The sequence below is a fragment of the Croceivirga radicis genome (genome assembly GCF_002072105.2).
Classification (GTDB): domain Bacteria; phylum Bacteroidota; class Bacteroidia; order Flavobacteriales; family Flavobacteriaceae; genus Croceivirga; species Croceivirga radicis.
Genome location: NZ_MTBC01000011.1, coordinates 1 through 57,671 on the forward strand (window position 1 = coordinate 1; position 57,671 = coordinate 57,671).

47 protein-coding genes and 1 tRNA gene (1 of these 48 running past the window's edge) are annotated in these 57,671 nt (G+C 37.6%); 24 read left to right on the forward strand and 24 right to left on the reverse strand.

Annotated elements, in window-relative coordinates; translation table 11 throughout:
- Positions 1–285: 285 nt before the first annotated feature.
- The 4 genes from thrS (at position 286) to rplT (ending at position 3,508) form a co-directional block, all read left to right on the forward strand.
- Positions 286–2,226, forward strand: a complete 1,941-nt coding sequence (thrS, locus tag BUL40_RS13900; RefSeq protein ID WP_010520029.1) for a threonine--tRNA ligase — start codon at positions 286–288, stop codon at positions 2,224–2,226.
- A 35-nt stretch (positions 2,227–2,261) separates the two neighbouring features.
- Complete coding sequence (gene infC, locus BUL40_RS13905) at positions 2,262–2,813, forward strand: translation initiation factor IF-3 (RefSeq protein ID WP_095529372.1); 552 nt, start codon at positions 2,262–2,264, stop codon at positions 2,811–2,813.
- A 51-nt stretch (positions 2,814–2,864) separates the two neighbouring features.
- Positions 2,865–3,062, forward strand: coding sequence for a 50S ribosomal protein L35 (rpmI, locus tag BUL40_RS13910; protein WP_010520027.1), 198 nt, complete (start codon positions 2,865–2,867; stop codon positions 3,060–3,062).
- Between the two features lie 101 nt (positions 3,063–3,163).
- Positions 3,164–3,508, forward strand: coding sequence for a 50S ribosomal protein L20 (gene rplT, locus BUL40_RS13915; RefSeq protein ID WP_010520026.1), 345 nt, complete (start codon positions 3,164–3,166; stop codon positions 3,506–3,508).
- 64 nt (positions 3,509–3,572) lie between these two features.
- On the opposite strand, the gene BUL40_RS13920 is transcribed toward rplT, so the two are convergent.
- Positions 3,573–4,001: a secondary thiamine-phosphate synthase enzyme YjbQ gene (locus BUL40_RS13920; RefSeq protein WP_080319753.1), complete on the reverse strand. Its 429-nt coding sequence runs from the start codon at positions 3,999–4,001 to the stop codon at positions 3,573–3,575.
- Between the two features lie 70 nt (positions 4,002–4,071).
- Between BUL40_RS13920 and BUL40_RS13925 the strand changes: the two genes are divergently transcribed.
- The 3 genes from BUL40_RS13925 (at position 4,072) to BUL40_RS13935 (ending at position 7,641) form a co-directional block, all read left to right on the forward strand.
- Positions 4,072–4,875 (forward strand): HAD family hydrolase, encoded by an 804-nt coding sequence (locus BUL40_RS13925; protein ID WP_080319754.1) that lies wholly within the window; start codon positions 4,072–4,074, stop codon positions 4,873–4,875.
- A 198-nt stretch (positions 4,876–5,073) separates the two neighbouring features.
- Positions 5,074–5,478: a response regulator gene (locus BUL40_RS13930; RefSeq protein WP_010520023.1), complete on the forward strand. Its 405-nt coding sequence runs from the start codon at positions 5,074–5,076 to the stop codon at positions 5,476–5,478.
- A gap of 57 nt (positions 5,479–5,535) precedes the next feature.
- On the forward strand, positions 5,536–7,641 hold the full coding sequence (locus BUL40_RS13935; RefSeq protein ID WP_080319755.1) for a sensor histidine kinase: 2,106 nt from the start codon (positions 5,536–5,538) through the stop codon (positions 7,639–7,641).
- Here BUL40_RS13935 and BUL40_RS13940 read toward each other — a convergent pair.
- The 5 genes from BUL40_RS13940 to tgt form a co-directional block, all read right to left on the reverse strand.
- Entirely contained in the window at positions 7,638–8,837 is a 1,200-nt protein-coding gene (locus BUL40_RS13940; protein ID WP_080319756.1) for an asparagine synthetase B, read from the reverse strand. The two genes, BUL40_RS13935 and BUL40_RS13940, sit on opposite strands and share 4 nt — an antisense overlap.
- An 82-nt stretch (positions 8,838–8,919) precedes the next feature.
- A complete protein-coding gene (dnaB, locus tag BUL40_RS13945) occupies positions 8,920–10,464 on the reverse strand; it encodes a replicative DNA helicase (RefSeq protein WP_010520020.1) in 1,545 nt (514 codons plus the stop codon).
- A 168-nt stretch (positions 10,465–10,632) separates the two neighbouring features.
- Positions 10,633–11,586 carry an acetyl-CoA carboxylase carboxyltransferase subunit alpha gene (locus tag BUL40_RS13950; RefSeq protein WP_010520019.1) on the reverse strand — a complete coding sequence of 318 codons (954 nt, stop codon included), beginning with the start codon at positions 11,584–11,586 and terminating at the stop codon, positions 10,633–10,635.
- Between the two features lie 89 nt (positions 11,587–11,675).
- Positions 11,676–12,758, reverse strand: coding sequence for an LptF/LptG family permease (locus BUL40_RS13955; RefSeq protein ID WP_010520018.1), 1,083 nt, complete (start codon positions 12,756–12,758; stop codon positions 11,676–11,678).
- On the reverse strand, positions 12,758–13,888 hold the full coding sequence (tgt, locus tag BUL40_RS13960) for a tRNA guanosine(34) transglycosylase Tgt (protein WP_010520017.1): 1,131 nt from the start codon (positions 13,886–13,888) through the stop codon (positions 12,758–12,760). Before tgt ends, BUL40_RS13955 begins: the two co-directional genes overlap by 1 nt.
- Before the next feature lie 157 nt (positions 13,889–14,045).
- On the opposite strand from tgt, the gene BUL40_RS13965 reads away from it, so the two are divergent.
- The 3 genes from BUL40_RS13965 to BUL40_RS13975 are packed head-to-tail and all read left to right on the forward strand — an operon-like array spanning position 14,046 to position 16,508.
- A complete protein-coding gene (locus BUL40_RS13965) occupies positions 14,046–14,891 on the forward strand; it encodes a transketolase (RefSeq protein WP_010520016.1) in 846 nt (281 codons plus the stop codon).
- Between the two features lie 18 nt (positions 14,892–14,909).
- Complete coding sequence (locus BUL40_RS13970) at positions 14,910–15,863, forward strand: transketolase family protein (protein ID WP_010520015.1); 954 nt, start codon at positions 14,910–14,912, stop codon at positions 15,861–15,863.
- Positions 15,864–15,920: 57 nt separating this feature from the next.
- A complete protein-coding gene (locus BUL40_RS13975) occupies positions 15,921–16,508 on the forward strand; it encodes a porin family protein (protein ID WP_080319757.1) in 588 nt (195 codons plus the stop codon).
- A gap of 93 nt (positions 16,509–16,601) precedes the next feature.
- Here BUL40_RS13975 and BUL40_RS13980 read toward each other — a convergent pair whose 3' ends face one another.
- Positions 16,602–17,543: an FKBP-type peptidyl-prolyl cis-trans isomerase gene (locus tag BUL40_RS13980; RefSeq protein WP_080319758.1), complete on the reverse strand. Its 942-nt coding sequence runs from the start codon at positions 17,541–17,543 to the stop codon at positions 16,602–16,604.
- An 82-nt stretch (positions 17,544–17,625) separates the two neighbouring features.
- On the opposite strand from BUL40_RS13980, the gene BUL40_RS13985 reads away from it, so the two are divergent.
- Genes BUL40_RS13985 through BUL40_RS13995 form a run of 3 tightly spaced genes read left to right on the forward strand, consistent with a single transcriptional unit; the run spans position 17,626 to position 19,071 of the window.
- Entirely contained in the window at positions 17,626–17,997 is a 372-nt protein-coding gene (locus BUL40_RS13985; protein ID WP_010520012.1) for an RNA-binding S4 domain-containing protein, read from the forward strand.
- Entirely contained in the window at positions 17,984–18,571 is a 588-nt protein-coding gene (locus BUL40_RS13990) for a methyltransferase domain-containing protein (protein WP_080319759.1), read from the forward strand. The genes BUL40_RS13985 and BUL40_RS13990 overlap by 14 nt, the downstream gene beginning before the upstream one ends.
- Before the next feature lie 2 nt (positions 18,572–18,573).
- Positions 18,574–19,071, forward strand: coding sequence for a phosphoribosyltransferase family protein (locus tag BUL40_RS13995; RefSeq protein ID WP_010520010.1), 498 nt, complete (start codon positions 18,574–18,576; stop codon positions 19,069–19,071).
- Here the strand turns inward: BUL40_RS13995 and BUL40_RS14000 are convergent.
- On the reverse strand, positions 19,068–19,580 hold the full coding sequence (locus BUL40_RS14000) for a shikimate kinase (protein WP_080319760.1): 513 nt from the start codon (positions 19,578–19,580) through the stop codon (positions 19,068–19,070). The genes BUL40_RS13995 and BUL40_RS14000 overlap by 4 nt on opposite strands.
- Before the next feature lie 120 nt (positions 19,581–19,700).
- Between BUL40_RS14000 and BUL40_RS14005 the strand changes: the two genes are divergently transcribed.
- The 10 genes from BUL40_RS14005 (at position 19,701) to BUL40_RS14050 (ending at position 37,461) form a co-directional block, all read left to right on the forward strand.
- A tRNA-Lys gene (locus BUL40_RS14005) sits at positions 19,701–19,776 on the forward strand.
- A gap of 143 nt (positions 19,777–19,919) precedes the next feature.
- The gene (locus tag BUL40_RS14010) at positions 19,920–22,676 is read left to right on the forward strand and encodes a LuxR C-terminal-related transcriptional regulator (protein WP_244901880.1); all 2,757 of its coding nucleotides are present in this window, start codon (positions 19,920–19,922) and stop codon (positions 22,674–22,676) included.
- Between the two features lie 281 nt (positions 22,677–22,957).
- Positions 22,958–25,996, forward strand: a complete 3,039-nt coding sequence (locus BUL40_RS14015; RefSeq protein ID WP_080319762.1) for a SusC/RagA family TonB-linked outer membrane protein — start codon at positions 22,958–22,960, stop codon at positions 25,994–25,996.
- Between the two features lie 10 nt (positions 25,997–26,006).
- Positions 26,007–27,554 carry a RagB/SusD family nutrient uptake outer membrane protein gene (locus BUL40_RS14020; protein WP_080319763.1) on the forward strand — a complete coding sequence of 516 codons (1,548 nt, stop codon included), beginning with the start codon at positions 26,007–26,009 and terminating at the stop codon, positions 27,552–27,554.
- A 21-nt stretch (positions 27,555–27,575) separates the two neighbouring features.
- Positions 27,576–29,945, forward strand: a complete 2,370-nt coding sequence (locus BUL40_RS14025; protein WP_080319764.1) for a LamG domain-containing protein — start codon at positions 27,576–27,578, stop codon at positions 29,943–29,945.
- A gap of 34 nt (positions 29,946–29,979) precedes the next feature.
- Positions 29,980–31,332, forward strand: coding sequence for a glucoamylase family protein (locus tag BUL40_RS14030; protein WP_080319765.1), 1,353 nt, complete (start codon positions 29,980–29,982; stop codon positions 31,330–31,332).
- A gap of 1 nt (position 31,333) precedes the next feature.
- On the forward strand, positions 31,334–32,701 hold the full coding sequence (locus BUL40_RS14035; protein WP_080319766.1) for a glucoamylase family protein: 1,368 nt from the start codon (positions 31,334–31,336) through the stop codon (positions 32,699–32,701).
- 3 nt (positions 32,702–32,704) lie between these two features.
- Positions 32,705–33,523 carry a carboxylesterase family protein gene (locus BUL40_RS14040; protein ID WP_080319767.1) on the forward strand — a complete coding sequence of 273 codons (819 nt, stop codon included), beginning with the start codon at positions 32,705–32,707 and terminating at the stop codon, positions 33,521–33,523.
- Positions 33,513–35,819, forward strand: coding sequence for a beta-glucosidase BglX (gene bglX, locus BUL40_RS14045; RefSeq protein ID WP_080319768.1), 2,307 nt, complete (start codon positions 33,513–33,515; stop codon positions 35,817–35,819). The genes BUL40_RS14040 and bglX overlap by 11 nt, the downstream gene beginning before the upstream one ends.
- A gap of 4 nt (positions 35,820–35,823) precedes the next feature.
- Positions 35,824–37,461, forward strand: a complete 1,638-nt coding sequence (locus tag BUL40_RS14050; RefSeq protein ID WP_080319769.1) for a sulfatase family protein — start codon at positions 35,824–35,826, stop codon at positions 37,459–37,461.
- Positions 37,462–37,475: 14 nt separating this feature from the next.
- On the opposite strand, the gene BUL40_RS14055 is transcribed toward BUL40_RS14050, so the two are convergent.
- The 15 genes from BUL40_RS14055 to BUL40_RS14125 all read right to left on the reverse strand — a co-directional run bounded on the left by BUL40_RS14055 (position 37,476) and on the right by BUL40_RS14125 (position 57,038).
- Positions 37,476–38,753, reverse strand: coding sequence for an Nramp family divalent metal transporter (locus tag BUL40_RS14055; RefSeq protein WP_080319770.1), 1,278 nt, complete (start codon positions 38,751–38,753; stop codon positions 37,476–37,478).
- A 12-nt stretch (positions 38,754–38,765) separates the two neighbouring features.
- A complete protein-coding gene (locus tag BUL40_RS14060; RefSeq protein WP_080319847.1) occupies positions 38,766–39,431 on the reverse strand; it encodes a bifunctional 4-hydroxy-2-oxoglutarate aldolase/2-dehydro-3-deoxy-phosphogluconate aldolase in 666 nt (221 codons plus the stop codon).
- 7 nt (positions 39,432–39,438) lie between these two features.
- Entirely contained in the window at positions 39,439–40,485 is a 1,047-nt protein-coding gene (locus tag BUL40_RS14065) for a sugar kinase (RefSeq protein WP_080319771.1), read from the reverse strand.
- Positions 40,486–40,519: 34 nt separating this feature from the next.
- Positions 40,520–41,275 carry an SDR family NAD(P)-dependent oxidoreductase gene (locus tag BUL40_RS14070; protein WP_080319772.1) on the reverse strand — a complete coding sequence of 252 codons (756 nt, stop codon included), beginning with the start codon at positions 41,273–41,275 and terminating at the stop codon, positions 40,520–40,522.
- 12 nt (positions 41,276–41,287) lie between these two features.
- Entirely contained in the window at positions 41,288–42,052 is a 765-nt protein-coding gene (locus BUL40_RS14075) for an SDR family NAD(P)-dependent oxidoreductase (protein WP_080319773.1), read from the reverse strand.
- Positions 42,053–42,085: 33 nt separating this feature from the next.
- Positions 42,086–43,387 (reverse strand): MFS transporter, encoded by a 1,302-nt coding sequence (locus tag BUL40_RS14080; RefSeq protein ID WP_080319774.1) that lies wholly within the window; start codon positions 43,385–43,387, stop codon positions 42,086–42,088.
- A gap of 207 nt (positions 43,388–43,594) precedes the next feature.
- A complete protein-coding gene (locus tag BUL40_RS14085) occupies positions 43,595–44,296 on the reverse strand; it encodes a FadR/GntR family transcriptional regulator (RefSeq protein WP_010519993.1) in 702 nt (233 codons plus the stop codon).
- 182 nt (positions 44,297–44,478) lie between these two features.
- On the reverse strand, positions 44,479–45,411 hold the full coding sequence (locus tag BUL40_RS14090; RefSeq protein WP_080319775.1) for a polysaccharide lyase family 7 protein: 933 nt from the start codon (positions 45,409–45,411) through the stop codon (positions 44,479–44,481).
- Between the two features lies 1 nt (position 45,412).
- Positions 45,413–46,303, reverse strand: a complete 891-nt coding sequence (locus BUL40_RS14095) for a polysaccharide lyase family 7 protein (RefSeq protein WP_080319776.1) — start codon at positions 46,301–46,303, stop codon at positions 45,413–45,415.
- A gap of 14 nt (positions 46,304–46,317) precedes the next feature.
- A complete protein-coding gene (locus tag BUL40_RS14100) occupies positions 46,318–47,172 on the reverse strand; it encodes a PKD domain-containing protein (protein ID WP_080319777.1) in 855 nt (284 codons plus the stop codon).
- A 13-nt stretch (positions 47,173–47,185) separates the two neighbouring features.
- Complete coding sequence (locus BUL40_RS14105; protein ID WP_080319778.1) at positions 47,186–48,610, reverse strand: RagB/SusD family nutrient uptake outer membrane protein; 1,425 nt, start codon at positions 48,608–48,610, stop codon at positions 47,186–47,188.
- A 26-nt stretch (positions 48,611–48,636) separates the two neighbouring features.
- Positions 48,637–51,678 (reverse strand): SusC/RagA family TonB-linked outer membrane protein, encoded by a 3,042-nt coding sequence (locus BUL40_RS14110; RefSeq protein WP_010519988.1) that lies wholly within the window; start codon positions 51,676–51,678, stop codon positions 48,637–48,639.
- A gap of 409 nt (positions 51,679–52,087) precedes the next feature.
- Positions 52,088–52,435 carry a cupin domain-containing protein gene (locus BUL40_RS14115; protein ID WP_010519987.1) on the reverse strand — a complete coding sequence of 116 codons (348 nt, stop codon included), beginning with the start codon at positions 52,433–52,435 and terminating at the stop codon, positions 52,088–52,090.
- Between the two features lie 6 nt (positions 52,436–52,441).
- Positions 52,442–54,685 carry an alginate lyase family protein gene (locus BUL40_RS14120; RefSeq protein WP_080319779.1) on the reverse strand — a complete coding sequence of 748 codons (2,244 nt, stop codon included), beginning with the start codon at positions 54,683–54,685 and terminating at the stop codon, positions 52,442–52,444.
- A gap of 13 nt (positions 54,686–54,698) precedes the next feature.
- Complete coding sequence (locus BUL40_RS14125; RefSeq protein ID WP_080319780.1) at positions 54,699–57,038, reverse strand: polysaccharide lyase 6 family protein; 2,340 nt, start codon at positions 57,036–57,038, stop codon at positions 54,699–54,701.
- A gap of 195 nt (positions 57,039–57,233) precedes the next feature.
- Between BUL40_RS14125 and BUL40_RS14130 the strand changes: the two genes are divergently transcribed.
- Positions 57,234–57,443 (forward strand): hypervirulence associated TUDOR domain-containing protein, encoded by a 210-nt coding sequence (locus tag BUL40_RS14130; protein ID WP_080319848.1) that lies wholly within the window; start codon positions 57,234–57,236, stop codon positions 57,441–57,443.
- A gap of 1 nt (position 57,444) precedes the next feature.
- Here BUL40_RS14130 and BUL40_RS14135 read toward each other — a convergent pair whose 3' ends face one another.
- Positions 57,445–57,671, reverse strand: partial view of a hypothetical protein gene (locus BUL40_RS14135; RefSeq protein ID WP_080319781.1) — the final stretch only. Its footprint extends 265 nt past the window's final position; 227 of the gene's 492 nt are visible here — the last part of the coding sequence; the start codon falls outside the window, past its right edge; it ends in the stop codon at positions 57,445–57,447.

Below are 57,671 nucleotides of genomic sequence, written 5' to 3' on the forward strand. Positions count from 1 at the left end.
TTGTTTTTCGGGCTGCAAATGTAACACCATTTCCCAATTAATCAACAAACTTTTTACAGGTTTTTTTGTGGAAATTTTCAGCTTACTGAAAATCAAGCAGATAAAAATACAATTTTTTTTGTGACTGCAAAATACAACCTATGTAATTAGCCCAAACAATTAATTACTTAGACTCCTTCTTCTTGTTACAGGGAAATATATACATATATATAAGTATAATAGTTGCAACATCTTGGTAAGGTATTATCTTTGCTCCCGCTATAATAAAACTAAGAAGTATAGACCATGATAAAGATTACGCTACCGGATGGTGCTGTAAAAGAAGTTGAAAAAGGAACTACTCCTTTTGCTGTTGCACAAAGTATTAGTGAAGGACTTGCAAGAAATGTTATTTCCGCAAAATTTAACGATACAACTGTTGAAACCACAACACCTTTAACCACGGATGGCTCCTTAACCTTATATACATGGAATGACGATGAAGGCAAGAAAGCTTTTTGGCATTCATCTTCTCATATTTTAGCCCAGGCCTTGGAAGAACTATACCCTGGAATTAAATTAACCATTGGCCCTGCTATTGAAAATGGGTTTTATTACGATGTTGACTTTGGAGAGCACACCATAAGCGACAAAGACTTTGAAAAAATTGAAACCAAAGCTTTAGAAATTGCCAGAGGAAAGCATGACTTTAAGTTACGCGAAGTTTCTAAGGCAGATGCCTTGGCCTATTACAAAGAGGAAAACAATGAATATAAGATAGAGTTGATAGAAAATCTTACCGATGGTGAAATTACTTTCTGCGACCATAGTACGTTTACCGATTTGTGTAGAGGCGGCCATATACCAAACACTGGAATTGTAAAAGCATTTAAAATATTAAGTGTAGCTGGTGCCTACTGGCGTGGAGACGAAAACAATCCACAATTAACTCGTGTTTATGGCATTTCTTTTCCGAAACAAAAAGATCTTAAAGCATATCTAGAACTTTTAGAGGAAGCCAAAAAGCGTGATCATCGGAAATTAGGTAAAGAATTAGAGTTGTTTACCTTTTCGCAAAAAGTTGGACAAGGGTTACCTTTATGGCTACCAAAAGGTGCAGCATTGAGAGAACGATTAGAAGACTTTCTCAAAAAAGCTCAGAAAAAAGCGGGCTATGAAATGGTGGTTACCCCCCATATTGGTCAAAAAGAATTATATGTTACCTCTGGTCATTACGCTAAATATGGTGAAGATAGTTTTCAACCTATAAAGACCCCCAAAGAAGACGAAGAATTTTTGTTAAAACCAATGAACTGTCCTCACCACTGTGAAGTTTATAAAAACAGTCCTTGGAGCTATAAAGATTTACCCATACGTTATGCAGAATTTGGAACTGTATATAGGTATGAACAAAGTGGCGAGTTACACGGCTTAACCAGAGTACGAGGTTTTACCCAGGATGATGCCCACATTTTTTGTACTCCTGATCAGCTTGATCAAGAGTTTAAGAATGTAATAGACCTGGTTTTGTATGTTTTTGGTTCATTAGGTTTTGAGAACTTCACCGCTCAAGTATCTGTAAGGGATTTAAATAATCCCGACAAATATATAGGCAAGGTAGAAAATTGGGAGAAAGCAGAACAAGCTATTATAGATGCCGCCAAAGACAAAGGGCTAAATTATGTTATTGAAAGCGGTGAAGCAGCATTCTACGGACCTAAGTTAGATTTTATGGTAAAGGATGCGTTAGGCAGACAATGGCAGTTAGGTACCATACAAGTTGATTACAACCTGCCCGAACGTTTTGACCTTACTTATAAAGGGAGTGATAATGAACTGCATAGGCCGGTGATGATTCATAGGGCCCCATTTGGTAGTATGGAGCGTTTTATTGCAATTTTACTAGAACATACTGGCGGAAACTTTCCACTTTGGTTAATGCCACAACAATGTATAGTACTGCCTGTGAGCGAGAAACATGAAAATTATGCCCAAAAAGTTTTGAATTCGTTTGAAAATCACGAAATTCGCGCGCTCATTGATAATAGGAATGAAACGGTTGGTAAGAAAATCCGTGAAGCAGAATTAAAGAAAATTCCTTTTATGATTATTGTAGGCGAACAAGAAGAAGCAGACAATACCATAGCTGTTAGAAAACATGGCGGGGAAGATTTAGGAAGTATTACCATTGAGGACTTTTCCGATTTGATTAAAAAGGAAATAAATAGTACCTTAAAATCGTTTTAAAAAAGAAGTTTAATTAAAATTTTTAAGTCATAGCAATAAGAAGAAGATCTAGGCCACAACCACGTAGGGAAAATAAAAACCCTCACAACATCAATGATAAAATTGCAGCAAGAGAAGTACGTCTTGTTGGCGATAATGTGGAAGTTGGCGTGTACCCTATTAGAAAGGCTAAAGAAATAGCCAAAGAACAGGAACTTGATTTGGTAGAAATTTCACCAAATGCAAACCCTCCTGTATGTAAAATAATAGACTATAAGAAATTCTTATACGAACAAAAGAAAAGAGAGAAAGCATTAAAAGCTAAACAGGCAAAAGTTGTCATTAAAGAAATCCGTTTTGGACCGCAAACAGATGACCACGATTATGAGTTTAAAAAACGACATGCCGAGAAGTTTTTAAAAGATGGTGCTAAGTTAAAGGCCTATGTTTTCTTTAAAGGTAGGTCCATAGTTTATAAAGACCAAGGAGAAATTCTTTTGTTACGATTGGCGCAGGAACTAGAAGATTTAGGTAAAGTAGAACAAATGCCTAAACTTGAAGGTAAGAGAATGACCATGTTCATTGCTCCAAAGACTGGAAAAAAATAAGCGGGATCCGATTATACTTTTGTGTTTTCGGTTTAAATAAAAAGAGGAATAATGCCAAAGATGAAAACTAAATCCAGTGCTAAAAAGCGTTTTAAGCTTACAGGTACTGGTAAAATCAAAAGAAAGCACGCTTTCAAGAGTCATATTTTGACAAAAAAATCTAAAAAGCGTAAGCTAAAGCTAACTCACTCTACCTTGGTTCACCAAAGTGATGAGAATAGCATTAAAGAACAATTGCGTTTAAAATAAGCAAAAGTTCAATTTAGGTACATTAATTATTAACCATGGAGTTAGGCACAATCAAAGATTTCTTTTAATAGGAACGCCTACTACAAAAAAATGAAAACAGTATGCCAAGATCAGTAAATTCAGTTGCTTCACGCGCAAGAAGAAAAAAAGTGATGAAGCAGGCAAAGGGTTACTTTGGACGTAGAAAAAACGTTTGGACAGTAGCCAAAAATGCGGTAGAAAAAGCAATGCAATATGCTTACCGCGACAGAAGAAATAAAAAGAGAAATTTCCGTTCACTTTGGATTACACGTATTAACGCAGGTGCGAGAATGCATGGATTATCTTACTCTCAATTTATGGGTAAAGCTAAGGCTAGTGGTATTGAACTTAACCGTAAAGTACTTGCAGATTTAGCTATGAATCATCCAGATGCATTCAAAGCCATCGTTGAGAAAGTGAAATAAAACATTTAACTTAATTATCCCGCTTATTAAACCCATCATTAAACTGATGGGTTTTTTATTTTTCTTACATTACTTCTCCCATAATAGTACACACAAGGTTTCTACTGGAAGCGTAATCCCGATGCTCGCATAAATAAATTCCTTGCCAAATGCCTAAGTTCAACGTACCATTGGTTATTGGTATTAATACGGACGCCCCCATTAGAGATGCTTTAATATGGGCTGGCATATCATCCGGGCCTTCATAGGTATGAATATAGTATGGCGCATTCTCAGGTACCATAACATTTAAATGACTTTCAAAATCTAACCTTACGGTAGGATCTGCATTCTCGTTTATAGTTAAACTAGCAGACGTATGCTTTATAAATACCTGTAATTGTCCATACTTGATTCTACGGATTTCCGGCAGTTTATCTAAAATATCTTTTGTAACTAAATGAAATCCCCTTTGAAAAGCTTGTAATTTAATTTCTCTTTGAAACCAATTCATAAAGCATATTTAAGACAAATTTTACGTCTTTCCTAGAGATAGCAGTACCTTTACCAATTAATTTTGGTATATGGATTTATCTAAAATAAAAATGGTGGTTTCTGACATGGACGGAACCCTATTGAACAATCAGCATGAAGTAAGTAAAGAGTTTTTTCATCTTTTTGAAAATTTGAAAAAGCAGAATATTGCTTTTGTAGCGGCTAGTGGCAGACAATATTATAGCATGTTGGATAAATTAAAACCAATTGCCAATGATATTTTATTTATAGCTGAAAATGGTGCGTTTGTAAAAAAACAAGAGCAAGTATTAATGACTATTTCTCTAGACCAAACTTACATTACCAATGTGTTAGAGGTAGTAGATAAAATAGATAATGCCCATGCGGTTTTATGTACGGCACAAACTGCTTATGTTAAAAAATCTTCAGGCGATTTTATAGAAATGCTTAAGGAATATTATTCTGAATTTACCTTGGTTGACAGTCAACAAGAAGTTAGTGATACTATTTTAAAAATTGCAATATATCATCACCAGAGCTCTGAAAACTATTTGTATCCAGAATTGAAACAATTTGAAGATGTTTTAAAGGTAAAAGTTTCTGGAGAGAATTGGCTAGACATATCGGAACCCAATGCCCATAAAGGTTACGCACTACAAAAGGTTATGGACAAACATGGAATTAATGCAGATGAGATAATGGTTTTTGGTGACTTTAACAATGATTTGGAGATGATGCAACTATCTAACTATAGTTTTGCCATGGCTAACGCCCATCCAAATGTAAAACGTATTGCCAAGTACCAAACCTTAAGTAATACCGAGCATGGAGTAGAACATATTTTATCCAAACTGTTACTGGCCAAAAGCTAAAAAACTACCCTATTTCCTGAAATTATCCAACTTAGGTTGGCTACCATTCAAACCCAGTTAAATACTGGTCAGTTTAATTTTTTTACAGGATACCAGATATTATTTGTATTTTAACACATAAATTCTCCTATTTTACAACAAAAATTGTTTACAATAGTTTAGTATAATTAGTTTGCACCACAATATTTAAATATGACTATGTACCAACAGATTTACTTAGTGGATGATGAGGAGTTAGTGAACACTATTAACACCGTACATTTTAGAAAATTAGGTTTAGAAGATAAAGTAAAAACATTTACCAACCCTGAATTAGCATTAGATGATTTACGATTTAGGGAGGTACAAGATCAGCGAACATTAATTTTGCTCGATATCAACATGCCTGAGATGACAGGTTATGAATTTTTAGAATTCATGACTTTAGAAAATTTTCCAGTTTCCAATGAAGTATTAATGGTTACTTCATCTGAGCGTCCAGAAGACAGGGAAAAGGCAGAAGAGTATAGCAAATATGTAAAAGAATTTATAACAAAACCCTTAAAAATAGAGCATCTAGAAGCTTATTTACAAAAGTCTTTTTCTTCTTCAAAATCATCTTAGTTGAAGATGCTATAGACCAATATTTCCAGTTTTCTTGGAATTACCCCAATTACCTTTATGAAGCAAGCTAAGGGAGATGATCGGTATGTTAGTAATTTTACCAGGCTATTAATTGTCTTAGGTGTTAGTATTCTTATATTCTTTACTGCCACCTTGTATGTTGTAAGTTTATATTTTTCTGATTTGAATGATAACGCATACGTTATCAATATATCTGGAAGACAACGCATGCTCAGTCAAAGTGCTGTTAAACAAATCTATAACAAACAATTAGATTCTACCTTTAAAATAGACTTAGTTGGCTTAGATATTTGGCAAGAAAATCATTCATTATTAAGTGGTAATGCCAATAATAGGGTTTTGGGTAGTATTCTAAATACCCCGGAAATAGAAGAAACCTATAGAAAACTAGGTATTTATCAAGAACAAATTATTGCATTAGCCAAGCAAAAAACCAAATTACAAACCCAACAATTAAAAACGCTAAGTGAAATAGAGCAGAAATATCTAAATGGTATGGATGCGATTGTAAGTAACTATCAAAAAATACACGAAGAATCCTTAGAAAAATTCAAGGCCATTGCTATTGGAAGTTTACTATTTTTTATTGCCGCTGTCTATCTGTTACTTTTTGTATTTATACTTCCACTACTTAATAAAATAAAGAAGAACTTCAAAGAATCAAGAACCAAAGAATTTAGAAATCAGGCTGTAATAGATAATACGGAAGATGCCATTTGGTCCTTGGACAAAAACTTTAATCTTTTAACCGCAAACAAAACCTATTTATCTAAAATTAGTAAAATAGATTCCTCTATTATTATTGGTAGTAACGTAAGAAATAGGTTTTATTTTGGAGAAAATATTCACGATTATAACAATGTTTTTGAAGGAAAATCTTTTAGTAAAACCTATAAAACCATAAAAAGTGGGGTTACCAACCATTATGAGCTTCATTTTTATCCTATTACAGAAAATGAAAAAATAATAGGATGTTGTATTAGACAATGTGATGTTACACAGTTGCATAAAACCATACAGGATTTACAACATGGCGAAGAAAAACTTAGAGAAGCACAACAAATAGCAGATTTTGGAAACTGGTTCTGGAATATAGAAGAAGACGAAATTTATATTTCTGAACATTTAAATAACATCTTTGCCATTCCAAAAGAATTTCAAAAAGAGTACCTAACCTTTCCTTTTCTAGTGAATTTAATTCATCCAGATGACCGTGAGGCTTTTGATATTACCATAAAAAACAGTATTGTAAGCAGGGAACCTCATGATATTATTTATAGGGTTATTGTTGGGGGTAAATTAAAATTCATACATCAAAAGGGTAAAGCTTTCTACAAAGATGATGATGCTCTAAAAGCCTATAGAATGGCGGGTACCGCACAAGATGTTACCAAAACTATAATTGCCAACCAGAAAATTGAAAATCAAAATAAGGAGTTACAAAACTTTATATATATCTTATCTCATAACTTAAAAAGGCCCATTGCCAATATTCTTGCCTTGCAATCCTTATATGAAGAAGGGGACAATGAAACTAATGACGGTATAATGACCAACATACAAGCATGTTGCGTGGCATTAAATACTACAATAAAAGACTTAAACCTTTCGCTCTCTTTAAAGGAAATAAGTAAAGAAGACTTTACAGAGGTAGACGTTTGCGAAATTCTAGACGATATACAAGTCTTATTAAATAAAGACATAATAGATACCAAAGCCAAAATCTACACTAAAATTACCCAAGATAAAATAATGGGTGTTAAGAGTTATTTTGTCAACATCTTCTATAACTTAGTTTTAAACAGTTTAAAATATCATAATCCCGACACACCACTAACCATAAAAATTTCTGTGTTTAAAAATAGGAATGCTATTGTTGTTAAGATAGAAGACAATGGACTAGGTATGTTACTGACCCCCGAGAGAAAAAAGAAAATATTTGACATGTACGGTAGGCTTAGTGGTAAAACCAAAGGCAAAGGACTTGGCCTCTATTTGGTAAAGACACAGGTAGAAGCTATGAATGGCAGTATTGATGTTGAAAGCGAGGTAGGGATTGGTACTACAATGATTTTACATTTTAGAGAAGAAGCACAACCAAATGAGGACAATGAAACCGAATATGCTTTTTTAGGCAATTAGGTTTTTTGCTTTTTCTTTCTAGCCGCAGGAAACAGTACATTATTTAAGATTAATCTATAACCTGGAGAGGTTGGATGCAATTCCAACTCCGTCTTTGGGTCTCCTACCCTATGCTGATAATCTTCTGGATCATGCCCACCATAAAAGGTAAAGAAACCTTTTCCTTTTATGCCATGTATATATCTAGCTTCACCATTAAGCTTACATTCCCCAAGTACCATAACCGTAGGCTTTACTTCAACCGCCTCAAAAGCTGTGGTTTGCCCCATAAAACCTTTTACCAAACTGGTATGGTTTTGGGTTAGCATTGTAGGCACTGGATCCCACTTTGCAGAAAACTCCATTAGAGAAAAATAATCTGATTCCTTGGGAATACGCCTTTTCCTAGTCATGTCTATAGAAGAAAATTCATATTGAGAAGGATTTCGCTCTAGCGTAAAATTAGTAAATGCGAAAGTTCTAGTATAATCCAATCGCGATTGATAACTAGGTGAAGAGGCATCTCCATCAAACATGGGCTCACAAATGTCCACATCCTTAGCAGCCAAAGCAATATCAAAACTATCTGTTGCTGAACACATGGCAAACATAAACCCTCCACCGATTACATAAGCTCTAATTTTCTCAGCAACGGCACTTTTTTGTTCCGAAACTTTATCGTAACCTAATTTTTTTGCACGTTCTTCAGCTATTCTTTTACCCTCTATATACCAAGAGGCAGTTCTATAAGAACCATAAAATTTTCCATATTGCCCTGTAAAATCTTCATGATGTAAATGCAACCAGTCATACAAAGCCAATTTATCTTCTAAAACTTCCTCATCGTACAAAGTTACATAAGGAATTTCTGCATAGGTCAAAACCATAGTCACGGCATCATCCCAAGGCATATTATCTTTTGGCGAATAAACTGCAATCTTTGGTGCTTTCTCTAAAATTACTGCTTCTTGATTTTGTGAAGGACTACTAATATTTGTTAAAATAGATTGCGCTTGATTATCTGACAAAACTTCAAAAGATACACCTCTAATTTGGCACTCTTTACGAACCAAATCTCCATCAGGTAACAAAAAAGAGCCACCTCTATAATTAAGCAACCACTGTACCTTTTGCTGCTTTTGCAACATCCAATAAGTTATTCCATAAGCTTTAAGATGATTCTTCTGGCCCTCGGCATCCATAGGAATAAGTAGCATTGAAGCTGAAGTTTTTACTGATATGAACAGAAAAACAACTGCTAAAAAAAAGCCCCTATTCCATGAGGTTTTTAACGAATATCTAGAAAGGAATGTCGTTATCATCATCTGGCTGCTCATTAAATGAGCTACCAAATGCTTGATCTGCACTAGGTAAAGTTTGGGTGGAAAAAGGATTTTCCTCATCGTCATTCATCTTAGATTGAAACTCAAAAGGTGAGTCAAAGTCATCTAAATTATCGAATTTACCTAACTGACCAATGAATTTTAACCTAATATTTTCCAAACCACCATTACGGTGCTTAGCTACTATGAATTCTCCTTGTCCTTGTGTTGGAGAGCGTTCCTCATCGTCCCACTCTTCTATTTTATAGTATTCTGGCCTATAAATAAAACTTACGATATCCGCATCTTGTTCAATTGCTCCAGATTCCCTTAAATCTGAAAGTAACGGCCTTTTACTACCTCCCCTGGTTTCTACCGCACGTGAAAGCTGGGATAATGCGATCACCGGAACATTAAGTTCTTTGGCCAAAGCCTTTAAGTTCCTAGAAATGGTAGATATTTCTTGCTCCCTGTTCCCTCCTTTTTGACTACCACCGGCTGTCATCAACTGCAAGTAATCAATAATTATAATCTGAATATCGTGCTGGGATTTTAATCGTCTTGCTTTTGCCCTTAAATCAAAAATAGATAACGAGGGGGTATCATCTATAAAAAGTGGCGCTTTTTCTAGTGTCTTTACTTTAACATTTAATTGTTCCCACTCATGTTTTTCCAATTTTCCGGTACGTAACTTCTCTGACGAAAGTCCTGTTTCTGAAGAAATTAATCTTGTAATTAACTGTACAGAGGACATCTCTAAAGAGAAAAAGGCTACCCCGTGATTGGAATTAACGGCAATGTTTCTTGCCATGGATAAAGTAAGGGCCGTTTTACCCATACCAGGCCTTGCCGCAACGATGATTAAATCTGAAGGCTGCCAGCCCGAAGTAAGTTTATCTAGTTTATCGAACCCAGATGGGATACCACTTAAACCTTCTTTATTAGAAATTTCCTCAATTTTTTTCTTGGCTTGTATAACCAAGTTTTGAGCGGTCTCTGCCGAGCGTTTTAAATTTCCTTGGGTTACCTCATACAGTTTAGATTCTGCGGTATCCAATAAATCAAAAACATCTGTAGTTTCACTGTACGATTCTTCAATAATTTCGTTGGAGATCTTAATAAGACTTCTTTGGATATACTTTTGAAGAATTATACGGGCATGAAATTCTATATGTGCCGAGGACGCTACTTTTTGGGTTAGTTTTATCAAATAAAAATCGCCGCCTACCAGCTCCAACTTGCCGTCTTTCTTTAACTGCGTAGAAACGGTTAATAAGTCTACCGGTTCAGAAGTTTCAAACAATTGAAAGATGGCTTCAAAGATGAATTTATGCGCGTCTTTATAAAATACATCAGGATGTAGGATATCTATTACCTCATCTACCCCCTTCTTATCAATCATCATAGCACCCAGCACAACCTCCTCTAATTCAACGGCTTGCGGCGGTATTTTACCTTTTTCCAAGCTAATGATAGTGGATTTATCAATCTTACGACCGGTAATTGGGCTAGGTTTGTCCATGAGTGCGAAAGTATGCAATTAACCTTTAGTTAACTTTAATTTTTAAATGAACTATGTTCACAGGTGATCAACAAATTCTTTGTTAATAACTTAATATTTCTGTTAATAACGAAAAAAAAGGCTCAGAAAATTCTGAAACCTTTTTTATTTAAAACGTAAAAATCAGGGTTACCCGTTATATACCCCCATGTTAGAATATTTATCCATGCGTTGTTTCACCAATTCTTTTGGTGATAACTTTTTAAGCTCTTCAAAGTGAGAAATAATTTTGTTTTTTACCGTAGTAAAAGTTTTATCCCTATCTCTATGGGCACCACCTAATGGCTCTTTTATTATCTCGTCTATTAGCTTCTGACGCTTCATGTCTGAAGCCGTAAGTTTTAATGCTTCTGCTGCTTGTTCTTTATACTCCCAACTTCTCCATAGTATAGAACTACACGATTCTGGAGAAATTACAGAATACCAGGTATTTTCTAACATAAGTACCTTATCTCCTACTCCAATACCTAATGCGCCACCAGAAGCGCCTTCTCCAATAATCACCACGATCACGGGCACTTTTAGCCTGCTCATTTCTAAAATATTTCTAGCAATAGCTTCTCCTTGCCCACGTTCTTCTGCTTCTATTCCCGGATACGCACCTGGAGTGTCTACAAACGTTACTATAGGTAAACCAAACTTCTCTGCAGATTTCATTAAACGAAGGGCTTTTCTGTAACCCTCTGGATTGGCCATACCAAAGTTTCTATACTGGCGTGTTTTGGTATTATACCCTTTTTGCTGGCCTATTAGCATAAAAGACTGGTCACCTATTTTACCTAAACCACCAATCATAGCCTTATCATCCTTTACAGTACGATCACCATGCAGCTCTAAAAAGCTATCGCCACACAAAGCATTTATATAATCTAAGGTGTAGGGTCTATTTGGGTGTCTACTTAGTTGAACACGCTGCCATGCAGTAAGGTTCTTGTAGATATCCTTTTTGGTATCTGCTAACTTTTCTTCAATTTTCTGGCACGTTTCCGTGACGTCTACTTCACTTTCTTCCCCAATAACCATGCATTTCTGCAATTGATCTTCTAGTTCTTTAATAGGGAGTTCAAATTCCAAATATTCCATAAATAGTGTCTTGAAAGTTGGTTGGTGAGGGCAAAGATATGAATTTAACCTATTCTAAAAAGCCCCTGTTCCATGTCTTATCTAACTTGTTATCTTTTAGCTTTTTGCAGCAAGTAAACTCCTATGATTCCAAAAATTAAGTTAGGAATCAATACCGCCAATAAAGGAGAAAAACCAGATTGCTCTGCCATGGTACCAAATATTCTGTCAAAGAAAATATAGACCATTCCTAAGGCAATTCCAATAAGCAAATTTAATCCCATACCTCCTCTTCTTTTAACAGAAGAGACGGCTACTGCAATGATGGTTAAAATAAATGCCGCTACTGGTAGTGCCCACCTTTTGTATTTAGCTAATACATAGGTGTTCACGTTTGCGGCACCCTTTTTACGTTGCTCTTCTATGAATTTGTTAAGCTCAAATAGGTTTTTGGTCTCTGCAACATAAGAGACAGGTGTCAAATCATCAATCTGAAAAGAGAAAACGGTATCTAACCTGCTTTCGGACCTTATTAATTCTTTGCCTTCTCTAATTTTTCTCTTTTGGTATGATGTAAGTCGGTAAATACTATCCTTCTCTATCCATCTAATATTGGCAGCACTTATCTTGTAATCTAACTGATTCTCTTCGTTAAAATGTTCATAGGTAAAATTGTAACCTATTTGCCTTTGTGGATCAAAGCTACTCACATAAATAAAATCTTGTTCGTTTAATTGGTTGAATATGTTGGTAGTTTGCCTTGTCTGCCTCCCTTTTTTAAAATACTTATACTCAAACTCATTAAAACCGATACTTGCATTTGGGACAATAAACTGCCCCATTAAAAAAATAAGTATGGCAACAATTGATGCTCCAATAAAATAGGGTCTTAAAAAACGCCAGTAAGAAATACCAGAGCTTAACATGGCCACTATTTCCGTGTTGCTGGCCAATTTAGAAGTAAAAAATATAATGGATAGGAATAGTAATATGGGCATAAGTAAGTTGCCGAGCACCAAACTAAAGTTACCATAAAAAACGATTACTTCACTTAAAGGGGCCTCATTATCAATGATTTTCCCGATTTTTTCTGCCAAGCTAATCATTATTCCAATAGGGATAAATAATAACATAATCCCCAGGAATGTAACCAAATACCTCTTTAGTATGTATTTATCTAGTATGGTAAGCATTATAGCCTTTTATCCATTTGTTTAACCATCTTATTTTTCCAATCTGTAAAGGTACCTTCAATAATTTTTTCCCTAGCCGTTCTTACCAACCACAAATAAAAACCAAGATTGTGAATGGTTGCGATCTGCTTTCCTAAATATTCATTGGCGGCAAACAAATGCCTTAGATAGGCCTTGGAATATTCACGGTCTACAAAGGTTACCCCCAAGTCGTCTAATGGAGAAAAATCGTTCTCCCATTTTTTATTTTTGATATTGATAGTTCCTTCTGAAGTAAAAAGCATGCCATTGCGAGCATTTCTGGTAGGCATAACACAATCAAACATATCTACGCCCAACGCTATATTCTCTAAAATATTTATAGGTGTACCTACTCCCATTAAATACCTAGGTTTATCTTCTGGTAAAATAGCACAAACCACATCTGTCATGGCATACATTTCTTCTGCTGGTTCCCCTACAGAAAGACCTCCAATTGCGTTACCTAAAGCGCCAGCATTAGCAATATATTCTGCAGATTGCTGTCTTAAATCTGTATAAGTAGAACCTTGAACAATTGGAAAAAGGGTTTGTTCATAACCATACATTTCGGGTACTTCTTTTAGGTGTTTTATACAACGATCCAACCATCTATGGGTCATATGCATAGATCGTTTGGCATAGTTATATTCGCACGGATAAGGTGTACACTCGTCAAAGGCCATAATAATATCCGCTCCAATGCTTCTTTGTATTTCCATTGCCCTTTCTGGAGAAAAGAAATGGTAAGAACCATCTATGTGCGATTTAAATTTTACGCCTTCCTCCTTAATTTTTCTATTAGCGGATAAAGAATAAACCTGGTAACCACCACTATCTGTTAAGATGTTACGGTCCCATCCCATAAACTTGTGCAAACCACCAGCTTGCTCTAAAATTTGGGTGCCGGGCCTAAGGTAAAGATGGTACGTATTACCCAAAATTATATCAGGATTAATTTCTTCCCGTAGTTCTTTCTGATGTACGCCCTTAACGGAAGCAACCGTACCAACCGGCATAAATATTGGCGTTTGTATTGGGCCATGGCCTAATGTAATGGTGCCTGCCCTTGCCTTACTTTGACTATCCTTTTTTTCTAAGGTAAATTTCAAACTAATTGAATTTAACGGCAAATATAGCCATCTCTGTTAGAGAATTCACTTAACAAAAAAATAAAGTTTAAAACCGAAATCCTTTCGCAATTATAAGTACTTAAGCTTGGTTTAACCGTGCAATGCAATTATTTTTGAAGACTTTAAACATGTAACAATGCCTAACACAAAAGAATTACAGGATTTAGTATTCCAAGTAAGAAGAGATATCTTAAGAATGGTACACAAAGTAAACTCTGGTCACCCCGGAGGTTCTCTAGGATGTACGGAATTTTTCGTTGCCTTGTACAATGAGGTAATGGAGTTAAAAGATGGGTTTGATATGGATGGTAGAGATGAAGATTTGTTCTTCTTATCCAACGGCCACATTTCTCCTGTATTTTATAGCGTTTTAGCTAGAAGAGGATACTTTCCTGTAGAAGAGTTAAGCACCTTTAGACTAATTAATTCTAGGTTACAAGGGCACCCTACTACTCATGAAGGTCTACCCGGAATACGTATTGCATCTGGATCACTAGGGCAAGGTATGTCTGTTGCTATTGGCGCTGCCGAAGCAAAAAAATTAAACGGGGATAATAAACTAGTCTTTAGTTTACACGGCGATGGTGAACTACAAGAAGGTCAGAATTGGGAAGCGATCATGTATGCGGGCAGTAAAAATGTAGACAACTTAATTGCTACCGTAGACAGGAACGGCCAACAAATAGATGGGCCAACCAGCGAAGTAATGGCACTAGGTGATATTGGTGAAAAATTCCGTGTATTTGGTTGGGAAGTAATGGAAATTGAAGATGGTAATAATTTAGAACAAGTTATTGCCGGATTACAAAAAGCAAAAACCCTAAGCGGTAAAGGCAAGCCAGTATGTATTGTAATGAATACAATGATGGGTAACGGTGTAGATTTTATGATGCATACCCACGCATGGCATGGTAAAGCGCCAAATGACGAACAACTGGAAACGGCGTTAGCTCAAAATCCAGAAACTTTAGGGGATTATTAATTTATAGAACACAAGACAATGACAAAATATACAGATCAAGGCAAACAAGATACTAGAAGTGGTTTTGGTGCCGGAATGACGGAACTTGGAAGAACAAACCCTAACGTAGTTACTCTTTGTGCCGACTTAATAGGTTCTTTAAAAATAGACACCTTTATTAAAGAAAATCCAGAACGTTTTTTTCAAGTAGGTATAGCAGAGGCAAATATGATTGGTATGTCTGCAGGACTTACCATTGGTGGTAAAATTCCATTTGCCACTTCTTTTGCAAATTTTGCCACAGGTAGGGTTTACGATCAAATTAGACAGTCTGTTGCTTATTCTGGCAAAAACGTAAAAATATGCGCCAGTCATGCTGGGGTAACTTTAGGAGAAGATGGTGCTACCCACCAAATATTAGAAGACATTGGTTTAATGAAAATGCTACCGGGGATGACGGTAATTAATCCGTGTGATTTTAACCAGACCAAAGCTGCTACTATTGCCATAGCAGAACACCAAGGACCAGTGTACCTACGTTTTGGAAGACCTAAAGTAGCCAACTTTACCCCTGTAGACCAAAAATTTGAAATTGGTAAAGCGCTAATGTTGAGCGAAGGTACAGACGTTACCATTTTAGCAACCGGCCATTTGGTTTGGGAAGCATTAATAGCTGCAGAAAACTTAGAAAATCAAGGAATTTCTTGCGAAGTAATAAACATACATACCATAAAGCCACTAGATGAGGAAGCAATCATAAAATCTGTTAAAAAAACAGGTTGTGTGGTTACCGCAGAAGAGCACAACTATTTAGGCGGATTAGGAGAAAGCGTTGCAAGAACCCTTGCTATGCAGTTGCCTACACCCCAAGAATTTGTTGCTGTTAAAGACTCTTTTGGAGAAAGTGGCACACCAGAACAACTAATGGAGAAATACGGCCTTAACAATAAAGCTATTGAGCAAGCCGTTTTAAATGTGTTGAAAAGAAAATAGGGTTTGGTATCATCCTTGTTAGCTTTTTCATCGTAAATCTATAAACGAAAACACATTATGAAAAAGACACTATTAGTAATTGCGGTTGCCCTATGTGGGTATTTTGGAATGGCACAAGCAGGTTCTGGCTTTGGTATCAAGGCTGGTTTAAACTACAATGGCAACGGAGATTATTTTGAATCTGCCGGGGATGCTGCCAGAGATCCTGAAAAAAACGTAGGCTACCATTTAGGATTTTGGGGAAAAATTGGTAATCAGATTTATCTTAGACCAGAATTAGTTTACTCTGCTACAAAATCGGATTATGAGAATGATGAGTTCAAAATGAAAAAATTGGACTTGCCTATTCTACTTGGAGCAAAAGTAATTGGTCCTGTTCACGTATTTGCTGGTCCAGCGTTTCAGTATATCTTGGACACAGAGTTTGATGGCATAACCATAGATGATGTGGACAATGATTTTACCGTGGGCATGAATATAGGTGCCGGTGTTAATATTGGTAAACTTGGAGTTGATTTACGATACGAAAGAGGTTTTAGTGATAATGAAGCTATGTTCATCAATAACAACATTACTACATTACCCACCAGTAGAGTAGACACAAGACCTGATCAACTTATCTTAAGTTTAAGTTTAAAGCTATAATACTTTAAACTAAAAGAATAGCATAGAGAATTAAAAAAAGCCCTGCAAATGCAGGGCTTTTTATTTAATATAAGCTTTAAATAAACCTTTTATCTAGAAAGTATCTGGATCCAAGTAATCTGGAACACCATCATTATTAGAATCGGTCAAGGTTATATTTCCATTTGCATCTATAACTATTTCATCTCTAGTGCTGGTTCCATCACCATCATCATCAGAATCTCTAAAATTGGGTACAGCTGTGGTAAAATTGCTTTGCTCCAAGTCAGAATCTGTATTGTCATCAAACATATAACCATTACCATTTAGGTCTTCCATTAAATTTGGAATACCATCCCTATCGGTATCCGTATCTTCCTCAGTTAAACCTATCTCTAAGGTAAATACAAGTGGTGCATAACTTGGAATAGTATTATTAGATAAAAAGTAAGCCAAACCAGCTGGCATAATTACTATTCCTTTTCCACTATTAGAAATATTGGTAGTACCATCCGGATTAGCTACAATACCGTCTGTTGTACCTGTTTTAAATTGAGCGGCACCATTGGCAAAACCTCTTACCGTAAATGGTAATTCTAGCCAGGTAAATTCGTTTGAGGCATCAAATTTTGTTCCGTTCAACAACATACCTTCGTACTTTAATAAAGTAGAATCTGCATAGGTAGGGTTTACACCACCGCCTTCTACAACTTCTAAGTAATATAGTTTATGAGAAACGTCATTCTCCTCTTCTTCTAAGCCAAAATGCGAAGATGATACGTTTATATTAACCGTTTGCATTAAATCTGCAAGTGGTGTTTTACCTGCATTATCTCCGGTAAGTTCCTGTATGGTAATTGTAGCATCTGTTGCCCCTCCTTCAAAATCTTCGTAATTGTAGGTGTGCGTAGCTAAATAATCTGCTATTTCAACTTCATTTTCCGCAACTACCTCTGTTAGTGTTTTAACAGGTACCGCAATTACATTTGTATCATCATCATTATTACAGGCAATTACCGTTAAGGCAATCCCTAAAATCAATAATATCCTATTCATTTAAATAGTTTTGGTTATAGGCTGCGCAAGATACGATTTTCCGCTATTTTTGTTCTTTGCCATTAAGAAACTTTAAGGATAAATGCGGATTGACAAATATTTATGGTGCACACGTTATTTTAAAACCCGAAACATAGCTACCAATGCGTGTAAAAAAGGACAAGTTAAAATAAATGGTAGCGCGGTTAAACCATCTAGGGAAGTTTACCCGATGGATAATATAGTGGTACGCAAAAACCAAATTGACTATCAATTACAAGTTCTTGACCTACCTGAAAGCCGGGTTGGTGCCAAATTGGTAAATATTTATAGAAAAGATACCACACCGCAAGAAGCTTTTGAACATAATGAGTTGTTACAATACGCAAAAGACCATTATCGCAAAAAAGGCTTGGGAAGACCCACTAAAAAGGATCGTAGGGATATTGACGACTATTTAGATGAATCTGAATAAACAATTTTGGGAAAATAGGTATAAAGAAGAACGTACCGGTTGGGATATTGGTACTATATCTACCCCATTAAAGGCATTTATAGACCAATTAGAGAACACACAGCTTAAAATTCTTATTCCTGGTGCCGGTTATGGGCATGAAGCCCTTTACTTACGTAGTAAAGGCTTTAAAAATGTTACGGTTATAGATTTAGCGGAGCAACCCTTACAGCATTTAAAAAAGTCTGGTTTCCCACCCACCCATTTAAAGCAAGGAAATTTCTTTGATTTAGATGAAAAGGATTATGATTTAATTTTAGAACAGACGTTCTTTTGCGCACTTAATCCCAAACTAAGAAGTAAGTATGTCTTAAAAATGCACGATTTACTTAATGATAAGGGCAAATTGGTTGGTCTATTTTTTAATTTGGAATTTGAAAAAGACGGTCCCCCTTTTGGAGGTAGTAAAATTGAATACGAATTATTATTTAAAGATTTTTTTGATTTAAGGGTTTTAGAAACCGCTTATAATTCTATAAGCCCTAGAGCCAATAAGGAGCTCTTCTTTATCTTTGAAAAACGGAAACAAAACTAAGTATGGAGAATAAAATTTTATCTCACCGCCAAATTCAACGTAAAATTGAACGGATTGCCTATCAAATATTAGAAGCCAATATAGACGCTCCAGAGATTATTATTGCTGGCATAGAGGGCGGCGGACTTATTTTTGCCAAAAAGATTATTACCCATTTAAAAAAGATTACAGAGAGTAAAATAATACTCTGTAAGGTTTCTATGGATAAAACAAATCCTTTAAAAAGCGGAGTAACCACATCACTAAAATTAGAAGAGTACACCAACAAATCTGTAGTTTTGGTAGACGATGTACTTAATTCTGGTTCTACACTTATCTATGGGGTTCACCATTTTATCAAAACTCCTTTAAAACAATTAAAAACAGCCGTATTGGTTAACCGTAACCATAAAAAATTTCCAGTAAAGGCAGATTATAAAGGTATATCCCTGTCTACCTCTTTAAATGAACATGTACGGGTAGAATTTGACCAAAAAGAAGAAGCCGTTTATCTAGATTAAACCAATTCTTCTATCTGCGTAACGGTTTCTGCCACGGTCAAGGAATCTGCGGTGATGGTATGCTTTGCTTGCTGATAAAACGTATTTCTTTCAAAAAGGTGTTTACCTACAAATTCCGGTAAATCTGCCACCCCAATTTGTGCCACCAATGGCCTAGTTGTTTTTTCATTGGTTAATCTAGCCACTATAACCGGTATAGAAAGTTTTATGTAGAACGAGTTGTAGTTAGACTCATTTACCAATTGCATATTATTGCCATAACAGGGAGTTCCTCCTCCTAGGGACAAAACCAAATTTTTATCTTCTTGTAATAACCTTTTTAGTACCTCTGTTTCTTTTTTTCTGAAATAAATCTCGCCTTTTTCTGAAAATATTTCAGCAATCGATAAATTTTCTTGCTTTTCTATTTCTTGGTCTAAATCTATGAACGCAACGTTGTTTTTAGACGCAAGTTCCTTACCTACAGTAGATTTACCACTAGCCATATATCCTAAAAGGACCACCTTCATAATTTTGAATGATTTTAAAATTCATAAAAAGACAAATTTATTACTATTTCTTCTTGATTAATTAATAATACGTCTTATATTTGCACCCGCTTTAAGGCACTAAGCCATCAAAAAAAGCAAGACCTGATAGCTCAGTTGGTAGAGCATCTCCCTTTTAAGGAGAGGGTCCTGGGTTCGAGCCCCAGTCAGGTCACCACAAAAAACCTTCCAAAATTTTGGAAGGTTTTTTTATTTATAGCGCAATCAATTTTATTATACCTTCACTTTAGTTGAAAATTTCAACCACCCCTATTCTTTTTGGTTTTGTACCTTAGGTCTGTATAACGGACAGACTGAACTATGCGGAATCTTTTTTATTGTCTTTTAGTGATATTATGCCATACAATCACTTTTGGACAACAGTTATTGCCTCCAATTTTTAACTACACAACATATGAATATAAAGCTGGCAGCAAAAATTGGGACATAACCATAGCTAAAGACGGTGAGCTTTATATTGCCAACAATAGAGGTTTATTGTTTTTTAATGGAGAATCTTGGCAGCTATATAAATTACCCAATAACACCATAATCCGTTCAATTACCAAAATTGGCAATCGAATTTATACCGGTTCCTATGAAGAATTTGGTTATTGGGTAAAAAATAACATTGGCCAACTACAGTATAAAAGTTTAACCCATTTAATTAGGGACCATACTTTTACAAGTGAAGAGTTTTGGGAAATTATCCCAATAAATGATAAACAAATTGCCTTTAGATCATTTTCTACAATTTATATCTATGAGCCCGAACAACAAAAAATACAGGTAATTACGCCAACCCAAGTAATTTCTGATTTTATAGTATTTAAAGAACAACTAATAGTTGCAACTGGTACTGGTACATTATATTTATTATCAGGAGATAAACTTACAACCCTACCCTATTCTAGTGTGCTTAAAAATAATGCCATCACAGACATGGCAATTTGGAACAATAAGTTATTCATAGGTACCAAACTCAATGGCTGCTTTACCATTGAAAATGGCAAAGCACTGGCATGGAAAACAGCACTCAATACAGAATTAAAAGCGCACCAACTTAATAAATTAAAAGTGCTAGACAACGGTGACATAGCCTTTGGAACCATAAAGAATGGACTTTACCTTTACCAAGCTAAAACCGGTAGCACAGCAATTTATAACAAAGCCACAGGCCTTCAAAATAATACGGTTTTGTCAATGCACCCTTTTAAAAATCAATTATGGATTGGTTTGGATAATGGTTTGGCAAGATTGAACTTAAACCCTGCAACCACCTATTTTACTGATACCACCGGATCTTTAGGAATGGTATATGACATTGCAAAACATGATAATATCCAATATTTAGGAAGCAATACCGGAGTCTTTAAAGTTGAGAACGAGGGACTAACGTTTATAGAAGGTTCTCAAGGCCATGTTTGGGACTTATCTGTTATAGAGGGCGATTTACTTTGTGGACATAACACAGGAACTTATAAAATTACAGATAGCAATTTTGAATTAATAAGCCCACATTCTGGCGGTTACACGTTTGTAAAACAGCCCAACCGCCCCAAAACCTATTTACAAGGCACTTACACAGGGCTTGTTTGGTTTGAGAAGAAGGGAATGGATTGGGAAATACATAAACTAGAAGGGTACACTACACCGGTTAAACAAATTTGTTTTGAAACAGACCACATTTTATGGACAGCACACCCCTATAAAGGCTACCATAGGGTACATTTAAACCCAAAAAATAAAAGAATTGTAGATAGCATTCAATCATTTGATTCCGAAGAAAATCCATCTGGCTATAATGTGAAAATTTTCAATATAAAGAACCAAATAACGATAAACACAGATGGTAAGTGGTACCGATTTAATCCTATAAACAATCAAATTGAAAATTTTGCTGAATTTGAACCTTATGAAAATAAGGAACTATTGTATTATGACCATAGCTCTTATTGGTTTGTAAATAACGAAACACACCGGATTTTAAAAACCAATCTAGCCAGCGATTCTTTACTTATAGATGAACTCCCCATAAGACAGCGATTATCCTCGGACTCCCAAAACTTGATTCCGTATAGTAACAATACCTACGCAATACCGCTTAACGATGGTTTTGCGCTTATAGAGGAGACCAAATTATTAGCACAACAGGGAAAAGCAGAAGTTCAAAAGCCAAAATTAATAAGCCTAAACACTAGTACTACAAATTATAATCCTATAGCTAACAAAGTAAATCTTCCATTTGCACCTTCAAGGGAATTAGAACTTAAGGTGGCGGCACCAGCTGAAACCGATTGCAGTTATACATATCAAATAGAGGGTTCAACATCATTTAATGGCTTCTCAGAAACAGGCTTTATTTCCTTATCCAATTTACCCTATGGCAGCTACACATGTAAAGTTTTTACCATGGGTATGGGTAATAAACAATCAGAACCAGTTCAATTTAGTTTTAGTATTAAACCACCTTGGTATCTTTCATGGTACAGTTTAATTGGTTATCTACTATTGCTAGGGCTTACGGTTTTTATCATTAGACTCTACAATAGGCGTAAGCTATATAAACGTAAAACAGAATTAGAGCTGCAAATGCAGCAAGAACAAAAAGAGCAATTAGCTAAAATTGAACGTGAAGAGTTGGCTAAACAGGTTAAAATAAAACAAAATGAATTAACCAATACCACTTTAAACATTGCCAAGAAAAATGAAATAATGCTGGAAATGAAAAACCTTTTACTCATGAACAAAGAAAAGTTCAGCAACTCTAAGAGGTACCAGTCTTACATAAAAAAACTAGATCAGTCTATTGAAGACGCCGATGATTGGAATAAGTTTGAATTTCATTTTAATGAACTACATGATGATTTCTTTGAAAAGCTTTTAAAGGAATATCCATCATTGACCCCTAAAGACTTAAGGCTCTGTGCATATTTAAAAATGAATTTAACCAGTAAAGAAATAGCACCATTAATGGGCATTTCGGTCAGAGGTGTAGAAATACATCGCTATAGACTTAGAAAAAAACTAAACCTAGATAGCAGCGAAAATCTATCTAACTTTTTAATTACCATTTAATGAATCATTAATCAAACTACATCTGTTGGACAGGAAATTACGTTCCTATTAAAATTCAAAACAGCTAAAGCATTAACAGTAAGCATAAAAACACTACATCAATACTACATCAAACAGTACAATTTATTCAAAATCTATTTCTCAAAAGGTACAACACACCAATAAAATCAAGGGATTACAGCATAACAGATTTTGATGTATTTTTTATGTAATACCATTGCAATCCTTAAGACGCACCCTTTATTAATTTAGCAAAAAACTAACTTTTTTATTGCACAAACATGAATTTGACTAGGAGCATTTTGCTATTCCTGTTATTTAGCTATCCAATTATACTTTTTGGACAAGATAATCTAACAATTACAGGAACAGTTATTGACGACAAAGGACTACCGCTTCCAGGCGCAAGTATAGTTCTTAAAAACGGTACAACAGGTACCCAAACAGACTTTGATGGCAATTACACGTTGGCCAACATACCCAACAATAGTACGTTGGTCTATAGCTATATTGGTTTTAGCCCAAAAGAAATTACCGTAGATGGTAACACAACCATAGATGTGACCTTACTACCAGACACACAAAACTTAGATGAGGTTGTTGTAGTAGGTTATGGAACACAAAAAAAAGCAGACTTAACGGGGAGCATTGTAAGTGTTTCAACAGAAGAAATAGAAAAAACCATTTCTGCTAACCCTGTACAATCCTTACAAGGTAAAGTTGCAGGTGTACAAATTGTTTCCCCCGGTACACCAGGTGCATCACCTACTGTAAGGATTAGGGGTTTAGGTACATTTTCTAATGCTACCAGCTTATTATACGTGGTGGATGGTATGTTCTATAGTAATATCGACTTCTTAAATCCAAACGATATTAAATCTATGAACATCTTAAAAGATGCTTCATCTTCTGCAATTTATGGGGTTAGGGCCGCCAACGGGGTAATTATTATAGAAACCAAATCTGGTAGTAAAAACCGAAAGCCACAAATAGAGTACAATGGCTACACCGGTATACAAAGGGCGCAGAATGTACTTAAAATGGCCAATGCAGAGCAATTTACCACCATGGCCTTAGAATCTGGTTCTTCTGCAGATGCACAGTTTATACTTAATGCCATGCAACGGTATGGCCGCAGCCGTGTAAACCCCAATATTCCAGATGTGAATACGGATTGGTATGATGAGATCATGCGGGATGGTATTATCCAAAACCATAGTTTGTCTGTTACGGGTGGTACGGAAAATGTTAGCTATTCTACTGGGATTAACTACTTTACCCAAGAGGGTTTACTAGACATGAAAAATAAGTACGAACGTTTTAACATTAGGTCCAAATTGGACGTGGATGTGACGGACAATTTAAAAATTGGTGTAAACACCGTGTTTAGTAACGCCACACAATACGCTCCAGAAAATTCGGCTTGGTTCAAAGCCTATTTTGCAGTGCCTATACTCCCCGTTTTTGATGCACAAAATACAGAGGCTACACCAAATTCATACGCCAATGCAAGAGCATTGGGTTACAGGGGAACCCAAAATCCATTTCCGGATATGGCCTACAATGAAAACCGATTAAAAATCAGAAAATTACTAGCTAATTTTTATGCAGAAACGGATTTAATCCCTGAAAAATTAACCTTTAAGACTACTTATAATTTAGATTTTTCCGCGTTAGAAGAGCGTTACGTAAACCTACCCTACAACATGGGCTTTGGAGACGAAAGACGCTCATCTATCAACAGGCAACAAAATAACTTCTTTAACCAAATCTGGGATAATACCCTTACGTATACAGATAAAATTGGTGAAGACCACAACATTACGCTTTTGGCAGGTGCATCGTACAGAGATGAAGAAGCAAATAGATTTGGTGCAACAGGTAGTGATATTGCCGGGATAGACTATGAAACTTCATGGTACTTAAATTTTGCGGATCCTTTAACGTTCAATAATAATGTTAATGAAAGTAATAGCAGAATTTACGGCCAATCCTATTTTGGGCGTTTGTCTTATAATTTTAAAGACCGCTATTTGGTATATGGTACCTTTAGGGCAGACCGTTCATCAAAGTTTACCCAAGAACAGTGGGGTTACTTCCCTTCTGTAGGTTTGGGTTGGGTAGTTTCTCAAGAACCCTTTTTACAAGAAAGTAATTTCCTAGATTTCTTTAAACTGCGTGCTAGTTGGGGAAGATTGGGTAATGATAACGTACCCGCGAGTTCAGGAGCTAATACCATAACCAATACTACCGTAGATTTAGGAGATACACCGGTTACGGGTGTTACCGCTACTAGCACCTTTACAGATTTAACTTGGGAGGTTGTAGAAGAATTAGATTTTGGTTTTAATCTTACTACACTTAACAGTAGACTTTCCTTAGATGCAGATTATTACATACGGGACACGGAAAATGCCATAATGCCAGTTTATATACCTATTGCCAACGTAACGGTAAATCGTAATTCTGGGGTCATCCGCAACTCAGGTATTGAGGTTGCAGCCAGCTGGTCAGACAACATAAATGAAGATTTCTCATACAGCATAGGTGCCAATATAACCACGGTTAAAAACGAAACCATTTCGTTAGAAGACGAGAGGGGTTATATAGATTCTGGATCAGCGGAATTTAGACAACGTACGTTGGTGGGCGAACCATTGTATGCCTTTTACGGATATCAAACTACGGGCGTTTATCAAAATCAAGCAGAGATAGATAACGATCCTGTTGCGCAAAATGTAATTGCAGAAGGCCAAAACATAGAACCTGGCTATTTTAAATACAGGGATGCTAATGGCGATGGTTTTATAAATGATGAAGACCGAATGGTGCTAGGTTCTTTTTTGCCAAAATTCACCTATGGAGGTAACATTGGGCTCAACTATAAGCAATTTGGGTTTACCATGGATTTTTACGGCCAAACCGGCAATAAAATCTTGAACCGAAAAAGAGGTGAAGTTATTTTTACCAATGACACCAATATGGATGCAGATCTGGCCATTAACCGTTGGCACGGTGAAGGTACAAGTAACAGCTACCCGTCCTCTGCTGGTCTTAGAAATAGCTGGAACCAGCGTTTAAGCAATTTTTGGGTAGAAGATGGAGATTTCTTTAGAATTCAAAATGTTCAACTTTCCTACACCTTAAAAGGAGACCAACTTAAAGGCAAGTTTCCTGATTTTAAATTCACGCTAACCGCAGAAAGACCGCTAACACTGTTTAGCTACAATGGCTTTAATCCAGAAGTGAGTGATGGCGTAGACCGCCAAACCTATCCGGTACCTGCCATTTACACATTTGGTGTTAATGTAAAATTATAAACAAACTGCTATGAATACTATAAAACAAAACTTTAAACCTTGGTTTGCCGTACTTTCCGCATGCTTTATACTACTCTCTTGTAGTGATAGGTTCGATGACCGTGAAGGACAGTTAAACGCAGACGATTTAGATTATTCTGATACGGATAATATGATACAAGCTTTGGTAGGCGCATACAATATTATTGCTACCAGGGGTTGGGAAGAACCTTTATTACTATCGGTTCGTGGAGATGATGTTAATGCTGGCGGATTAGGTGACCAGCAACCGTTTACGGACACGGATAATTTTATCTACGACCAAAATTATTGGATGTACAATAGCCTTTGGAATGTACATTATGGAGACATCGTAAACTTGAATACGGAGATAGAACTCATCAATAATTTTAAAGATTTAGCAACACCAGAAGATGCCCAAACGGCAGACCAGTACATTGCGGAAATCACCGTTTTGCGGGCTTGGTTGCACTTTAATTTAGCGCGCGTATTTCAAGATGTTTTTATCATAGAAACTACGCAGCCCGATGGTGAAATTGCCAATGGTGTGGCTACTAAAGATGAAGTAATGCAATACATTATTACTCAGATGGATGCTGCAATACCTTTATTACCTAATCTTAGACCTAATGAACGTACGGACATTCCTGGAGGCGTAACCCGTTTTACGGCAATGGCCATAAAGGCTATGGCCCAATTAGAGTTACAAGATTATACAGGTGTTGCCAGTACTACCGGAGAAATTATCAATTCGGGCAAGTTTTCTTTGTATGATGATTTTTACGGATTATTTAAAAAACCCGGAGAATTGAGTAATGAAAGTTTGTTTGAACTGCAATTTTCTGATTTTGGCAATAGTACCGGAGACAGTTTTTACCATCTGTTAGCTCCATTTGGTCCACAGGGTTGGACACCCGCTAGGGAAAACGCATCTGGTGGATGGGGCTTTTATGAACCTAGTTTAAAGTTCATAAAATTTATGTTAGACCGCGGTGAAACCACCCGTTTAGAAAGTAGTGTCTTGTTTACGGATAGAGGTATAGCAGAATTACAAACAGACCCTAACTACGCTACTTTACCCAGTTTTGTTAGCAACACCACAAGAGATGGCGATGTTATTAACGATTATGCAAGAGCCTTATTTGCTAGTGGTAAACACTACCTACCCTCCGTACAACTTACCGAAGGTAGAAATGATTACGGCGGTGGTAAAAACATGATTGTTATTAGATATGCAGAAATTCTGTTGATGTATGCAGAAGCAGTTACCAGAGGTGGTACACCAAACGGTATAAGTGCGGACCAAGCGGTAAACTTAATTCGTACAAGAGCCAACATGCCCACTGTAACAGGTGTTACTTCAGAAGATGTAATGGAAGAAAAATTTGCAGAATTGGCATTGGAATGGGGCATTCGCTATTACGATATGATTCGTTTGGACAACTACACCGAGTTGAGCTATGACGGCAGAACTTTTACGGCCGATGATGAGTATTTACCTTATCCGCAAGCACAAGTAGACGCTTTGCCTTTAGGTGGTACCAACAGCAACCAATAAGCTAACCTTCAATCTAAAAAAATGAAAAACATATATATTCTATTAGGTATCATTTGCCTTGCCTTAATTTCTTGTGAGCAAGGAATAGATGATATTACCAAAGTTGATCCAGGAGCTGATGAGACCGCTCCTCAAATCACCTTGAACTATCCTACAGAAGGAACCGAAATTAAGGTTTTTGAAGAGACAACCAGTTTAGATATAGATTTTGAAGTAAAGGACGACATAGAGGTAAAATCAATTAATATTTTACTAGACGGTAGCTCAATTGCTCAGTTTTCTACCTTTACGGATTATAGAATTGTTCCCATCCAATACACCCACCAAGGCTTAGAAGACGGTGAACATGAACTTGCTATTACCGCAATAGATTTAGAAGGAAAGTCCACTACGGTTAGCGCGCAATTCACCAAAGCCCCACCCTACCAACCACTCTTTGAAGGTGAACAATTTTACATGGCCTTTGATGGGGATTATATGGATTTAATAAGCTTTAAAAAAGCTACTGCCGTGGAGAGTCCTGGTTTTGCTGGGGATGGTTACGTGGGTGCAGATGCCTATAAAGGAGCGGAAAATAGCTATTTATCCTTTCCTATGGAAAACCTAAAAACTTCAGAATTCAGTGCGGCGTTTTGGTATAAAGTAGATGCTAACCCAGACAGAGCGGGTATTTTGGTAGTCGGTGATGATGAAGAGGATCGTTTTCAAGGTTTCCGTTTGTTTAGAGAAGGGAACGGAACGGAGCAACGCATAAAGCTAAACGTAGGAACGGGAGCTGGAGAAAGCTGGAACGATGGTGGCGTTATTGATGTTGCCGCTGGTGAATGGGTACACGTGACCATGGCTATTTCTGCAACAAAAACCACTATTTTCTTTAACGGTGTAGAAATGCTATCTGCTACTTTGGAAGCTCCAATAGATTGGACCGGTTGTGAAACTATGACCATAGGTGCTGGTGGCCCTACCTTTAGTTATTGGAATCACCTATCCGATAAAAGTAGTATAGATGAATTGCGCCTTTTTGATAAGGCATTGACCGCTACGGATATTCAATTAATGATTAACGCTTTAAATCCCTATACACCACAATATGATGGCGAGTCTTTTTACATGCCGTTTGATGGCGATTTTATCGACTTGGTTGGTAGTAAAGCGGGGAGTGCTGTGGGCACCCCAACATTTGTTACAGATGGCAAAGAAAACCAAGCCCTTATGGGTGCAACCGATGCTTACGTAAATTACCCTTCTACAGGCTTAACCTCAGCAGAATTTAGTGCCAGTATGTGGTACCGCGTAAATGCAAGTCCAGACCGGGCGGGTATTTTGGTCATTGGTGATGATGAGGCAGATAGATTGCAAGGCTTCCGCCTATTTAGAGAAGGTTCGGCAGACGAACAACGCATCAAACTAAATGTTGGTACGGGAACCGCTGAGGTTTGGAATGATGGTGATGTGATTGATGCAACAACAGGAGAATGGGTACACATTGCGGTTACCATAGCTAATGACAAAAATACCATTTACATTAATGGTTCAGAGGCACGGTCATCCAATATGGACGCACCTATAGATTGGACAGGCGTTGGTAACTTTACCATTGGTGCTGGCGGACCTACGTTTAGCTATTGGGACCACTTATCAGATTTAAGCGCTATAGATGAATTACGATTTTTCTCCAAGGCACTTAGCCCAGAAGAGGTAGCAGAAATAGCGGGGGGTACTTTTACACCCAAAAACTTTGGGTCTACATTATTTCTACCTTTTGATGGCGATTATATAGATGATAACAATGGATTAGCCGCCACCATGGAAGGTACACCCGCTTTTGCCGGGGAAAGCAAAGAAGGTTCAGATGCCTATGCAGGTACAGCAGACGCGTATCTTACATTCCCCATAGATGGTTTATTAAACAACCAATTTAGCGGTGCCTTTTGGTACAAAGTAGATGGCACCCCAGACAGGGCGGGTATTCTTACTGTGGCTCCGCCTATGATAGATGAGAGTACTAACGATTTATCCGCAGGCTTTCGTTTATTTAGAGAAGGTTCTGCAACGGAGCAACGTATAAAATTACACCTTGGAACCGCGGATGGTGATGTTTGGAACGACGGGGAAGTTTTAGATGTTACCGCTAATGAATGGGTACACATTGCCTTCACAGTTACCGAGACTGCCACCCAAATCTATTTTAATGGTGAGCCTGTTGCCAATTTTGGTGATATGACGGATAAAGTAATAAGTTGGGAAAATTGCTCCTTGTTATCCATTGGTTCTGGAGCACCAAATTTTATGGCATGGGGGCATTTATCGGATTCTAGTTATATAGACCAATTGTACCTATTTGACCGTGCCTTATCTCAAGAAGAGATACAGGCCTTAATGAACCCGTAGACTCAGTTAATACAAATCTTCAAGTTAATTTTAAATGCGATTAATTTTAATGCACTTGGCAATTGCATCCTTACTCCTAGGATGCAATGGCCAAAAGAAACAAGAAACCAAAACAACGCAGACCAAAAAGGTTGTGCTTTCTGATGAGCAATTATTGGATAGCATACAGTACCAGACGTTCAATTATTTTTGGGAAGGTGCAGAGCCAAATTCCGGCCTAGCTAGAGAGCGTATACATTTAGATGATATTTACCCAACACACGACAAGGACATTATTACTACTGGCGGTTCTGGTTTTGGTCTAATGGCCATATTGGTGGGTGTAGAGCGTAATTTTATAACCAGAGCCCAAGCTTTAGAACGGTATGAAAAAATTGTAACCTTTTTAGAAAAAGCAGACCGTTTTAATGGTGCTTGGCCCCATTGGTTGCTGCCCAATGGCAAGGTTACCGCCTTTAGTAAAAAAGATAATGGCGGAGATTTGGTAGAGACTGCTTTTTTAGTGCAGGGGCTACTTACCGTTAGAGAATATTTTAAAGAAGGGTCTTCTAAAGAGCAAGAATTAGCAAACAGAATTCAAAAACTGTGGGAAGGCGTAGAATGGAATTGGTACACCAAAGGCAATGAAGATGTTTTGTATTGGCATTGGAGTCCAGAATATGGTTGGGAGATGAATTTTCCTGTTGGTGGTTACAATGAAGCCTTAATCATGTATATTTTGGCTGCTGGTTCTCCTACTCATTCCATACAGAAATCGGTTTATGATAAAGGTTGGGCTAGAAATGGAGCCATTGCAAAAGATACTACTTATTACGGTCTAGAAACGGAGCTAGACCACTATGAGCATGATGCTTCTCCCGTAGGACCATTATTTTGGGCACACTACTCCTATTTGGGTTTAAATCCAAAAGGTCTAAAAGACCAATATGGCGATTACTGGAAGTTGAACAAAAACCATGCTAAAATCCATTACAAACATGCCATTGCCAATCCTAATAACTTTAAAGGCTACGGTGAAAAAAATTGGGGTTTAACTTCTAGTTATTCCGTTAAGGGATATGCCGGACACCGACCCGATAATGACCTTGGCGTAATCTCGCCTACAGCTGCTTTATCTAGCATGCCCTATACGCCTAAAGAAAGCATTACTTACTTAAGAAGTTTATACCAAGAACAAGATAGTTTAGTAGGTAAATACGGCCCGTTTGATGCATACAGTCACCAAGAAAATTGGTACTTACCCAGATATTTGGCTATAGACCAAGGCCCCATCCCAGTAATGATAGAAAATTACCGAAGTGGTTTGTTCTGGAATTTATTTATGAAGAATACAGACGTACAAAATGGCTTGGAAACTTTAGGCTTTTCAATCTCTGAAAATCCCTAATATGACCTACAGAAATTTCATAGTTGCTTTATTAATCGTCGTCTCCCTATCTTCCTGTGGAGGCGATGATTATACCTACACGCCTATCGAATTTCCTGATGATGCTACTACGGTTGAAGAACCCAATATTACGGACGAAGCCCTGTTAGACTTAACGCAAGAAACCACTTTTGCCTATTTCTGGGATTATGCAGAAAGTAATTCTGGTGCCGCCAAGGAGCGTTATCATCCTAAAGAACCCCAAAAAGATGCCCAAGTGGTTACCACGGGTGGTTCTGGTTTTGGACTTATGGCAATTTTGGTTGGTATAGAAAGAGGCTTTATCACCAGAGAACAAGGCGTAGAAAGGATTGAAAAGATACTAGATTTTTTTACAGTTGCCGATAGATTTCATGGTGCTTGGCCACATTGGTTAAATGGTAGTACGGGCAACGTAATACCGTTTAGCGATAAAGATGATGGGGGTGATTTAGTAGAAACTGCTTTTTTGGCACAAGGCTTAATCTGTATTAGCGAATACTTTAAAAACGGTACGGAAGCAGAAAAAATGCTTGCTAACAAAGCTACTGAACTATGGGAGGGTGTGGAATGGAATTGGTATACCCAAAACCAAAATGCTTTGTATTGGCATTGGAGCCCTACGTATGGCTTTGATATTAATTTAGAATTAAAGGGATACAACGAAACGCTCATTACTTTTATTCTTGCCGCAGCTTCTACGGATTACAGTATTGATAAAGAAGTATACACCCAAGGTTGGGCGAGCAATGGAGGTATTGCTTCAAATACCAATCAATATGGGTATCCCCTTGTGGTAAACCATGCTGGCGGTTCTAATTATGGCGGCCCCTTGTTTTGGGCACATTATTCCTACTTAGGCTTAAATCCCAAAGAACTTTCGGACCAGTATGTAAACTATTGGACTGCCAATGTGAATCACACTAAAATCAACCTTAATTACAGTATAGAAAACCCAAAAGGGTTTAAAGATTACAGTGAAAACTGCTGGGGCCTAACCGCCAGTTATTCTAGAAATAACGACGGTAGTATTGGGTATAACGCCCATCAACCAAGCAATGACATTGGTGTAATTTCACCAACAGCTGCAATCAGTTCTATTGTCTATACCCCAGAAGAATCGCTTAAAGCCATGCGCTATTTCTATTCTCATAAAGATAAACTACTAGGTCCTGCAGGCTTCTACGATGCTTTTAGCCCTGAATATAATTTTTGGGTAGCAGATGCTTATTTGGCCATTGACCAAGGTCCACAAATTATTATGATAGAAAACTACCGTAGTGGTTTGCTGTGGAACCTGTTTATGCAGTCTGAAGCAGTACAAAACGGGTTACAAAAACTAGGATTTTAAACTATGAAATCAAAAAAACTAATACTCCTGATTGGTCTTTTTATTCTTGGGCAAATGGCCTTAGCTCAAAACCAAGAAAAATTTTCCAAAGAAGTCTTTGTTCAAGGGGCAGACAGCTTACTTTTTAGGCAATTATTACCAAAAGACTTCAATCCAAAAAAAAGTTATCCTTTGGTGCTGTTCTTACACGGTGCTGGAGAGCGTGGTGCGGATAACACAAAGCAACTTACCCATGGTGCTGCTGTTTTTGCCACAGATAGAATACAAGAACAGTTTCCTGCCATAGTACTTTTTCCGCAATGCCCAACAGACGATTACTGGTCTCAAGTTACCGTAGATAGAAGTAATTATCCCGTTCAATTAGATTTTAGGTATCAGGAAGGCCCTACCCAATCCATGAAAATGGTTTTACAATTATTGGACACTTATTTACAACAAGAGTTTGTAGACAAAGTCCAAGTATATGTTATGGGATTATCTATGGGAGGTATGGGTACGTTTGAGTTGATATACCGTAAACCTGAAACTTTTGCAGCAGCTATACCAATTTGCGGTGCTGGCGACCCCAAAAACGTTAATACCTATGCACAAACAACGCCTATATGGGCTTTTCATGGTGCCCAAGACAATGTAGTAGCACCTACCCAATCTTTAGCAATGGTAAATGCACTATTAGAAGCAGGGGCGCATCCAAAGTTTACTCTATATGATTTTGCCAACCACAACAGCTGGGATCCTGCTTTTAAAGAACCAGACCTGTTACCGTGGTTGTTTAGTAAGACCAAAAATCAGAATACAGAAAAAAAGACGAATGAAAAATAAACTTATCGCCTTAGGCCTATTGGTACTTATAACCCTAAGTTGCAATGAACAAAAGCCAGCCCAACCATCCCAAGAACTACCGTACCAGAAAGAAGTAGATTCCATCTTGGCGCTGATGACTTTAGAAGAAAAGATTGGTCAATTAAATTTACCCTCTTCTGGGGATATTACTACAGGCCAAGCACAAAGCTCAGATATTGCTAGCAAAATTGCAGCAGGTAAAGTTGGGGGTTTATTCAATATAAAAACCGCGGCAAAAATTAAAGAAGTACAACGGATTGCCGTAGAAGAAAGTCGGTTAAAAATTCCATTGTTATTTGGCATGGATGTTATTCACGGCTACCAAAGCACCTTCCCTATTCCACTGGGTCTTGCTGCCAGTTGGGATATGGATTTGATACAACAAACCGCAAGAGTTGCCGCTCAAGAGGCTTCTGCAGACGGTATAAACTGGACTTTTTCCCCTATGGTGGATATCTCTAGAGACCCTCGGTGGGGTAGAATTTCCGAGGGCTCTGGAGAAGACCCTTTTCTTGGTGGTAAGATAGCTGCTGCAATGGTTAAAGGATATCAAGGAGATGATTTATCGGCAAACAATACCTTATTGGCCTGTGTTAAGCACTTTGCGTTGTATGGTGCCTCAGAAGCTGGTAGAGATTACAATACGGTAGACATGAGTAGAGTACGCATGTACAATGATTATCTACCACCGTATAAAGCTGCTATTGATGCCGGAGTAGCCTCTGTTATGGCATCTTTTAATGAAGTTGATGGTATACCGGCAACTGCCAATAAGTGGTTGTTAACAGAAGTGCTTAGAGAACAGTGGGGGTTTAATGGTTTTGTAGTTTCAGATTATACCGGAATTAATGAAATGGTGGCTCATGGTATTGGTAACCTACAACAAGTAAGTGCCAGAGCATTAAATGCCGGTTTGGATATGGATATGGTAGGCGAAGGATTTTTGACCACACTTAAACAATCGCTAGAAGAAGGATTGGTTTCTGAAATTAATATAGACACTGCTGTTAAACGCATCTTAACCGCTAAATACCAACTCGGTTTATTTGATGACCCTTACAAATATTGCGATACCACCCGTACTAAAAACGAAGTTTTCACCAAAGAGAATAGAGATTTTGCTCGTAAAGTGAGTGCAGAGTCTATGGTGCTTTTAAAAAACGAAGGCGTTTTACCCCTTAAAAAATCGGGCTCAATTGCCTTAATTGGCCCGCTGGCGAATACACCACACAACATGGCCGGTACCTGGAGTGTTGCCACACAGCAAGAAAAGTCTATTTCTGTTTTAGAAGGATTGAAAGAAGTTGCAGGTGAAGCGGTCACCATAAACTACGCAAAAGGTAGCAATGTTGCCTATGACGAAGCCTATGAAAAACGCATTACCATGTTTGGTAAAGAGATTACCAGAGATGGCAGAACAGATGCGCAACTATTGGCAGAAGCCCTCGCTGTTGCCAAAAAATCTGACGTTGTTGTGGCGGCCATAGGAGAAACCGCAGAACGCAGCGGTGAAAGTAGTAGTATTACCAATTTGCAAATACCAAAAGCCCAGCAAGACTTATTAGATGCACTTTTAGCCACAGGCAAACCCGTGGTAGTTGTGTTATTTACAGGGAGGCCACTGGCCATAACAAAAATGCAAGAGGAGGCACCTGCAATTTTAAATGCATGGTTTCCGGGGAGCGAAGCTGGTTTAGCTATTGCCGATGTATTGTTTGGAGCGGTAAATCCGTCTGGAAAATTAACCGCTACCTTTCCAAGAAATGTAGGACAAGTACCCCTGTTCTATGCTCATAAAAATACAGGTAGACCATTGGACCCAGCCAAAACAGCCGACTGCGGATTTCAAAAATTTACCAGTAATTATTTAGATGTCTGCAATACCCCATTATATCCATTTGGTTTTGGATTAAGCTATACCACTTTTAGCTATTCTGATGTTACCCTAGATAAGGCAGAACTGGGACCAAACGACTCTATAACCGTTTCTGTTAAGGTAAAAAATACGGGTGATTTTGATGGTAAAGAAGTGGTACAACTATATGTAAGGGATGTTGTTAGGAGCACTACGCCTCCAGTTCGTGAACTAAAGGGATTCAAAAAAATATTCTTGAAGAAGGGCGAAGAACAAATCGTACAATTTAAACTGCAAACTGAAGATTTGAAATTCTATGATACGGACCTCAACTTTATTGCGGAACCCGGTGAATTTCAAGTGTTCGTTGGCGGGGATAGCACCACTGAACTACAAAATAGATTTGAACTTGTAAATTAAATAGATGCGGTGGTTTAAGTGCTTGTTGCTTATCTTTTTCCTAATTGGATTTGTTCATTGTAAAGAACAATTCAATAAAGAAGCTGTAGAAGTTTCTAGACCACCCAACATTATATTTATCATGGCAGATGACCATGCAGAACAAGCTATTAGTGCATATGGGCATCCTATTGGTAAATTGGCGTCAACACCAAACATTGACCGCATTGCTAAAAATGGAGCATTATTTACGCACAACTATTGTACCAACTCCATCTGCGGACCCAGCAGAGCGGTGATATTAACGGGCAAAATGAGTCATGAAAATGGCTTTAGGATGAATGGCGACCGCTTTAACGGGAATCAAGCAACGCTTCCTAAATTTTTAAAACAGCTAGGTTACAACACCGCCTTAGTAGGCAAATGGCACTTACACGGTAATCCTCAAGGTTTTGACCATTGGGAAATATTGGACGACCAAGGAAAATACTACAATCCAGATTTCATTTCTAAAGAGGATACTACCCGTATTGAAGGATACGCTACTGACATTATCACGAATAAAGCGCTCAACTGGTTGTCTAAAAATAGAAAGGACAAGTCTCCATTCTTTTTAATGGTACATCAAAAAGCACCACATAGAAATTGGATGCCCGCTTTAAGGCATTTAAATATGTATGACGCTGTCCAATTTCCACTACCTAAAACTTACTTTTCTAAATTTCCAAATCAAGTAGCGGCCCAGCAACAACTACAGACCATTTATGAAGATATGTATGAGGGTCACGATTTAAAGCTGAGTACTGGCCCAAATACCACTGAACTTAGCAACAATCCATGGACAGATGATTTTAACCGGATGACCCCCGAACAAAAAGCAAGGTGGAATGCTGCCTACCTACCCAAAAACAATGCTTTTTATAAGGCCAATCTTCATGGCGAAGACCTAGCCAAATGGAAATACCAGCGGTACATGCAAGAATACATGGCTACCGTAGCCGCAGTAGATGAAGGTGTGGGCAAAATTTTAGATTATTTAGAAAAAGAAGGGCTAGACCAAAACACATTAGTGGTGTACACTACAGACCAAGGATTTTATTTGGGCGAAAATGGTTGGTTTGACAAGCGATTTATGTACGAAACTGCCTTTAAAATGCCTTTATTAATGCAATTACCCGGAGTAATTGAGCCGGGAATAATGATTGATGCCCTTACCCAAAATTTAGATTTTGCCCCAACTTTTTTAGACCTAGCAGGTGGTAAATCTATGGCCGCAGGGATGCAAGGCACTTCTTTTATGCCATTACTCACTGGAAATTCATATGATTTTAAAGATGCTATTTATTACCATTTTTATGATTACCCAGCTTTTCATATGGTAAAAAGGCATTATGGCGTACGTACCAAACGCTACAAATTGATTCATTTTTATGATGACATTGATACCTGGGAATTTTACGATTTACAAAAAGACCCTAATGAGCAATACAATGCTATTAATGATGAAAACTATGCTCATACTATTGCTCTACTTCATAAAAAATTAGATAGCTTACAAAAGGACTATCGCATTACAGCAAAAGAGTTTGAGCCAGTTTCTCCAGAAAAAGTTAAAAAAGCATACAAAGACTTTGAACGGCTACGGGGTATTCCATTAAAATAACCCAACAATCTTCCCTAGATTATGGAAAAATATTGCACTAAGGCCACAATACCATTATAAGAAATAACACAGGCAAATAGAAAAGCAGCTCCCATAATTAAATTAAGTGTCCAATGTGGGCGATGTTTTGCCATTACAGCAGTAAAGTTCATTAAGTACAAAATACCAGCTACAACAAGTGGTAGCACAAAAACATTAAATACTTGAGAAAGAATTTGCACTTCAATAGCATTTGCACCAATTGCAGGTCCTATCAACGCAAATAAGCAAGCTATGGCCGTGATTGTCTTGAACTGTTTGGATTTTGTATCCAATGTTCCCGACTGATAATCTGCCAAAAGAATAGGAGCAATAAGTAAACAAGGAAAAATAGACGATAAGCCTGCACTTAGGGTGCCAAAAAAGAATAACGTTAAAGCAAATTTGCCCGCTACGGGTTCTAGTATTCCTACCATATCTAACACCGTCTTAACACCTCTGCCTTCATGAAAAAGGGCCCCACAAGCAACAGCCATGATTGCACCACTAATTGCAAAAACCAATATAGCCGCAATGATTGCGTCTTTTTTCTGTTGTGCTCCATTGGCTTCCAAGGTCCAGCCCTTGCCTTTTACAAATAGTGGTCTAGATAAAAAAGTAGCAGATGCCATAGTGGTACCTACAAAGGCAGCTACCATCATCTTACCCCCTTCTACTTGGGGTATTGAGGGGATTAATCCTTGTATGACCTCTACAGGTAAAGGGTGTACAAGAAATAATGAAAATAAAAATGAAAATCCCATGATGGTCACGAAAATGACCAAGATTTTTTCAAAAAACGTGTACTTACCCTTGAGTAGAAGTAAATACATTGTTACAATAATTACCGCTGCAATAATAAAAACTACATTAATACCAATAGTTTTTATAACAGGGATATATATAGCAAGAATCTCCTGAACAATACTGGCGCTAATACCCAATATACCCATGAGCGAATTCCATTGCCCAAAAGAAATCCCCACCAGTACCAAGAGTGCCATGAGTTTACCATACTTTAAATGCTTTCTAAACGCGAATAAACCTGTTTCCCCAGTCACTAATGCATATTGGCCGTAAGCGTAAATAAGAACTCCTGAAAAGAGACAACTAAGGACCAAAACCCAAAGTAATTGCATGCCATAGGTACTGCCAGCTACTGTCATAGAAGTTACGCTACCGGTACCAATGGTATACCCAATAGCAAAAATACCCGGCCCGAAACTTAAAATCAGGCCAAGTATCTTCTTAAAAATGGGTGGTAGCGTTTTCAATTTAAACCGATATTATTGTAAGGATTTGATGGTTTCTAAAGTAGAAGCCACTAATTGCCGTAACCCATTGTAATCTTTATTTTCTAAAATAGTTTTAGAGATGAGCTTAGACCCCATACCTACGCAAGTTACTCCAGCATCAAACCAACCTTTTAGATTGTCTTTGTCTGTACTTACCCCGCCCGTTGGCATTACACTAGTCCAAGGTTGTGGGCCTTTAATGGCTTTTACAAAGCCAGGACCATAAGTAGAACCTGGGAATAATTTTACTAGCTCACACCCCAACTCTTCTGCAGCATTTATTTCTGTTAAGCTACCGCAACCCGGAGACCATAGTACTTTTCTACGGTTGCAAACCTTGGCAATATCTTCTCTTAAAGACGGTGTTACTATAAAGTTGGCTCCCATTTGTATAAACAAGCTAGCCGCCGCTGCATCTGTAATGGAACCAACGCCCATAATCATTCCCGGAAGTTCTTTAATTGCATATTTGTTCAGCTCTAAAAACACTTCGTAAGCAAAATCACCTCTAGCGGTAAACTCTAACAAACGTGCCCCCCCATCATAACAGGCTTTTAGTACTTTTTTGCCCAATTCTACATCTGGGTGATAGAATAAAGGCACCATCCCGGTGTCCTTCATTGCTTGTATTACTTCAATTCTTGAATACTGTGCCATGCCATTTTTATCTAGCCACCCTTCCGGATGCATCACCACTCATTAATTTTTCTACTTCATCTACCGTAGCCAAATTAGCATCGCCTTTAATAGTGTGCTTTAAGCAAGAAGCAGCAACTGCAAAATTCAAGGCGTTTTGGTCATCTTCTGGGTATTTTAGTAATCCGTAAATTAAACCACCCATGAAAGAATCGCCCCCACCTACACGGTCTACAATATGTGTAATCTGGTATTCTGGAGATTTGTACATGGTTTTACCATCATACAATACACCCGCCCATGTGTTGTGGCTTGCAGAAAGGGAACCTCTTAAGGTGGTAATTACTTTCTTAGCACGTGGAAAACGTTTCATCATTTGCTCACAAACCGATAAAAATGCTTCGGCCTTTACATGTTCTCCTTGAGTAGTAATATCTAAACCTTCTGGTTTAATGCCAAAATGCTTTTCTGCATCTTCTTCATTCCCCAAAACAATATCGCAATAGGATGTAAGCTCAGCCATTATTTCTTCGCGCTTAGCATCATCACAATATTTCCAAAGTTTAGCTCTATAATTTAAATCGGTAGAAATGGTAACGCCCATATCACTAGCTGCTTTTACTGCCTCTAAACAGGCATCTGCGGCACCCTGGGAAATGGCAGGGGTAATCCCTGTCCAATGGAACCATTCTACACCTTCAAAAACAGATTTCCAGTCAACCATGCCTTTTTCTATCTCTGCCATAGCAGAATGTGCACGGTCATACACCACTTTACTACCTCTAGAAACCGCACCAGTTTCTAAAAAATAGATACCTAAACGGTCACCGCCATAAACAATCTTATCCGTACCCACCCCACGTTTGCGCATTTCCATAAGGGCACATTGGCCAATATCATTCTTAGGTAAACGTGTTACAAAATCTACGGGTACGCCATAGTTGGCTAAGGATACGGCAACGTTACTCTCGCCACCGCCATATACCACATCAAAACTGTTGGCTTGTGAAAATCTTAAAAACCCTTGAGGGGCCAAACGGAGCATAATTTCTCCGAAGGTTACTACTTTTTTCATTATTGACTGTTATGCTTTGTTGTTTGTAGAAAGCTTAGCTAAATGCCAAACCTCCGTTTATGTCTATATTATTTCCGGTTACGAACGTGGCATCGTCCGTAGCCAAGTAAGCTACTAAATCGGCAACCTCAGTGGCTTGCCCTTCTCTACGTAAAGGTGTTACCGATGCTACTTTAGACCGAATTTCATCCTTTGTAAAATCGTCATGAAATTTTGTACCGATTAGACCCGGACAAAGTGCGTTTACGCGAATCCCTTTTGGACCCAATTCTTTGGCCATAGCCCTAGTAAAGGTAGTTACCGCACCTTTGGAGGAACTGTACAAGGCAGAACCACCACCGCCGCCATCTCTAGCTGCTTGTGAAGAAATATTGATGATAGAAGCTCCTTTGTCCATCAAAGGTTCAAAGGCTTGGGATACAAATACCGTAGATTTAAAGTTCACGTTCATCACTAAATCATAAAACGCTTCATCAAACTCTTGTAAGGTCTTACGAGCAAATAATCCGCCGGCATTATTTACTAGAATATCTACTTTTTCGCCAAAAGCTTTAGTGACTTCTGCTTTTAGTTGTTGAATATCTTCTAGTTTAGATACATCTGCTTTAACGGCAATTGCCTTTTTACCCAATGCTTCAATCGCTGCAACGGTTTCGTTGGCTCCTTTTTCTGAATTAAGGTAGTTTACCGCTACGTGAGCACCTTCTTTGGCCAATTTTATAGCGATAGCCCTACCAATATCTCTAGAACCACCGGTTACCACTGCAATTTTTCCTTCTAGCTTACCCATTTTTAAATTTTATTAGATTCCTAATCCTTGTCCACCACCTACTTGGATGGTCTCTGCCGTTAAAAAGGCAGCATTATCACTTACCAAGAAAGAAACGACAGAGGCTACATCCTCTGGCTGCCCTAATCTTCCTAGTAAAATATTATTCTTCCAAGAAGCGAATACTTCTGGTTTGGTTGATTTTATTTGGGTGTGGAATGGAGTATCTATTGTACCTGGAGATACTGCGTTTACACGAATACCATATTCTGCCAAATCTTTAGCCAACGCTCTAGTGATAGCATGTACACCTGCTTTGGATGTTCCATAAATACCAGCACCTGGCCCACCAGCATTCCAACCTGCGATTGACGTATAATTAATGATAGAAGCATTCTCCCCCTTTTTTAGGTAAGGAATTGCTGCTCTCGAAGCAAAGAAGGTAGAATCTAAGTTCAATGCCATTACAAAACGGTAGAATTCCGTTGTCATTTCTTCAAATCTAGAACGACCACCAAGACCACCGGCATTGTTGATAAGTGCATCTATTTTCCCGTACTTATCGCCAATAGCTTTAATGTTTTCGTTGACGGCATCTTCTTTGGTAACATCAAAACCATAATATTCTGCTTTGATACCCTCTGCCTCTAATTCTTTTACTCTTTCGGCACCTTTTTCGTCCTCGATACCATTAAGGATAACGGTGTATCCGTCTTGACCTAGCCTTTTGGCTACTTGAAAACCGATACCTCCTGTTGCACCAGTTATTACCGCTACTTTTCCGTTAGAATTGCTCATTTTATGTATTTGTTTTTATTATCTAATTACTATTTATTGTCTAGGTTTTAGTGGTGCAATTTTTGGGCATAAACCCCATACCGCTCCAAGGGCCACAAGTGCTAAGATGCCACCAATAATAAAAGCTGGCGTATAATTACCACCAGTGGTTATAAAGGTTACCAAGAGCGTTAGACCTGCAGCACCCAATTTGGCCGCCATACCGGCAAAACCTGAAAGCGTACCTACTATTTTACCGCTGAATAAATCACTAGGAAGTGTTTGTATGTTACCTATAGCCACTTGAAAACCAAACAACAAAACAGCCATAATAATTACTGCATTGGTAGCCGTTCCCGGGGCTTTTAATAGAAAGAAACAAGGTAACATGATTAAACACCCTAGGGTTATGACCATTTTTCTGGTCTTGTCCACAGACCAACCTGCTGTTATACGATTCTGCGCCAACAATCCGCCGGCCCATGCACCTAACATGGCACCTACATAAGGTAACCAGGCAGAAAATGCGATTTCTTTTACGTTGAGTCCAAATACTTCTGATAGGTAGATGGGAATCCATACGATGAATAACCACCATATAGGGTCTATAGCAGCCGAAGCAATAATTACACCCCAACTTTCTTTATGCTTTAAAAGTTTTCCCGTAGTTGGGTTATAGCCTTCATCATAATTTCCGTCACCGTCTAAATCCTGATTCTTTTGTCCCGTAAGGATATATTCTTTTTCCTCTTCTGATAGCCAGGGGTGCTTTTTAGGGGTTCCCTTAACTATAAACAACCAAGGTAACAACCATAAAAGACCTAATAGACCAACCACGATAAAAATAGATTTCCACGATAAAAAATCTGCCAATATTCCTATGATAGGATACGCAACGATACCCCCAATTGCCGCTCCTGAATTAAAGATACCTTGAGCAAAAGCGCGCTCCTTAGTGGGGAACCATTCTGCATTTGCTTTGGCTGCCCCTGGCCAATTGCCCGCTTCTGCCAATCCTAGAATAGACCTAAATATGGAAAAACTGTACAAACCTTGTGCTACCGCGTGTAAAATAGTAGCAATGGACCAAACCGCGATGGATAATGCAAAGCCCAAACGCGTGCCAATCCAATCAAAGATTTTACCAAATAAACCTTGACCTGCGGCATAGGATAGTATAAATACTGTAGAAATAGAACCATAAATAGCTTTATGCCCGTCCCCATCCATTTCAGGAAATAATTCTTTTGCAATATCTGGCCATAGCGCTCCAAAAGCCTGCCTATCTATGTAGTTTATGATTGCGGCTAAAGCTACCAATCCTACAACCCACCACCGTAATCCTTTAAATTTCATATTTCTTGTTTTTAAACAATTAAAAGTCTGTCCAGAATGTTACAACTATTTGTCATAACCATCCGGTTTTACATAAAACTTAGACAACATGAATGTTAATGATGCTAGGAGCGCACCTTCATATGTGTAGTAAGTTTTACTTCCCTCCTATTTAATAGTCTATAAAGTTGTAGCGTGCAATACAACCTTATGGACATCATACGTTAATTACGTATTGTAACAATATTGGTACAACGTTTTAAAATGTACCTTCATTTTTTCTCTAGCCAACTGTGGATCTTGCTTTTTTATAGCTTCAAAAATATCCTCGTGCTCTTGTATACCCATAAAAGATTGATCACTATCACAAACATGATATTTTTCAAAATTGGTGATTATCTCTGGGGTTATAATTAACATGAACGTATTCATGGTACTGTTTTTACTGGCTTTGGCTATGGCCAAGTGAAATAACAAATCTTCTTGTACCGCATCTTTACCATTCAACACCTTTTCTTTATAAGCATCCAACGTTTCTCTTATTTTCTGCAAGTCTTCTTCGGTTCTTCTTAAAGATGCCAATTTCACGGTCTTGAGTTCTAATAAAATACGTGTTTCTACCAACGACTTAAACCCAGGATCTTCCAATTTTAGGATATCTTCCAACATGCCTTTCATGGCAATTTGCCCAATATTGGCTATAAAAGTGCCGCTTTGGGGCTTGGATTTCAAAATTCCAAAAAATTCCAATTTTTGTATGGCTTCCCTTACGTTACTTCTGCTAACCCCAAATTTTTCAGAAAGCATACGTTCAGAAGGAAGTTTATCCCCAGGCTCTAAATTCTTATAATCAATTAAGTCTCTTAACTTTTCAATTATATCTTTTTGAACCCCTTCATTATCCCCTTTTGTAAGTATTTCCATTCTCATAAGCCACCCGAATTAAAATTGGTTAACCAGATTGGTTTGTTAAAATTACACAATTTAAAACAGCCACAAAACAATAATTCATATTAATTTTTAATTAACCAAAAGCCTTAAAAAGCTGTTGCCCAAAACGCTGTTTAACAACAGCTTAAGACCTCACTTAACTAAACTAACTCAAACCTATTTTAATGCCTTACCTCCAATGCATAATACTTAACCGTTGCACTGGTATTCTCTTCCTTACTGGTAAAATAATTGCCAGCTTTAAAGTAATTTTCAAATATGCCCCATCTACGCATATGCACATCTTGATATACAAATGTTTCTGAGTTATTTAGGCTTACTTCTAACCTTGCTTCAGAAGCTTTTATTTTAAGACTGAATTTCTCCTTGCCTACCACTTCTGAAAATTCACGAACAGAATCTTTCCATGCGGTGGTACTAAGAATAGCTTTATCTGATGCCGTAGTATCTTTTAATATTTTGGTGTGAACCCTTATTTTTTCATTTGCCCAATAGATTTTTAATACTGGAGGGGCATTATTATCATCCTCACCAATTAAATCTCTTTGTTCGTTGGTTAGCCTTCCATGAATTTGCATTACAATTGTACGGTAAGGTTTGCCATTGGCATCTTCCGAGATTTCTGGAACAGCTAAAGTTCCTTCCATTTCTCCACCTTCTGCAAACGTCCAATTTGTTGTGTTGCTACCTGGCTCCATTTGTTCACGCAGCTCGGTTCTAGAATAAGAACTATTTGCGGTAGAAGCTCCTGGAAAAGTGTAGAATACCAACGCTCCATCAGTAGAGTCGTTATACATAAACGGGAGCAGCCGTTCATCTATAGCATAATCTAAAATTTCAGGAGGTGTAACCTCTAATGGTTTTCCGTTTTCTTTGGCCACTGGCAAAGTAACTTTCCAATTGTTCAAGTCAATATTCGGTAACTTATAAGTTGCTTCTTCAGCTGTAGGTTCTGGATTGCCAACAGCTAGACCATCATCTGTTGTTACAACTTCTTCTTGCCTACTTGTTGTTTCTTTACCACAAGAACTTGCAAGTAGAAAAGCAATGAATAGTTGTATACTAATAACTCTAAAAGTGATGAACCATTTCATACTAATGCGTTGCTTTCAACTTATAATATTTAACCTTGGCAAAAGCCCCTTCATCCCTAGTTTGCAAATAGTTACCAGCCTTGAAGTAATTTTCGAAAACGCCCCATTTTCTGATATTGACATCATCATACACAAAAAATTCATTCTGGTTTAAGGACACTACCATTTTACCATCAGAGACGTTTACTTCCAATCTAAACTTGTCAAAATTTACTTTTTCCTTAAAGTTACGGCCTTCATCATCTCCCCAAACACTTTCGTGTAAAAGTGCATCTCCATTAAGCCCTTTTATTTTTAATACTTTGGTCTTAACACGAATTTTTCCGTTATCCCAATAAATTTTTAAAATAGGTGGTGCATTGTTGTCTTTTTGACCAATCTTATCTCTTTGCTCATTGGTTAACCTACCATGTATTTGCATGATAATTACCTTATGATATTTACCATCCGACCCTTTTGAAACCGCATCCATTTTTAGTGTACCACTTAAAGTGCCACCTTGTGCAAAAGTCCAATTAACATTGTTATTACCAGGTTCCATTTGTTCCCGTAATTCTGACCTTGAGTATTTGGTATTAGCGGTTGTTTGCATGGGAACGGCATGGAAAACAATAGATCCATCCGTAGAATCTGTATACATATAAGGCTTAAGCTTAGCTATGTTAGCATAGGCCTTAATTTCTGGCGGGGATACCTCATCTGGTTTACCTGCGGGAATAGTAACTTTCCAATGTGATAAATCAATTTTCGGCAAACGATACCTTTTCTTCTTTTTGTCTTTTTTTATTTCCTTGACTAAGCGATTGTTGGAAACCAAACTATTGTCCTGAGCTGTACCCAATTGACAAAGCGTAAAAGAAAAAAGACCAAGTATGAATGCCGAAAATTTCATGAAAAACTAACTAATTAATTCGCTACTGGTTCTATAGAGATGTTATCTAACCTTGCCTCTTCGCCTTGGTTGGTAATTAAAATGGCTATGCTAGCATTGGCACCAGTATTAAAGGGTAAATCTACTTTTACGTAATCATTTGCGCTGGTTTGATCATCCCCAACAAAATCTGCCAATTTAGCTCCGTCCAATTCTGATAAATCTGAAATACCACCACCTATAACAGATAGTGTAATGGTACCCGGGTTGCTAGTTTTAAGCGTATAATAGTATGTTAGTACATAATCTGTATTTGGTGTTACCGCAATATCTGATTGATAAGCAATACGATCACCTGCAGAAGGAAATTTTGCTGCTTGGCTCCCAGACTGTACTGGGCTACTGGTAATTTGGATAACCCCACCAAAATCATTTCGCCAAGAATCCCTACCGTCTCCCGTGCCATCTGGCAAACTCAAATCTTCAAAATCAGCCTCCAGAACCACTGGTGTTATGGCTTCTGGCTCTTCTGGTTCTACCACCGTTACATCCATACTAAAAGTGCTGGTAGCACCTAAGGCGTCAGACGCGGTTAAACTTACCGTAAACGTGCCTTCTGAAGGAAAAATGTTAACAGGATCTACTTCTGAAGAGGTGTTGCCGTCTCCAAAATCCCAAGCATAGGTAGTTGCGCTGTTAGATTGATTGGCAAAGCTATACTGTAAAAAATCAACTTCGCTCTGCGATGCGGAAAAACTAGCAGTTGGCGGGGTTAAATCTGCCAAAGAACCTTCTTCTGCAATATCGTATTCAAAATCGCAAGCCGTAAGCCCAATAAGGGCTAAACCAGCAAGCATATATTTTTTGATGTTATTCTTAAAGTTTCTCATTTCAAATTCAATTTTAGTAACCAGGATTTTGACTCATTAAACCTTTGCTAAGGTTTATCTCGTTCTGGGGAATAGGCAACAATAAGTCTGTTGCAGTAAACCCGTAACCATTAGCCGTAGAAAAAGCAGATAGTACCTCTTGTGCAACCCCAAATCGGATTAAATCAAAAAGGCGATGGTTTTCAAAAGCCAACTCTACCCTTCTTTCGGTCAACAAATCGGTTTTTGTGATAGACGTTACCGGAGTAGTTAATCCAGCTCTATCCCTAACTTGCTGAAAAGAAGCCAGAGCGGCAGCAGCGCTTGTTTCTTGACCTCCAGCCAAAATGGCCTCTGCGTGCATCAACAAAACATCTGCATATCTAATTACGATCCAGTCATTGCCAGACAAAGTAGCATCCGTACTAAAAGTTTTACCATCTGCACCTCCATCTTCACCATTGGGCAAATATTTAACCACTTGTGTTTGGGTGGGTTGCGAAGGATCTACGCGATATGAATATTGTGTTCTATCGCCTCCAAATTCGTCTAGGGCAGCAATAGCTTCGTCCGTAACATAATTTACACCTACAGTTCTACCCACACCGTTCATAAACTCTGCGGAAAAATCCTGACTATCAGACTCAATACCTGGGTTATAGGCAATGGCAAAAATTATTTCATTGTTGCCTTCATTGTAAAAAATATCATTGAAATTAGGCTCTAAAGTAAAACCATAACTCATAACGTTTTCACATAAAACTTGCGCATCGGTATAATTACCTAACGTTAAATGTACCTTGGCCAACAAGGCTTCTGCAGCCGCTTTTGATGCCCTGAATTTTTCACCGTTGCTTAAACTATTGGCAGCAAACTCTAAATCTGAAACAATAAGCTCATAAATTGAAGTGGTAGCAACACGAGTAAAAGCGGTTTCGTTATCCAAAGGACCTATTAAACCATCTACTAATGGGATATCGCCATACAATCTAACTAGATTAAAATAGGCATAAGCCCTTACAAATTTTGCTTCACCTTCAAATTGTGCCGCTTTGGCATCTGAAGCATTACCCAAATTTGCCAGGACCAAATTGGCCCTGTAAATTATATTATAGAAGCTTTTGTAATAATTGTTTACAATACCGTTTGCAGTAGAAACCGTAAACTCTTCAAATTGAGCCGCCTCGCCCTCTTGACTTTTGGTTCGGGTATTATCGCTACGCATTTCGGTTAGGTAATACTCTAATTGTACTCCTCTATTGTCATCTAAGTCGGTAGAATTAATACCCTGAATAGCATCGTACATGCCAATAACACCGGTTTCTATCTCCTCATCATTACTAAAATAACCTAAACTACTTATAGCAGATTCTGGAACGGGTTCTAGAAATTCACTCTCACAGGCCACCAAAGTTCCAAGAACCATTGCTAAACCTAAATATTTATATATAAATCTCATTTTACTATTTTCTTTCTAGTTAAACCTTAAAATTCAATATTGGTACCAATAGAAATTGTTCTAAACACAGGAGATCCTGCACGCTGGTAACCATAGGTAGTTGGACTTGTATCGTTGATGGATTCTGGATTAAAACCAGTATAATCATCTGCGGTTAAGTACATTAGGTTCTGTCCTGTTGCGTATAGCCTAAAGCTACTAAGGCCTAATTTGTCTGTTATATCCTTAGGAAAATTATACCCGATATTTACATTTCTTAATGCGATATAAGAAGCGTCTTGAATAATATCATTGGTAAAGATTTTCTCTTTAATAAAACCTTGATCTGGTGTTATCGCAGGATCAAAATCTTGAGCGCTATTAAAGTGATTGAAAATATATTGATCCCCCATATTCCTAATTTCTGCCCCGTGGCTACCTTGAAAAAGGAAGCTTACATCTACGCTACCAATTTTAAAGTCATTGGTAACACTCCAGATCAAGTCTGGATAAGGGTTACCCAGAATAGTTTTATCATCATCATCTATTAGACCATCACCATTAAGGTCTTTTACATACACATCTTGTGCCTCGCCACCTACTGGGTGGTATGGGTTGTTTAAATATTCCAATGGAATGTCACGGTCTACAACCCATCCGTAATACGATGATATTGGGTTACCTACCAAGTTTATCCATTCTGCGGCACGCTTACTATCTACGTTCAAGATTTGACCGTTGGCATCTGCAAAGTCTGTTAATTCATTCTCGTTCATAGAAGCCAAAAGCGTAGTAGACCATCTAAAATTTTGGGTTGATACGTTTCTGGAACGTAACTCTAGTTCCCAACCACTATTTTTAACTTGTCCTAAGTTTACCAATGCACTGCTAAATCCAGTAGTTGAAGAAACCGGATTATACAATAAAAGTTTGTCCGATTTACGTTCGTAATAATCTACAGAACCGGAAATTACCCCATTAAAAAATCCAAAATCTACTCCGGGGTTAAATTCTTCCAAACGCTCCCACTGTAAGGTTGGGTTCTGGATATTTAATGCCACAAAGGCTGCTTGTGAATTATACACCCCGGTACCCAACAATGGTATAGAAGGATACAGGTCTATAACATCACTACCAGTATCTATGTCTTTATTACCGGTAAATCCGTAGCTAACACGTAATTTTAAGTTGCTAACAAAAGAGCTACTGTTTAAGAAATTCTCTTCTGATACGCGCCATCCTAAAGAAGCAGCTGGGAAATCTCCAAACTTCTTGTCTACTCCAAAAATAGAACTACCATCTCTTCTATAACTTACAGAAGCTAGATACTTATTATCAAACGCATAGTTTACCCTACCAAAATAAGATTGAAATCTTTCGTCTAATTTAAATGATCCTATAGAAGATAAAACCGTTGCAGCACTTAAGGTTCTTAATAAATCTGATGTATATCCCGTACCTGCAGAACTATCTCCCTGCCATTCCCACTTTTCACCAGAAAGACCAGCAATTGCAGAGATATCATGCTTACCAATTACTTTATCATACGTAAAGTAATTCTCTGAAACGATATGAAATCTATTTTCATTACTAACATTATAACTTGCAGCAGAGGCCCCATTTCTATTGGATTCTACCCCTTGCCATCTATCTTGAAAGGTGTTCTGATAATCACCAGATAATACGGTCCTAAAATTTAGACCATCTGCTAATTTAAATTGCCCATATACACTACCGGCAATCTTGAATTTATAATCGTTACGGTCTCTTTCCAAAACCTTGGCCGCCGGGTTGGTATTAGAAGTATTGGAAATATCTACCAAGGCACTACCATCGCCATATAAATCATAATTATCAAAGTGGCGTTGTAAAGCATAATCGCCAACTTGAACATCTGGATACACATTTCTATCCACGTATTGGATGGTATTGTTGTCATGATAAACTGGCAACCATGGTGTTTGCCTTAAAATATCGTGCGTAGAACCATCAAAACGTCTTCTTCTAGAATAAGAAGGAGCAATATTGGCACCCAACTTTACATTGTCTCCAATATTGGTATCTACTTTTAAACGCATGTTATAACGTTTGTAATCGTCTGTAAGCAAAACACCCTCGTCATGTAAATATCCAAGAGAGGCACTAAATTTAGTGTTTTCACTCCCTCCTCTGGCGCTTAACGAATGACTTTCTATTTTACCTCCATCAAAAATCACATCTTGCCAATCACGGTCTATACCAATTAATTGCTTGTATCTTGTTCTATCTGACAATTCGCCAGTAGCAGCCAACTCAGCAGCAGCTGTTTCTGCGATAGAAAAATAATACGCGTCGCTTTGCTTTGCCTCTTTAAAACCAGTATAACCGTTATAGCTAAATTTGGTTTTACCCTCTTTACCTTGCTTAGTAGTAATTAAAATTACCCCGTTTGCCCCTCTAGAGCCGTAGATTGCAGAAGAAGCAGCATCTTTTAAAACATCAAAGCTTTGTACTTCGTTCATATCTAGGTTACCAAGAAAATCGCTATCTACGGGCAGACCATCTACCACTACCAAAGGTGCAGAATCGCCATTTAATGAGCCAACACCCCTAATTCTAATAGTTGGGGCAGAACCAGCTTCACCCTCTGTAGCTGAAATATTTACACCTGCTATTTGACCTACAAGTGCATCATCTACCCTTGCAACGGCAATTTGGTCCAAATCTTCATTAACCACCTGCGATACCGCTCCAGTTAAGTGTACTTTTTTTCGCGAACCATAACCTACAATTACCACCTCATCTAACTGGTTGGTGTCTTCTTGCATAACAATGTTCAAAGATTGTTGATTAGCAATGGTTATGGATTGGGGCTTATAACCCAAATAAGAAATATTTAAGACATCTCCTTTAGCAACTTGAATGCTAAAATTACCATCAAAATCCGTAGCCGCACCTCTTGTGGTATTCGCTACAACAATTGTGGCACCAGGAATTGGAATGTTACTGGCATCAGAAACCGTACCTGTTAAGGTATAAGTGTCCTGAGCATAAGATAGCAAACCGGCAAGGAAAGCTATCGAGAGCATTAGTTTTAGTTTAAAATTCATTTGTACAGTTAGTTTCTATTTAATCTTCAATAGTGTTTCTGCCGTGTGCATTGGCAGTTAGTCGTTCAAATCCACCATGACCCCTTTTGCAGTTTAAATTCCAAATGAATTGTTTAATTTTGTAATTCAGGGTCACAGCGATGTACTCTGTCGTATTACTTCCCTCCGAAAGAAGTGATATTCCAAAAGGATAGGCGTGCACCTATCCTTTTTTTATGCTTTTAATTAATTATCATAGGTTAACTTTTAATTGGTGACCCAAACTGGTTTACCAATTTGGTTTACCAAATATAAGTTATTGATATGTTAACTAAAAATCATTTTTATAATTTTTTTAAGGAAAAATGATTATTTAACAATTTAGTCCTTAAAATTTCTTTATTTGATAAAATTTTGAAGGCCTATTTCCTTACTCCATAAAGTCTTCTCTAATTGGACTAAAGACGTCTATTAGGATTCCGCTTTTAGTGCAAACGGCTCCATGCAATACATTTGGCGGAATGTATACGCTATCTCCTTCTTTTACGGTTTGTTTAACGCCGCCTATGGTAAAATCGAACTCCCCGCTAGCAACATAAGTTGTTTGGGAATGATAATGTTCGTGTTCGTACCCGATGCCTCCTTCATCAAAATGCACTTTTACCAACATAATCTTATCATCGTACCCCATAATCTTACGTTTTACGCCTTCACCAACCGTTTCCCACTCTTGGTCTTTATCCAACAAAAATTCTTTACTTGCTCCAAATGATTTCATCCTTTATTATTTTAGATTGATTATTGCAAAAGGTCCCTGCCAGCTTATGACACTACCCTTTACATTTAATTTATGCTTTGTATTCCTATTTACATTTTTAGAAGAAAAAGCTACAATTTTATCTTCACCTTCTTTAAGTTCCAATTTTATTGCCCAATAATCTTGATCTCTGTAAAGTACGGTTATTTGCTTTACCGAAGTGGTGGCGTTTACCGCTAACTCACTAACCGTACTGTAACTACCATGGGATTCTAACACGCTGACAAAAAAAGCATCTGCTACGTTATTCTTTTTTAGGATAAGTGCTGGGTCTCTTCTGAGGTTAAAGTTAGGGTCGTTAGCCCCAACTCTAGCCAAGACTATACTATCTGCAGCAGATGCCAATGTAGTTAGTGTGTAAAATTTTTTGTTAGCCAGCCAAGAGAATTTTACGTTTTCTTCTGCCACTGGGCTAGCCGCTTCTTTGAACAAATGCTGGTAACCATTTTCTGTTCCTAAAGGCTTTAACTGCACGTTGGCTTTATAGGGCTGGTTTAATGTAAGTAATTGACCCATGTAATAAAATGGTAGTTCATAGGTATGCGTACTGTCTGATTTTACTTCCATAACATCTAGAACCATTGGTTTTTGCCAGCTACTGTCTTTTAACATTACCATAGTTCTATGCATATGGGTACCAGGGTAAGCATTCTGCTCTGTTGCGCTGATTACCTGTGCTGCCAAATCATCAATATTAAATAAATAATGATTGGAATGGTTTTTACTACCCACTTCATACATACCATTAAAATGAGAGGTGCCATCTTGCACCAAAGTATTATGCGCAATAGTTTGTTTGGCCCAAGTAGTGTTTTCCTTTAAATAATTGCCTCCACCTTTTTGTTCAATATTTACAAAACGTGCAAGGCCATAATCTTGTATTACCTCCTCCCCGTTTTCGTATAAAGAAAAAGATAGTTTATCATAATGACCATGGCTTAAGCCTTGTGCCGTATATTTAAATACTACTTCCAATCCATCTTGCCTAAGCACCGCTATTCCACCTTGTTCTCCGTTGGGCCCATCTTTTAAATCAACACTTCTTTTTACAAAAGGCGTTGCCTTATCTTGGGTAATGTCTTGAGCTACGGCCAAACCTGCATCGTTTAATACTACCGTGTTTTGCTTTTCTGCAATGGCGAGTAATTCTGGATCTTTACTACCATAATAGTATGCTATATCTACTGCGTTAACCAAAGACCCACTATAGTAAGACATTCCTTTTTGACCGTCGTTTATAGGGAAAAAATCTCCATCCATATCCGATAATTGCAATAAGGCATATACGCTCTTAATAAGAAGCCCGTCTTTGTAATCAAAGATTTTCAATTCTGGTTTAACGTTCTGTAAGGCTTGAGCAAAAATTAAAAAAGGATACATTGCGTAGCGCTGATAATAAGGCCCTTCTGTATAATAACCATCTGGTGAGAACGGTTCGTCTAAATTGGCAAAAAAACCTGCTTTTTTACCCGGTTCTAAAATAAAACCGCCATCATCATCTTTTAAACCCTTGGTTAAACTTACATCTTTTATTCCGTACAATGCGCGCTGTAGCAGTTGTTCGTCTTCCATAACCAAAGCAATCATACCAACGGCAACGTTACCCCAAGTACTATGGTTATGAACACGATTAAAAAACTGAGGGTTTTCCACAGAAATAAAATCCGCAAATGGTCTAAACAATTGGTTCTCTATATATTTACGCTCTTTCTTACTTAAATATTCATAGATACAATCATAAGCTTGGCTGGTGTATACCAACCAATTAGAATCGTTTAAGCACTGCCAAAATAATTTGCCCCTGGCATAGGAACGTTCTTTGGGATGTACAGGCAAAGTGGGGTAAAGACCCGCATATGCCTTTAACATGTCTCGTACGTAAATTGCGTAAGCATCGTCTTCTAGAATTTGGTACAACACACCTGCTTTTTGCATAAGCCGGTAGTTTAATTTATGAGTTTCATGAGAATACCCTCCTGAATAGTCTTTAGGAATTGGTAGGTTTATAGGCTTATTTATAGCAGCATCTACCTCTGCTTTGACGGATGCTATGGCTTGGTCCATCAACGGCACCTTACCTAGTTGTTTTTTAATCTTTTCTACCCCGGTTTTGGTGAGTATCAATTTAGGATGCTCCTGGGCAGACAATGATATAACGGTTATAAATAAAAAAGACAGAAAGCGAACTTTTAAACTGGATAATATAGTCATGGATTCCTTCCTTTTATTTTAATAAACCTAAATCTTTGCCATCTGTTCCTTTCCCTTTTAAAGGAGAATTGGACTCCAAACTATAGGTTTTATCTATAAAGCGAGGCTCTAACTCCCATAAATTTGCCGCGTTATAGTTTTGATCCCCAGTAACGGTTAACTTGTCTGAAGCATAGAAGGCGTTATTAACTACATTCACAATTGGTTCCCCCACTACCAAATGTGTATTAATCCCTTCAGTTTTAGTAAAAATGTTATTGGCAATAGTTACAACCTGCACGCCATATAACGAAACCGCGGCTTCGTATTTATTTCGTTTATCGTAACCTACATTGTCCAATACGTTATGTTCCATTTCTAAAAATGGACCAAATGTACTTTCGTCCTTACCACCCCTATGCAAACGAAGAGCGGCACCTCCTATATCCGTAAAAGAATTGTTCTTTAAAATAACGTACTCCGCATTATAGATACCAATATCGTCAGTTTCACGGTCTAAGGCCATAATATGACCCGTAATATTTTTAAAATTGGAATCTTTAATGCTTATGGTATCCGCAAATGTATTCTTATATACCCTAATAGCATCATAAGAATGGTTCACATCTAAGTTCACAAATTCACAATCCTCTATGAACAACTTGTAATTTTTGTTCATACTATACTTACTAGTTGTAATTACGGAATTACCTGTTCTGTCCGGTGAATCTGCCCCATCAAACACCAAATGGGATAAGGAAAGACTACCTCCATTATTAATCTGTAACAACGACTTCTTTTCAAAAAACAGCTTTGGTTTGTTGTTCTTAGCACCTGTAATGGTTATAGGTTTATCTATTATTATAGTTTTTGTGTTTGGGTACGCACCTCCTGCCTCTAGCTGCAATATATCTCCGGCATTAGCAGTATTTACCGCTTCTACCAAACTGTTTAAGCCAGGATCAACCGTTATAGTGTTGCCAGAATTAAGTGTAACATCTAATTCTTTTTTGGAATACCAATTTACACCTGTATTGTCTTTTGTTGCCAAATCTTTGCTTAAACTAGCACCTATACCTTCTGGTAATCCTACAGGCATTACCAATCCATTAGAATTGGCCTTAAGCTCCAATTCTTCTTGAATAAATCCGTTTTCTGTTAGTGGAGTTGTATTAGGACTAATGATATTGTTTTTAAACGTAATACCATTTATATCATCATATACCGTAAAAAGATTTTTCTTGTCCGTAGTATAGAACACGTTGTTCTCCATTACAGAATTTACTGGTACTGCACTACGCTCGGCATCGCTACCTGCACACAACTGAATATGGTCACAATCTACAAACGTATTATTGGTTACAATTGCATCCTCTACTTGATGGTATCTGTTTATAGGACTGTTTGGAACACCGTTCATAATAACAAAAGCTCCTCTAAAACGGTAACCTGTTAAACCAACCCCGTAATTATTTTTTACGGTTTGTTGGCCATTTATAACACGTATACCACCAGTACTTGGTTTATTGTTACCAATAAAAACATTACCTAGTACTTGAGTACCACTACCATGACGCATAGTAAGCGTACCCGTACATTCGTAAAAAACGTTGTCTTTGTATATATTTTTTCCGGATTTATTGGATATTATTTCATGCTCTCCATTGCACCTATCAAAATAATTAGAAGCAACCACGGTTTTGGAATCCTTTAATGAATAATGACTAGTACCTATACGTAGAGTTTCACCTCCATTTGAACCTAAATTTTGTCTTGGTCCAAAATAGTTATGATCTATATGGTTTTCGTTCTGTTGACTCTCTTCTGTATTTAATCTAACGATCATGGTTACACCACGGTTACGCTTACCCACTAGGTGATTGTGGTCTATCCTATTATGCTTACCATAGATAGCCACCCAAGTATCTGGCTCGTGCCGTTCTGGGTTGTTGTAATTATCAATAACACATTCTGTTAACCTTGAATAATGTGCTAAATTATTTTTATCCTTTTTAAACGAAATTACTTCGGTAGTTGGGGTATAGCCATTTTTAAAAACCAAACCTTCTACATGTAAATAGGTTCCGGCCATTCTTAAATTAGATTGCCCCTCTAGTGTTACTTTCCCTTTTTCTTCTACGGTTAATGTAATAGGATTGTCCTGGGTACCATTACCTTCTAAAAGTAATTCGGCATTTTGCCACACTCCATTAGCTAAGGTAATTACCGTGCCCGGCTTAGCCTGTGCAACGGCTTTATTGAATTCTTCTACGGAATGGACTAAATTCTTTGGGGAATCTTCTTGTTTACACGCCGTAAATACAGCCAGAACAAGAAGAATAACTAAGTGTTGCAGCAGTTTAGTGTTATTCATCTTAAATTGGTTTACCAGTTTGGTTTACCAAAAATAGGAATATTTATGTACTATCAAAATTTTTAAGCTATTTGATATGTTAAATATCTTTAGAAGACACTTTGACCAACTAGTATTTATGCTATTGCATCCTATTTTATGACAAAAGGGCACCCTAAGCCAGAAAGAAGTAATTACTTTTCAATAAAAAAAATAATGATACGAGAAGGTACCACTGTAAAATGGAAATGGGGAAATGGAACAGCCAAAGGAAAAGTTATGGAAACCTATATCACTGAAGTTACTAAGACCATTAACGGTAATAAAGTAACCCGTAAGGGTTCTACAAATGATAAAGCACTATTTATTGAACAAGAAGATGGTGATAAAGTACTTAAAAGCGAATCTGAAGTAGAACGTTCTTAGTTTAGCCTGCAATTGGAACACCCAGCTGTAAAAGTTGGTGTTCCAACTCTTTTGCTCTTTGCGAACCAATTAAATAACGGTCTCCATTTTTAAGTTTAAGGGCCACCCCTTTATTACCTTTAACGTTATAAACGGTTCCGTATTTAGTCCAATACCTAATTCCCCACCCGCCAACAAAGCTGTACTTTTTGGCTTTTGCTTCTTGAATTTCTGAAATGGATATTACAC

Excerpts from the sequence above, each read along its gene's own strand:
- BUL40_RS14010 (WP_244901880.1), top strand. The coding sequence starts at position 19,920 with ATGCGGAATCTTTTTTATTGTCTTTTAGTGATATTATGCCATACAATC.
- BUL40_RS13925 (WP_080319754.1), top strand. The coding sequence starts at position 4,072 with ATGGATTTATCTAAAATAAAAATGGTGGTTTCTGACATGGACGGAACC.
- BUL40_RS13980 (WP_080319758.1), bottom strand. The coding sequence starts at position 17,543 with ATGAATAGGATATTATTGATTTTAGGGATTGCCTTAACGGTAATTGCC.
- BUL40_RS14070 (WP_080319772.1), bottom strand. The coding sequence starts at position 41,275 with ATGGGTAAGCTAGAAGGAAAAATTGCAGTGGTAACCGGTGGTTCTAGA.
- BUL40_RS14120 (WP_080319779.1), bottom strand. The coding sequence starts at position 54,685 with ATGACTATATTATCCAGTTTAAAAGTTCGCTTTCTGTCTTTTTTATTT.
- BUL40_RS14125 (WP_080319780.1), bottom strand. The coding sequence starts at position 57,038 with ATGAATAACACTAAACTGCTGCAACACTTAGTTATTCTTCTTGTTCTG.
- BUL40_RS14065 (WP_080319771.1), bottom strand. The coding sequence starts at position 40,485 with ATGAAAAAAGTAGTAACCTTCGGAGAAATTATGCTCCGTTTGGCCCCT.
- BUL40_RS14130 (WP_080319848.1), top strand. The coding sequence starts at position 57,234 with ATGATACGAGAAGGTACCACTGTAAAATGGAAATGGGGAAATGGAACA.
- BUL40_RS13940 (WP_080319756.1), bottom strand. The coding sequence starts at position 8,837 with ATGCTACTTATTCCTATGGATGCCGAGGGCCAGAAGAATCATCTTAAA.
- BUL40_RS14035 (WP_080319766.1), top strand. The coding sequence starts at position 31,334 with ATGACCTACAGAAATTTCATAGTTGCTTTATTAATCGTCGTCTCCCTA.
- BUL40_RS14090 (WP_080319775.1), bottom strand. The coding sequence starts at position 45,411 with ATGAAATGGTTCATCACTTTTAGAGTTATTAGTATACAACTATTCATT.
- BUL40_RS14115 (WP_010519987.1), bottom strand. The coding sequence starts at position 52,435 with ATGAAATCATTTGGAGCAAGTAAAGAATTTTTGTTGGATAAAGACCAA.
- BUL40_RS13990 (WP_080319759.1), top strand. The coding sequence starts at position 17,984 with ATGAATCTGAATAAACAATTTTGGGAAAATAGGTATAAAGAAGAACGT.
- BUL40_RS13920 (WP_080319753.1), bottom strand. The coding sequence starts at position 4,001 with ATGAATTGGTTTCAAAGAGAAATTAAATTACAAGCTTTTCAAAGGGGA.
- BUL40_RS14105 (WP_080319778.1), bottom strand. The coding sequence starts at position 48,610 with ATGAGATTTATATATAAATATTTAGGTTTAGCAATGGTTCTTGGAACT.
- BUL40_RS14020 (WP_080319763.1), top strand. The coding sequence starts at position 26,007 with ATGAATACTATAAAACAAAACTTTAAACCTTGGTTTGCCGTACTTTCC.
- BUL40_RS14040 (WP_080319767.1), top strand. The coding sequence starts at position 32,705 with ATGAAATCAAAAAAACTAATACTCCTGATTGGTCTTTTTATTCTTGGG.
- BUL40_RS14080 (WP_080319774.1), bottom strand. The coding sequence starts at position 43,387 with ATGAAATTTAAAGGATTACGGTGGTGGGTTGTAGGATTGGTAGCTTTA.
- BUL40_RS13965 (WP_010520016.1), top strand. The coding sequence starts at position 14,046 with ATGCCTAACACAAAAGAATTACAGGATTTAGTATTCCAAGTAAGAAGA.
- BUL40_RS14075 (WP_080319773.1), bottom strand. The coding sequence starts at position 42,052 with ATGAGCAATTCTAACGGAAAAGTAGCGGTAATAACTGGTGCAACAGGA.
- BUL40_RS14100 (WP_080319777.1), bottom strand. The coding sequence starts at position 47,172 with ATGAGAAACTTTAAGAATAACATCAAAAAATATATGCTTGCTGGTTTA.
- BUL40_RS14015 (WP_080319762.1), top strand. The coding sequence starts at position 22,958 with ATGAATTTGACTAGGAGCATTTTGCTATTCCTGTTATTTAGCTATCCA.
- BUL40_RS13930 (WP_010520023.1), top strand. The coding sequence starts at position 5,074 with ATGTACCAACAGATTTACTTAGTGGATGATGAGGAGTTAGTGAACACT.
- BUL40_RS13935 (WP_080319755.1), top strand. The coding sequence starts at position 5,536 with ATGAAGCAAGCTAAGGGAGATGATCGGTATGTTAGTAATTTTACCAGG.
- BUL40_RS14050 (WP_080319769.1), top strand. The coding sequence starts at position 35,824 with ATGCGGTGGTTTAAGTGCTTGTTGCTTATCTTTTTCCTAATTGGATTT.
- dnaB (WP_010520020.1), bottom strand. The coding sequence starts at position 10,464 with ATGGACAAACCTAGCCCAATTACCGGTCGTAAGATTGATAAATCCACT.
- BUL40_RS14025 (WP_080319764.1), top strand. The coding sequence starts at position 27,576 with ATGAAAAACATATATATTCTATTAGGTATCATTTGCCTTGCCTTAATT.
- bglX (WP_080319768.1), top strand. The coding sequence starts at position 33,513 with ATGAAAAATAAACTTATCGCCTTAGGCCTATTGGTACTTATAACCCTA.
- BUL40_RS14095 (WP_080319776.1), bottom strand. The coding sequence starts at position 46,303 with ATGAAATTTTCGGCATTCATACTTGGTCTTTTTTCTTTTACGCTTTGT.
- thrS (WP_010520029.1), top strand. The coding sequence starts at position 286 with ATGATAAAGATTACGCTACCGGATGGTGCTGTAAAAGAAGTTGAAAAA.
- BUL40_RS14110 (WP_010519988.1), bottom strand. The coding sequence starts at position 51,678 with ATGAATTTTAAACTAAAACTAATGCTCTCGATAGCTTTCCTTGCCGGT.
- BUL40_RS14060 (WP_080319847.1), bottom strand. The coding sequence starts at position 39,431 with ATGGCACAGTATTCAAGAATTGAAGTAATACAAGCAATGAAGGACACC.
- BUL40_RS14000 (WP_080319760.1), bottom strand. The coding sequence starts at position 19,580 with ATGAAGGTGGTCCTTTTAGGATATATGGCTAGTGGTAAATCTACTGTA.
- BUL40_RS13970 (WP_010520015.1), top strand. The coding sequence starts at position 14,910 with ATGACAAAATATACAGATCAAGGCAAACAAGATACTAGAAGTGGTTTT.
- rpmI (WP_010520027.1), top strand. The coding sequence starts at position 2,865 with ATGCCAAAGATGAAAACTAAATCCAGTGCTAAAAAGCGTTTTAAGCTT.
- BUL40_RS14030 (WP_080319765.1), top strand. The coding sequence starts at position 29,980 with ATGCGATTAATTTTAATGCACTTGGCAATTGCATCCTTACTCCTAGGA.
- BUL40_RS13995 (WP_010520010.1), top strand. The coding sequence starts at position 18,574 with ATGGAGAATAAAATTTTATCTCACCGCCAAATTCAACGTAAAATTGAA.
- BUL40_RS14085 (WP_010519993.1), bottom strand. The coding sequence starts at position 44,296 with ATGAGAATGGAAATACTTACAAAAGGGGATAATGAAGGGGTTCAAAAA.
- BUL40_RS13950 (WP_010520019.1), bottom strand. The coding sequence starts at position 11,586 with ATGGAATATTTGGAATTTGAACTCCCTATTAAAGAACTAGAAGATCAA.
- rplT (WP_010520026.1), top strand. The coding sequence starts at position 3,164 with ATGCCAAGATCAGTAAATTCAGTTGCTTCACGCGCAAGAAGAAAAAAA.
- BUL40_RS13955 (WP_010520018.1), bottom strand. The coding sequence starts at position 12,758 with ATGCTTACCATACTAGATAAATACATACTAAAGAGGTATTTGGTTACA.
- BUL40_RS13985 (WP_010520012.1), top strand. The coding sequence starts at position 17,626 with ATGCGGATTGACAAATATTTATGGTGCACACGTTATTTTAAAACCCGA.
- BUL40_RS13975 (WP_080319757.1), top strand. The coding sequence starts at position 15,921 with ATGAAAAAGACACTATTAGTAATTGCGGTTGCCCTATGTGGGTATTTT.